The sequence below is a fragment of the Endozoicomonas sp. ALB115 genome, assembly GCF_049310245.1.
Taxonomy (GTDB): Bacteria; Pseudomonadota; Gammaproteobacteria; order Pseudomonadales; family Endozoicomonadaceae; genus Endozoicomonas.
On the sequence record NZ_JBLYZG010000020.1, the window covers coordinates 1 to 57,671 of the forward strand.

Sequence of the window (57,671 nt, forward strand, 5' to 3'; positions counted from 1 at the left end):
CAGGTTTCACCATCATCGTTGAACCGCCCGGTGCGGACCCGCATGCCGGGTGCTGTGGGGAGGGCCGGAGAAAGACCAGCCCTTACCCGATTGTTCCAGCGCTTTGTGTTCCAGTTTGTAGCCTGCACCCCGAACGGTTTGAATCAGCCTGTCACCAAAGGGTTTTTCCAGCTTGTTTCGCAAACGGCTGATGTGAGTTTCTACAACTTGCTCTGTCATGCAGAGTGTCAGGGCGTGCTTGCCATTATCCACCAGCTCAACCTGATGGCCGGCCTCACGAAGCCCTTTTTCAATAAAACTGCTGAGGCTTACATCATCCTCTACCAGTAATCCCCGCATGATCGTGCTCTCATTAATATCGCTGGGGCTCAGGCCGCAGCGATTGGGTTGTTGTTGTGCTCTTCATTGGCTGGGCCGGAGACATCATTGTCCCGGTTTTTATGGTCTTGTATCAAGATTTGCTGACAGGCCTGATGGCATCAATTCTGGTTTCAATGTTCTGACCGCGAGAGTTCAACAATTCAATTTCATAAGACACTTTATTGTGGTCGTCTTCCATCTCAACGTGCCATGCCTTGCCCCCAAATTCAGACTCTGACTGTTTGACTGCCTCTTTCAGGGAAAGGTATCTGCCATTGCTGATGCCTGATGCACACAGGGCATTTTCCACCTGGTCATTATCGTGGCCGGTACGCTGTTTGCTCAGAATAACTTCACCGGTTTGCGCATGAATAATGGTTTCAATCTCTTCACCATTTTTGTTTGCCAGTTTAATCTCATACACTGCCTGCCCCATCTCTACTTCACGCTCTGCTTCAAGTGGCTCTGCGCCAGTGTGTTTTCTGGCAATCTCTACAGCCTTAAGCAGAGACAGCGCATCGTCGCTGAGGGATGTTGGTGCATCACCTGCTTTAGCTGACCCTGTAGCCAGCATGGTGCTCATACCGATGATGGCAGACAGTGCAGCAGATGTAACAAGATTTGACTTTTTCACAGTGGATTCCTCATAACAGGGGTTAACGAGACAGGGAAATATATCTGTCGATGTGGTCACTTTACCCGGGAAGATTTTCAGAAAGGTTTCCGGAACTATACATTTTTGTAAGGTTCAGGATTTGACGAAGGCCTGACGTGGTGCGGACGGATATTCAAAACGCAGTGGTGAACGATATAATACCAATCAATAGTTTCTTTTATAAGCAGGCTTCAACATGGCGTACACTGCAGCTGGATTGCACATTCTGGTCAAGCATAAAGAACTTGCCGAAGATATTATCAAACAGCTTAAAAAAGGTGCCAAATTCGATGTTCTGGCCAAGAGGCATTCCACCTGCCCATCGGGTAAAAAAGGCGGGCACCTGGGAGAGTTCAGGAAAGGGCAGATGGTGCCAGCCTTTGATAAGGTGTGTTTTACCGGGGAGTTACTGACACCCCATCTGGTGAAAACCAAATTCGGCTGGCATGTGGTCAAGGTACTTTACCGAACCTGAGTAAAGTTCAAACGCCAAAGACAGCTTTAGGTATGGTAATTCGTTTTGTTTTCTGTCATTCCTTTAGCGCCGGAAGCAATTTGCCGACAGGATGGTTCCACAAAAAATGATTGTGAAAAAGCAGCAATAAGACGTTTTCTGGCGCAGAAAAAACATGACCATCCACGCCTCCTGGTGCAGCTAAGCGTTGATATCCATACCGTTCGTGTTGAGCTTGTCGAAGTACGGTGGCACCATCCTTCGACAAGCCTCAGGATGAACGGGGTGTAAGGGTATTAACGCTTTTCTGCACCAGGAGGCTGACCGAGAATAGCGCCCGTAGCGAAGATGGCAGAAAATTGAGGATAAAAATTTCGTTTTGTGAGGTGAATAGTGGTGCTATTTGCCGAACAAAACGGAATTTTTAGACCAATTTGCTGCCACCGCAGTAGGGCAGTCTATTCTCGGTCAGCCTCCTGGGGGCCAGTACAATATTGGTGATAAAACCCTGAAAAATGCTCGTTTAACTGCTCCAGGTTTTTAAATGGATAATCTTTTCGTCCGGACAATGAAGATAAACGATCTGATTTTATAGACTGGATAAACTCTATAATCCGGATTGCAGCATCAACATGGCTGGTTAAACCCTCTGACCACTCAGCTCTCATTATACGGAAGAAATAGGCCAGACAAGACAAGGTCAATATGTGCAGGCAGTCTTTCTCTTCCTGAGGCTTTCCTTCAAGTTGAGCTTTATGGCATTTGTAAGCCGGATAGAGTATGGCCCGCTTGAAATTATATATTTCATTACTTCGCAATATAGCTGAACTGGTAAAATCAACGCCGGATGTTTCCACAGGTTCCGCGAGTTTAATACCGTCGAGCAAGATTGGTTGTAATTTGCCAGAAGCGATGCTTGTTTCCAGAGTCATAATTTCTTTTACTCGTTCTGCCCTGGCCGGGTTATTAATATCTCCATCCTCCTGACGCATAAAACGGGTGAAAAATCGGCTGATTCCACAATCCTTTCCTTCTTTTATGGAGGAAGCGTTCATCGAATGAAAAATCAGATATTTGATATTCTCCAGTTCTGAAAATCTAACTGCTAATAATTCAGTATCAAGACCCAAAGTATGAAGAAGGATATTCCATGATATGTTTAAACGAGCAATCTGCCTGTGCTTATCGGGTATACATGACTTTTTAATTCTTTGACTTATAAAGTTGTCAATAGTATTGAATTCAGGGTTCTTTACTAATATTCCATTGAAGATTATTGCTTCTTTGACTGCCAGCTGATAAAGGAAACGCTGTTTATTTGTTTCACTGGTCTTTATGCAGGTCAAAGCCAGTTCGTTGATTGCCGTAGTAATATCATCTGCCAATTTGCCTGTACTGGCTTTAGCCTGAGTATCTTCACTTGAACCGGGAATAAGAGACTTCCTGCTTTCGATTATTGTGATAAGCTCCTCAAATCTAATGAGTATGGACGTATTATCATCCAGCTCTGTTTCTAATTCCTGGTCTGACATTTTAATTTCCTGTTGCGGCGCGTTGCCGGTAGTTGATATTGGACAGGTCGAATCATGGCCAGTAACCGCAAGTTGCCAGTAAATAGCTGGCTTCATTGCGTTGAGCTCTGCTTGTATTTTATGGCCAATATCCCCACGATGGTCACCGGTTGTCAGATAAAGGACGTTGGTGGCTGCTAACTTGATTTCATGGTAGTCCTTCAACTTTTTTATCAGATTGGTACTGGCTTTTTGATAGCCACTATACCGATTACTTCCTACTCGATAAGGGAACCAGTCTATTGCATTGATAAACTGGCTCATCCTGTTGAACACCGATGCTTGCCTTCCCCTGCTGATACGGGAGGGATCTCCCGGGAAAACTGGTTGCTGAGTCGTGTTGGCAGTATTCGATTTCATGCAGTTGTCCATGCTAATAACCTCTGACTAATAGCGAGAACCAAAATGGTTACCGGCCTGGGGCATAAAATAAGTTCTGATAGCTCTCAGCCAGACCAAAAAAGGAAGGCTGTAAGGTGATGCAAGAAAAAAGTATGGAAACCAGTTGATAAAAGGATTTTTATCTGAAAAATTAACTCATCTTACCTGCACCATTTGTACCGATACGATAATTCTGCCTTTTTGCCCTGGCTGCTAATTCCCCTTTTTCCCTCGCCAATTTTTCACTCAGGCCTTTTCTTAAAGCTGCTCGGTAGGCTGCTGATTTTGCATTTATTATGGCCTTCGCCACCTTGCCTTTATCCGATCTCAGGTATTTGGCTCTGGTTGCCTTTCCTTTATCTGATTTAGTGTATCTGGTTCTGGCCGCTTTGCCTTTATCAGATGCAGAGTATTTTGCCTGGCTCCTGGCACGACGTGCCTTGTCCAGTTCGGAGGCGGTCATCTTTTTAAGCACAAGAGGCAATGGATTACCGTAACCGGAAGGCTCAGTTTTTTTAAACTGAAAAGTTTTAGTTGGAACTTGTTGTTGGGTTCCCTTCGTCAACGAGCTGACGTATGATTCTTTTTCAGTGGCTGGTACGTGAGAAACTGAAAAGCTACACAGTTGACGTAAATAGCCGTGTGTATCCTGATGGTTGACTTGCCGATTCAGATATCCAGAATGGGACGGGTAAGTAGATATCTGTACAGAATGTACAAGTCCACTCAGTTGCAAACATGAAACTTCAGCGAGTAAAAGTAAAGGGTTTTCTTGCAACTCCTGTATATAGGAATATCCGGAAACAAATTTTGTACCTGAGTTTACTCTGTCCATTGAGCTATTGGATCACAAATCATGGCTATCCTGTTTTGTGCCTTGTCTCTATTGTTGGGAATGATGCCCTTGGCTCTTGGTTGCTTGCCTTTCTCGGATGCTTCGTATTTGGCCCTGGTTTGCTTGCCTTTCTTGGATGCTTCGTATCTGGCCCTGGTTTGCTTGCCTTTCTCTGATGTTTCGTATTTGGCCCTGGCTTTCTTACCTTTACCGGATGCTTCGTATTTGGCCTTGGCTTTCTTGCCTTTACCGGATGCTTCGTAATTGGCCCTGGCCCTTGCTCTGGCTGCTTTGCCCTTATCGGATGCTTCGTATTTGGCCCTGGCTCTTGCCCTGGCTTTTTTACCCTTATCGGATAAATAGTATTTGGCCCGGGTCTTCGTGCATTTATCAGATTGTTCGTATTTTGCTCTGCTGTAGGATAGATCATATTTGGCTTTGGCCTGTTTATTTGGCAACAGAAAAATATCTTCAGTGGTAGCCTGACTTGAATGTGTAGTTGGTTGAGGTTTAATTATCTCAGCCTTTTCAACCGACCTGAAAATAGTACCGGTACGAACCTGTGTATTGGAAACATGAGTGGAAATTTCTTCAGGTTGATGAAGACTGCTATTAACAATTGGTATGCTTTGATTGGTTGATTGCTTTAAACCTAAAAGAGACTGGATTGAAAAACGTTCATTACCAGGAATGTATGCAGGGGGGGGAACCGTATTTTGAAGTTTACTTCCGGGTATTAAGTCAACTGATTGATTTTTATCACGACAGCTGGCAACGATTACTGCTGGTTTTTTTTCAAACCAGGGATTATAAAAAGGCACAGCTGGATGCTTAAGATAGTCTTCAGCAGTTTCACCACCACGCATAAAAGATAGAATATTCGACACTTTTGTAACGTCACGGCAGAAGGGCCTGCCTATTGCTACTGATTCAGAAAAAGTAGAATCATGAAAGTAAGGTAAATGGCCATAGGCTGCATTTAATCGAGCTGAAGCAAAAGAAGAAGGACTGTACATCGAAATATTGAATTATTGAACACCACCCTGAGACCAATCTTTCTCATAAAAGTTCAAGTTAAAAAATGGTAATTTTGACTGTCCCGGGTATATAGTGCGAGGGGACAGGGTGAAGAGGTGTTATGCCAGTCGCGTTTTCTTTGGCACTTTCTCTGGCGCTCTGCGAAATCGGGCTCATTGTAGTAGTGCTTCTTTTGGCACTCCCTTTCATGCTCTTGCGTAAGCGGTATTTTCTCTGAAGCTCCCTTTTGCGCTCTCTTTCGCGCTGTGCGTAAGCAGGATCATTATGGTAGCGAGCTCTTTTGCGCTCCCTGTCACGCTCTCTCATGCGCTCTGCGTAGGCAGGATCATTCTGTAAGCGAGTCTTTCTGCGCAGCATGTTGCGCTCGTTTTTGCGCTTGGCAAAGACAGGATCATTCTTATAGCGCGCCCTTTCGCGTGCATTCTTGCGCACTCTTTTGCTCTCTGCGTAAGCGGTATCACTTTGAAATGGCACACTATCTGTAATCATTGTAACTGGCGTTGCTGGCTTAAAATGATTATTAACAAACGCCTGATCAGTATTGTAGGCGGGTTGATGAAGGTTATTATTAACACACAATAAGCATTGTGAGGCTGTTTGAGGTAAACCCACGTCATAAATATATGTGGGATCACTACTCTGAAGTTTCCGTCTAACCGTAAAGTCAAGAACCTGATCTTGCCTGGTAAGGTTATCAATGATGACTATCGATCTTTTCTCAAACCGGGGATCATCAAATGGGTTATGAAAAGGGACTGCAGGCTGCTGAAGGTGGTTTTCAGTGGTTTCATCTTTAGTAATATCAGTGCTGAAAAAGTCTGAAGGACTGACATGTGGTAGAGGTGCAATGTTATATCCATCCCAAAAGTTAGCGGAGCCAGTGTTATTGTCTTGTTTATCTGGTTGATTATGATATAGAGGCAACGGTGCAATAGATGCTTTAACAGACATACCTTGGTACGTCGACTGTTGTTCATTTGTGCCTGTCTGAAGCGGTTGATCTGATGGTCTTGCAAAAAGTCCATCAGGATCAATATCGACATCGGGTAATTGATGATAGTAATACATTGAATTATAGAATAATTGAATTATGTATTAAGACATCCTCTTTTTAGAAAGGTTCCTATGATAAATAATCTGTCAATAATTCAGTTGTTTACAAAAAATCAGATACTAGTAAGTTGACGGTTGGGTCGCATAAACCAGTGCATTCCATTGTTCATCAATCTTTGACTCAAAAAATTGATTTAGTGCCACTGAATCAACAAGATCCTTGGTTTCCCTGAGCCTGTTTAATGAAGTAACATAGGCATATTCATTGGAACTGGAACTCCCTGCATGGTTTTGATCATAATGATCCACTAACCCATCAAAGTTGCTATTTTCCTTTGCTAACCATTGTGATAATTCTTCATCATGGGATTTGATAAACGCAAAAAATATTTCATCCTTACATAAGCTTATCAAGTAATTTTTTAACAGGCTTTTATTGTTTATTGCCTGAATAAAATCATATTGTAATCTTCCATATTGCCCCCTGATAGCATTGACAACACTACGGCCCTGTTCTGGGAAATATTGTTGAATATGATTTTCAGAAAATTCACAAATTTCTCTCGCAAACCGGTTTTTTACATACGCTCTGATTTCAGTGGATTCATTACCTCCAAGGAGGTTGTGCCTGCCCAGGACGCTGATCAGTTGTTCCTCATGAATAAGTAGTTTGGCTTTACCAAGCAATGAAAACCAGTTAATGCTGTTATCTTGATCACATATACCCTCCGTCAGTGTTGCTGCCTTGAATCTTACTTTTATCAGGTCACAAACTTCCGCGGTATGGTCCTCGCAATCTCTGGATGACATACTTTCAATTATTCCGATAATCTCGCCAATGAGCTCTGGTTTTTTCAGCAGATTATTGAGTATTTCTTTGTATACATCACCCAGGTGTAAACGCTCTGAATCGTTTGCACTTTTGACCTTATCTTCAAGGATGTGAAGTTTCTGTATTTGAACTGGGCTGAAAATATTTACCAGCCTTGCTTTGGCTTCGTTAAGCGACAGATTTATATCTGCAGGTTGATTATATGTTCTGTAATGTGCAGGATGCTCTTGATCAAGCCAGGATACTGGTGATGAAGTACCAGAACTAGAGTCAGACCTGTATCCCGATATAGAGCTGGAACTTGAGCTTGAGCTGGCATCGGGTCTGTGCCTGGACCTGGATCTTTCTGCTCTAGATGTTTCTGCCCAAGATCGGGCCCAAGATCGGGCCCTGGACCGGGCTCTGGATCGGGCTGTTCTGGAGGATGAAGAGGCAGGAAAACGTGTTAAGTCATCGCTGGAGCCCGCCACTTGGCGATTACTCTGCCCACCGATAGGTTGACTGTATAAATGTCGAGATCCGGGAATAGTCCTGGCTACGGCATTTTTTTGTTCAGTGGTAAGGGCCTCTTGAATGGTATTAACCAATTCAGCACCTAACTTCTTTCGGATAAACTGGCACTTTGGAAACTTCTGGGCATGTAAATCATCTGGTGTTTCATCTACTTTCCAGTTTTGCAGACAACCACCACATGAAAAACATCGCACCAGCTCCCCATCTTTGAGTGAATAAAAACCGCTGGCAGAAATATCCTGATTAGAGACAGCAGAGGAAAAAACAGACGAACGTCTTACATTTCTCCAGTTACTATTATTGAATGTCTGCGCCCTGTTTGTGCGATTACTCATCGCTTCGTTAAATGGTCTCTCAGGGGCATTGTCCGTATCAGATCCACTGCTATCTTCCACATCAAAACCACTAGTAGATATATCCCTGTCGGCAATAAGTGAAGCTTCCCGGGCAACAGGAATTTCCTCAATATTGTTAACTGATAATAGTAACCACTTCAGATAATCATTTGAGCGAATATCTTTAGCGATTTGCTCTACGGGCTGACCATGGTTGGCATAAATTTCACCACCAGAGTCCCTTAGCTTTAAAAGAAGTTGATCGTAACTTAACAGCTCTGAAAAATCTTTTGCTATGTGGGTGTCGCCAGTTACTACATCTGTAAATTTAAAAATCGTCTCAGCTTCGGGTGAAGGTGCATGGGGTAAATGGGTCTGAGGGGGATTGTTATAACCAACACTATGGTGTCCCAGCATTGCTCTTGCGGATTGATCAACTGCTCCGGTATCCCGCTGATTTGTTGCAGAACCGGGGTTGCAGGTATAACTATCGTTGCCAATATTATTCATAACTCGACTGGATCCTTACTCATCAATCATTTTCTGAGATGAACATCTTTAATTGCTGAAATTAATTGTTAGATGATATTGAATAATTTTAAAAAAATTAAATAAAAACCTGATGGTTTAATCAGGATTGGTTTTGTGGTTAATTGCTTTTTATCTGATTAATTGTTTCAGGTTTATGAGTTTTTTCAATATTCATTATTGCCAGTAGTGTTTTGATAAAGTCCTTCCTCTTGAACTCATAATCATTAGCATGATGTGTTGTCGCCAGCCAGTCGTTAATTCTATGTTCAAAATCCTTACGGCAAGCATGGCTGGTCAATTTTATTTGCAGCGTTTCAGTCAGCACAGGCAGGCGATGTTCCTGAAGGTGATTGGTTTGGCCGTCAGGTTGTTTGGATTGGGCTTCTTGCAGAGCGATAAACTGCCGGGCTTTATTCAGGCTCAGCAGGCAGCGCATAAACAAACCATAAATACGCTCTTCAGGGTTTTGAGGAAGATTAAACAGAATGGTTCGTGGCAGGTATTCCGATCCTTTTTGCAATTGTTCTGTCAGCAAGTCAAGGTTATCAGCGAGATATTCCAGCGTATCGTTCAGTAATCGGGTTTCTTCAGCAAACGACAGGCACCATACCGGTCTTTTAACGCCAGGAACGTGCACGGGCAATTGTACGGCCTGTTCATGGGCTGCTCTGGCGTCAATGCTGACCTGAAGTACCATTGCTTTCATCCCCAAATCACCGTCATTAAATTGAATATTGTAGGCGTGTGGCAGTTTAATCGCCCGACACCCCCGGATTGGCCAGATAATGATGTTTTTGGGGATTTCAGAATCACTGTCGGTGTTCAGTGCCAGCAGCCTGTCAAAGAGTGTTCTGGCAGAGGCTTCCTGCGTGCAGATAATATCAATATCATTAAATGATGAGCAGAGGTTCTGTAAAAAGCGTGCGTAAGAACCGGTAATCAGCATGGGTGGATGGGTATAAGAGTCATTGATTTCCTGAATAATCTCCAGTGTTTTCAGGGTAAGCGCAGTAAACCGCGAAACCTGCTTGTGCAAAAAGCCGGTGTCACCTGTTGTTAACCGCTGTTTCACGGTTTGACCCACAATGGCACGGTTAGCTGAGTGCTTGTGGCCATCGAACAGTAACTCATCCATTGTACTGGCGTCACTGCAATATTGTGCGAACCAGCAGCCTAAAGCGTGGCGCAGCCTGCTTGCGGCTGGAAAGCTCTGAAGACACTCCAGGGCCTGATGCTTAGTGATCTTCCGTCCATCAATAGACTGTCCCGTGATATAACAGTATGTCAGGAAGAAGAAATGCAGTCGTGAATTCTGAAATGAGCGCCGCAGCATGTTGATGGATTGCAATACCTGTTCTGCTGATACACTCTGATGATCAATGGGCAGTCCATGCTGCATAGCCATGAACTTCACTATACATTGGAGTCGATGTTGCTCATCGTCTTTGACCATTACCTTGTTTAAGATGTGCCATGCCTCTTGAAGTGTACTGCGGGTTTCGCTGGTTTCATCGAACTGCTGAGTTGTCGTCAGCCTTTGAATCAGATACCTGGCTTGCCTTGCAGAATAATCTCCGGGAGCTTCATTAAACGCTGCCAATACTTCCCGGTTATCCAGATAGTGACCATTCAATTCCCTGGCGCTCAATGTCAGCTGAGTATAAAAAATAGCTCTTTCGAGCAACCAGCCACCACGCTCATAATCCTTAACCACGCCCTCCGGTCTGACCGGCTGGTCATTCAGCAACATACCCCTGAGACAACATTGTTCTCTGAAGCGCGTCAGCTCCAGTGTGGCGTTGGCGGCCTGATAATCGTTAACCACCGCCTCCGGTGTGACCTGCTGGCCATTCAACGGCAGGCCCCTCAGGCAGCATTCCGCTTTGAAACGTCCCAGCGCCAGTGTTGCCCTGGCGGCCTGATAATCGTTAACCACGGCCTCCGGTGTGACCTGCTGACCATTTAACGGCAAACCTCTCAGACAACATTCCGCTTTGAAGCGGGCTATCCCCATTTTGCGATCCGGACTATCGAGGAAATGCTTAACCACCGCATCCGGTGTTACGTTCTGACCATCTAATGCCAGGCCCCTCAGGCAACATTGTTCCTTGAAGCGTGCTATCCCCAGCTTGCCTGCCGGACTCCCCGGGAAACACTTGACCACCATATCCGCTGTGACCTGTCGGCCATTCAACATCAGACCCCTCAGGCAACATTCCGCTTTGAAACGTGCGGCCCCCAGTTTGCCTTCCAGACTGCCCGGAAAACACTTGACCACCCTATCCGCTGTAACCTGTCGGCCATTCAACATCAGACCCCTCAGGCAACATTCCGCTTTGAAACGTGCGACCCCCACTTTGTCCTCCTGACTCTCCTGAAAGTCCTTAATCACCGCCTCCAGAGAGATCTGCTGGCCATTCAACGGCAGTCCTTTCAGGCAACATTCCGCTTTGAAGCGCGTTATTCCCAGCTTGCCTTCTGGACTGTCCGGGAAATCCTTTACCACCGAATCCGGTATGACCTTCTGGCCTTTTAACAGCAGTCCCCTCAGGCAACATTGTTGTTTAAAGCGAGCCAGCTCCAGTCTTGCCCTGGTGGCCTGAAAATCCTTAACGACTGAATCCGGTGAGACCTGTTGACCATGCAAAATCAGGCCCCTGAGGCAACATTCCGCTTTGAAGCGTGCCAGCTCCAGTGTCGCTTTGGCTGTCTGATAATCTTTCACCACTTCATCCGGTGTGACCTGCTGGTCATTCAACACCAACCCCCTCAGACAACATTCTTCCTTGAAACGCGCCAGCTCCAGTCGTGTCCTGGCTGTCTGATACCCCTTAATCACCGAATCCGGTGTGACCTGCTGGCCATTCAACGGCAGGTACTTCAGGCAACAGTCTTCCTTAAAGCGCATTAGCCCGAGTTGCCCCTCCGGACTATCCGGGAAATCCTTCACCACCTCACCCGGTGTCAGCAGCTGGCCATTCAACGCCAGGTTTCTCAGGCAACACTCTGCTTTGAAAAGCGCCAGCTCAAGTGTTGCTCCGACTGCCTGAAAATCCCTGATTACCGCTTCCGGTGTGACTTGTCGTTCATTCAAAGTAAGCCCTCTCAGGCAACATTCTTCCTTAAAGCGCGCCAGCTCCAGTGTTGCCCTGACTGCCTGATAACCCCTGATCACTTGCTCCGGTGTGACCGGCTGGCCATGCAATGGCAAAACTCTCAGGCAACATTCCGCTCGGAAGCGGGCTATTGCTACCTGGTACTTATTCTGCCGATCTGGCTTCTGGCTAAACTCTTGAATGACCTGATCCGGGGTAACTTTGCGATCGTTGTGTAAAATGTTCTTCAAGCAGAGCTTTTGCAGGAAGAAGCCGCTTCTTATCGTCGAACTTTCATTTCTATAGGCTTTAAGCACGTCAGCCGTGGTGATTTTATGACTTTGTAACTGTTTATTCTGCCAAAAGCTGTCTTCAATCTGTTTGCTTATATCCGGGATGGAGGCTTTACTTTGAGACGGCTGGTTTGAGACTTTTTTGCCGTTAAAGGTGCTTCTGGAACGGTTGGGCGGCCGACGTGAACCGGCTGTCTGGTCAATCCGGCCAGCAGGCTTTGAGTGGGAGGAGGTCGATGTGGTTGCTTTCAGAATGAAACCCTGAACAGCTGGACTTTAAACATCGTCTTTGACCTCAAAATGATTATTAGGTTCTTGAATTGGTGAAATATCATCCTGACTGGTTCACTGATAATTCTGACTATACTTTCATGCTCAAATATAACCTTGAGATGAGGTGTTTATGTCCACTGAGCATCAGGCCGTAGTGGTCAAGTTGAACCAGATTCTGGAGCATGAGCTGGCAGGGGTTGTACGATACAGTCACTACAGCTTTATGGTGTTTGGCTATAGCAGGATTCCCATTGTTGGATGGTTTCGTTCAGCAGCAACAGAAACGCTGAATCATGCCTATGAAGCGGGAGAAATGATCACTTATCTCGGTGAGCACCCATCCCTTGGCATCGGTGGGCTTTTGGAAACCTCAAAACATGATATTCACGACATCCTGATGGAGTCTCTGGATTTTGAGAAGCAGGGCGTAAAGTACTATTACGATCTATTGGAACTTGCCGAGAAAGATAAACTGGTGGTGGTTGAAGAGTATGCCCGCCGTTTGATTGCAGATGAAGAAACTCATATAGGCGACATAGATAAAATGCTGAGGAAACCAGGCGATATCGCCAGCGTAGTTTAGGTTGTTTTGGAACCGGCTTCTCTTTCATTAATCGCAGCCAGGGCTTGAGCAGACTGGCTGCGGGTTCTTCAATGCACAAGATGACTCCTGGCAAACCCTGCGATGGCTATGTACCAGCATGATAGCGTTTTGCCTTGCACAGTAACTGCCCACATAGCCAGAAATATACGATGCCACGACTTAGCTGATATCAATGGCAAATTGTTTTAAAACAGTCAGTTCAATCACCTTCAGTGTATTGATATGGGTCGCCCGGATATAAACAGGAGGTGCTACATTGTTTTCCAATGCTTCTTGCCATCGTGCTGCACACAGGCACCATCGGTCACCGGCCCTGAGCCCGGGAAAGTCCCATTCCTCCCGGGGGGTGATCAGGTCATTGCCCTTAGACAGCGAGTATTGCAGAAATTCATCAGTCATGTGAGCACACACCGTATGCCCCCCTTTGTCATCGGGGTGGGTATGGCAGAAACCGTCACGAAAAAAGCCGGTGACAGGGTCCTTACAGCAGGTTTCCAGTATAAGTCCAAGCACATTTTGTTGTTCGAAGAATGACTCGGCCATTTATTTAACTCCCATATTTTGTTTATCCGACATTATAGGATAAGAGATCAGTTCTACTTTCTTTGCATTGATACCTGAAAAGTGAAGTTATTGAGTCAACATCAATGATCTCTGTCAGGATATTCTCAGAATTTTGAACCTTTCGGTACGAAGCACTGTCGAATTACCTGCATATTTTATATATGAAAAATGGTTGTTTTTCAGTCATGAGTATTGTTCTGGCAGATTCAGGTGTAAGGCTATCCTATAGCGATGCATTCTGGTTTCGGTATGAAGGGTACCGGGAAGACACCTGTGTCGTATATTCTGCCATAAGAGCCTTTACTGACACTGTTGCCAGAAATGTAGAAGTAGCCAGAGATAACTTTGTTCAACATCTGGATGTCCATCTCGGAGAGCGTATTGCAAAGCGCATAAGTGAATGGCAGGTCTCCATTCCATTAGCGATTCCGGTAAGTCAGGAAATGTTTGATTTTACTGCAGGACCTCACCTGGAAAACTCTCCCAAGGCAGAAGAGCTGTCACAATATTTGAATTCACTTTTAAATGAAATGACATTTAAAGGTATTACACCAGAGCAATCATTTACTAAAATAAGTAAATTGTATGATCTGGCTCAGGCATTTGCTAATGAAGCTGGTTGTCTGCCTGAAAGTTGGTATCGTTATGGCCCGCAACCCGCTGCAGGATTACCCAGGTTATCCTCTCCCGGCTACCCTCGCAGTGATCCTCGCCATAATCCGGAAGAAGACTTCTGTCTGAGAGAGCAGCGACTTGATTATGCTGAAATACTGCATCAACAAATTGTTAATTCAGTGAAAATTATTTTTAAGCGCATGAGCGATTTGTCATCACCATTTAATCAAACAAATACTGATCGCACAGGAGAAGATGAAATCAGGTGTGTGATGAATTTTAGAGAATATTGGTTAGGTAATAAAAAACTGTGTGAACAATTAATGAAAAGTCGGCGTCAGGATATTAGAGCGGGAATAGAGTCTCTGGATTTTAACAAGCGAATGTTTTCCATGGTCTAGGAGGCTATCCGAGAATAGCGCCCGTAGCGAGGATTGCGAGAAATTGAGGATAAAAATTTCTGATTCTGAGGAGAATAGCGGGGCTATTTGACGAAGAAGCAGGAATTTTTAGACCAGTTTATCGCAACCGCAGTAGGGCAGTCTATTCTCGGACAGCCTCCTAGGGTCAGGAAAAGCAACAGCAATTTTCCAAAGGCTGCGTTTTTACAAAAACAGAGGGACTTTTTTTATAAAAAAGTTGGGTCAGGTATTGCCGGTTATAAACTCACCTTCGTCATCACTCTGACATTCTGTATTATCACTATGAATTCATTACCCAATGCAGCACACTCATTATCAACAGTATCGTTTAAGAACCCTGAGAGTTGCCCGGTGCAACCAGGCAAACATTCAAACACTGAAACTCGCCACTCCCCGGGTAGCAGAGAGCAGATAAGGCAGGAATTGCTGGGTGCTTTCAAGACAGGCACGTTGGGTGCTCGACAGGTCTGGATGTGTCACGGGGAATCAGCTCATGCAAGATTCAAAAAAGAGTCGGCTTATCTTGATCATAACAATGAGTTACCAAAAGCACCAAGACCCGTCATCCTGATTATGGAAGATGTGCCATTGATGTTAAGATCGAACCATGCCACCGTTGGCATTATAAACCCCGGTACTCTCGCTGTTTATAAGAAAAATGCCGGAACATCCAGATTACAGAACAATGCCTTAAAGCCAGACGAACTGCCTGTTAAATGTCTGCCTGACCACAATTCACTGCGGGAGAAAATGAAGGAGAGAGCGACACGGCTCTGTACTGTTTATAAGCAATCTTCATCAGGTCAGCTGCGCAGGAAAGGCACATTCAAACCGCCAGAATTCAAGGAAAAAGATAATGAAAATTTAACATGCTATCCAGAATGGCTAACCACCGGGTACATAAAATCACAAATCAAGTGCTATCTCACGGTAAAAGAGGGCACTGACAACAGCATTACCGAACATTTGCAGGATAAACACCAGTTAGAAGAGGTTTTTGGCATTGATTCGTTGCCCTGGATGGTTTATTCCCAGCAAAGCGGTTCAGCAGAGGTTTATTTTGAGGATGAACTCAGTACTGATCATTTAGCACTTAATGAGGCCAGGCTTGGTAATTTTGCGTTATCCCATAACATTTCTGAAGATGCCTTCAGGGGGATGTTGAATCTTCTGCCTATGCCGTTAAAAGCTAAAACCATCAATCAACACCATCTGCCAACGCTACAGCATCCATTTCAGGATATTATAACACTGGCAGAGAGCCCGGACTTCAGTCGTGAAAACTTACGGGAATTAATAGGCCGTATTTGGAAATTATTAGAGCGGGATGCTCCTGTTCAAAGAAAGTTTTTTTACCGGGGGGAATATCAGACAATACTTGATTTGCTGATCCAGTCAGCTGAAATATTATGGTACAGAAATGATTACAAGTTGTCGGATGATCATGATGAACGCCAGGATTTGAGAGAGACAGCTTACGAGGAAGATAGAGTTTTCCAATTAGCCAGTGATCTGGTCAGACGCGGAGTGTTGTCTACTGGTTGGAAAACCGGCCTGAACGTTCTGGGGCAACTTTATTCAATAAGGCTTTGCTGTCATTTTGAGGCATTGGGAATACCCTACAAGGGCCACTTATGGTCTACTATGTCTTTTCTGATTGGTCACCGCTCTTTCAATCATCCGGTTGTTATGCTGCAGTTTCATAAACGTTGTCAGAGTTTCAATGCAGCACAACTGCAGGAAGTGTTTATCGTCACACTTCGGGAACCTTTTCAGAGATATTATTGCTATAAGCACTTTAAGGATAATTTATTAGCCCTGTTTTATTATGGTGTACCTGATGATCAAACACTTGGCGCTGTGAGAAAATCAATAGCAAACACCAGTGCCCAAAGCATTAAAAAATCCCTGGGAACGCTTTGCGCAGATGATTATATTCACTGGGTTAAAGAACTCTGGGAACGTCGAGATCAAGAGCCCTTTTATCAGCACTGGCCAGAAAATATCAAAAAAGGGCAACAACAAATCGTCGAACTGCAAAAGTCCCTCGGCCTTACCGGCTGTCAGTCTCCCCAAACTGCATCCCTGACGCAACCAACGGAGTTGCAGTTTATCGTTGACGCCTTCAGCCAACCACCGGTTCTGCCCAATGCCAGGGATAACGAAGAGACCATTCTGAGAATATTACAGCACTATTACCGACGGCCCGGTCCAGAGCGAGTCATCAAATGCCTTGGCAGTGACACACTGCCCGGGGTATGGAAGCCGGATCACAACTGCTGCCATGTATTGCGGGCCCGGAACAATCTGTTGTGGTATATCGAGCTGCTGGAGAAATTCCATCAGATGCATTTCTCTGAAATTGAAAAGAATCTGCTGTCGCTGGCGATCATCTATCATGACGCCGCAGCGGAAGATGTCCCCAAGCAAGATGAGGAAGCCAGGGCGGCTGACTATTTCAAACGGGATCTTCAGGGGCAGTATCCACAACAGTATCTGAAGGAGATTGGCGAGGCACTGTCCCGCAAGGAAGATGACGTACATGGCAAGAGCGACCAGGGTCTGTCGTCATCGGTTCGGCGTTATCTGCATGTACTGCGCTTTGCTGACCGCATGGATTTTATCCGATGCACCGGGATTGATGCCTCGTTCCCGGGATCCTTCAAAGACCGTCAGCAGCCTGGCCACTTTGACGCCTCGCTTTTGGATCTGCCGTCGCAGGTAACCAGAGATTTCACCAATGACCCTGCCCTGAAACCGGACTTTCAACGGCAACTGGAAGCCGCCATGCACGGTGCCGCTGATCTGCTACAGGTTACTGGCAACAAGCGTGAAGACTGTCGGCCGGATTCCTATGTCCAGACTTACCAGCTTGAACCTGATGAAGCAACGATCACCGAGAAATTTGAACTGACGCCCTTGCCACTAAAGAACATGGAAAAATATCTGGACGATAATGTCCGGCGCTATATTGCCAGCCGTGCAGGCATTCACACCTGTACAAGCTCTGACCATAAAGATTGCAAAACTAATCGCCGAAGGGGGGTTACCCGTGGCATCCATAATAGCTTCCATGATCTCAGGCAAGTCAGAGTGCCAACAGGGATGACCCGTCTGGAAAAGATGCAGTGTCGTCAGGGTTTCAGTTTATTAAGTGTGGAAACACAAGGTGCCATCGCTCAAGAGGTGCAACGACTGCAATTGAAGGGGATACTTATGAGCCTCGGCACATTAACCCAGGAAACCCTGAAATCACGTCGGGCAAAAAGAGTACTTGCGAAAAGAGGATTTGCAGTGGTCAGTCGGAAGCGCTTCAGGGGATACAATGACAAAGGGGGGATAAAAATGCAGAAAATGCTGGTACCTCTGCGGATTCGTCCAAACCATGAGACTGCTGTTTAGGAGGCCGTCCGAGAATAGACTGCCCTACTGCGGTTGCGATAAATTGGTCTAAAAATTCCTGCTTCTTCGTCAAATAGCCCCGCTATTCTCCTCAGAATCAGAAATTTTTATCCTCAATTTCTCGCAATCCTCGCTACGGGCGCTATTCTCGGACAGCCTCCTGGCAAGTAAGGCATTGGGTCTGAATAATGCCGTGTCGTGTTTAAGTAGCTAACCATATGAAATCACATATTTCTGACTCCTTGTTCAGGCACTCCCGGCAACCGCTCCTGCGTTGCTCTAGCTCCTGCATCCATGCAGTCGTGCTTCGTTACAACTCCGTTCACATAGCTACGGCTATGCTCCCTCCGTTGTGCCTCGCATAGCACCTGCCCAAGTAGCCAGAAATATGTGATTCCATATGGCCAGCTACTTATGGGAAAAATTTTTCCTTCATTAGTTCTTTTTTCAAAAAATAAGGCAAATCAAAAGAAGATATTGTTCGTTTATCAAACACATCATCCAGACGCCGCTTGCACAAACTTTCCAGACTGAGAGGGGTTTCCCGGGGGTTGTAGCCAAATTTCTGGGTGACTGTGTGGATAACATCCGGTGCCTGGCTTCTTTCTGGACAGGCACCGTAGTAGAGCAGTTCAAAAGCAATTTCCCAGAAGCCTCTTTGGTTGGCCCAGAACAGAGGAGTACCATCTCCAACTCCATGACTATGAACATCCGCCTTATGCTGCAACAACAACAGCACCACCCGGTAATTTCCTGCAAGAGCCGCCCTCGTCAAAGGCGTAGGATAACCAGAGGAATGACTATGAACATTTGCCTTATACTGCAACAATAACTGCACCACCTTGTCATGTCCTGCATAAGCCGCCCGGGTTAAAGGAGTACCATGGGCAGAGGAATGACTATTAGCATCCGCCTTATGCTGCAACAATAATTCCACCACCTGGTCATGTCCTGCATCCGCCGCCTGAGTCAAAGGAGTCCAATCACCAGAGGTATGACTATGGACATCCGCCTTATGTTGCAACAATAACTGCACTACCTTGTAATGTCCTGCCGCTGCCGCCCGCGTCAAAGGGGCACCATTACCCCTGGCACGACTATGAACGTCCGCTGATGCAGCAACAATAACTGCACGACCTGGTCATGCCCTGCCGACGCCGCCATCGTTAAGGGCGTAACTTCCCCACAGGTATGGCTGTGAACATCGGCACCGGATTGCAGCAACAGTTTAACAAGTTCAATTCGTCCAAATTTAGCAGCTCCGGCCAGCGGGCTGTAGGGAAAGCAGCTACTTGAGGCATTGCAATCAGGATCAGCACCGGCTTGCAACAGAAGTTTCGCTAACTCAATATACCCCCGATCGATTGCCCCTCTCAGTGGTGCATGGATACTTAACCCACTGCCGTTTACATTATCCGCATTATATTTCAACAGCAATTTTACGGTTTCGATATCACCATTCTCAACAGCTATTCTAAGCAGACCATACTCGTTAGCCGCACCTTGCCACTGTGCACCATGTTCCAGCAACAGCTCCACCACCTCGACATGGCTATGATAGACAGCTTCGATCAGGGCACCCGACCTGTAATAGCCGCCGTAAAAGCAGTTAACGTTGGCTCCATGACTCACCAGTAGTCGGGCAATCTCAATATCTCCCTTGCTCGCTGCCCTGCGCAGTGGCGGCCACCATACAGAATCATTACTATCAGCGTCGGCTCCCATAGTCAGCAACAGTCGTACGCTCTCGATATGACCATTCTTGGTAGCCTGGCTCAGAGGCGTCACGCCTTTGCGGGCAAAGCTGTTAATATCCGCCCCATGGGCCAGCAACAGGCTTATCGCCTTGACCTGCCCCATTCTGGCAGCCTGGGTCAGGGGAGTCCGCCAGCCAGTGGTATTGCCGTTAATATCCGCCTGGTAATCAAGCAACAGCTGCATTAGCTCAATGTTACCCCGGGCCGCCGCCGTGGCCAGTGGCGTCATGCCTTTGGCATCCCAGTGGTCAGCATCTGCCCCGGACTTCAGCAGTAACCTCGCAATGTCCACTGACCCATGCATGACGGCCCGGGTTAATGGGGTAAACCCCTCTCTGCCGGGGAATCTGCGTGCTTTACGCTGCTTTTGCAAGCCTTCGTTGCGGCCATCAACCTCGGTGCCATTTTGTAGCAGCCATGCCACCATCTTGATATCCCCGCACTCAACTGCACAATTCAGCGGAACCCTGCTGGTAGCGCCGGTGCAGTGTACGACTGCACCACTGCTGTCGCCGGTTCCTGCAGCCAGGCCGTCCGTCTTGACTGCGGTTTGTACGTTCACAGAGCGATTGTGACCATAGGGGGGTTGTAACCCGGTGCTGCCGAAGGAGCCCGAATTGTCGGGGCCAGGACTACGGGGAATCTGGTTGACATATATGGGTGAAGCAGTGTCGTCTATATTATCCGAAGTTCCTGAGGTTCCAGCAGCACCGGCTTGTAGCAAGGCTGGGTAACCACCGGCATTAAGTGGTTGCATGGTAACTTGTCATCTGTCCTGATTGGTGTCAGGTTGCTTAGAACAATCACCATGGAAATAAGTTCCGGCTTGTTACCCGAAGTCGGGGTGGGGGTTAGCCCTGACGTGTCAGAAAACAGGATTTCATTTAGTCACCTACTTATTTATTATTGGACATCGACCTGCTGATGAAGGACAGACTCATTTGGATTCGGCAACGATTAGCTGAGAAATTTCTGAATCATTTTGCTTTTTAGCCAGATTGATAACTTCACTATCAATTTTGATGTCAGGGTGTAAAAGTAAGCACCTGATACAATCTGGTACGCCTGCAATTACTGCCAGCATCAAAGCCGTATAGCCATCGTTTTTTTGTGCATTGATCGACTTCTCACCCTGTTCAATCAACACCTGAACGCAGTTGACATCCCCGTTTCTTGCTGACGACATTAATGGTGTCCAGCCATGCTCTTCAGGCAGGTCTGATTTAATTCCCGGGTGTTTCAGAAGCACCTTCAGACAGTCCAATCGCCCATTACTTGCTGCGTAGAATATTGCCGTCCGACCTGCATTCGATTGCGCATTCGGGTCGATTTCCTTCTGTGTCAGAAGCTCTTCCAGACACTTCGTTTGCCCTTTTTCTGCAGCATGCATGAGTGCAGTTTTGCCATTATTATCCCTCTCGTCCACCTTAAGTACATTCATTGCCAGAATTGCTTTGAGGCAATCAATCTGGCCATTTTTTACGGCCACCATTGCCAGTGTTAACCCTTTTGTATTACGAACATGGATCAATGCTTTGGCAAAATTCAGCAGTTCAGTCAGTAATGTCAAATTACCACTGCTTGTTGCATTCAGGATCTGTTGAAATTTTTGCCATGGTTGACGCTCTGCTAAATTATTGGCCTCCGCAATCTGCAATGCGGTTTTAAAGTACAAACTTCTTGCATTGATGTCTATATTGGGTTGTTTGAGTAATAACGTGGCACAACGTTCATCCTTTCCTTCTGCCGCCAGCATCAAAGCCGTATGGAATCCCTTCTGTCGTGCATTGATCGACGAAGGATCATGCAGAAGCAACGCCTCCACACAGTCTCCATGACCGTTTTTTGCTGCCAGCATTAATGCCGTCCAGCCACGACTGTCAGTCAGGTTTGCGTCAATTCCCGGTATTTTCAGAAGCGCCAGCAAACAGTCCGTATTACCGTTTGTTGCTGCGTACATTAATGCGGTATAACCGGTCATGCTCCACTCATTCGGTTTGATGTTTTTATGTGTCAAAAGTAATCTCAGGCTGTCCGTATGCCCGTTTTTTGCAGCCAGCATGAGTGCAGTAACACCCCAATTGGCATAACCATTCACATCAATACTTTCGTGCGCCAGCAGTAGTTTCAGTGACTCCTCGTCCCCATTTTTTGCAGCCATGATGAGAGCCGACTCGTATTTATTGCTCCGCTTGTTAACGTCAATTCCTTCCTGTTCCAGAAGTAGTTCCAGGCACTCCGTTTGCCCATTTTCTACAGCAAGCATGAGTGCAGTTTCGCCGTCATTATCTGTCTCGTTCACGTCAATGATTTTTTTCTCCAGAATTGCTTTCAGGCAATAAATATTGCCATGTTTTGCGGCCAGCATTACCAGCGTTGTCCCAAATCCATTACGCAGATGAATCCATGCAGTGTTATCTTTTTTATTGGTTGTATTGCTGCCGCTATCGAATTTCTGGAATAAAAACGAGACGCAGCGTTCATTCCCTCCAATGACCGCCAGCATCAACGCTGTATAGCCTGCCTTGTTTTTTTCATCGATCGACGACGCACCATGGTCAAACAATTTCTCTACGCAGTCCCCATGGCCGTATCTCGCTGCCACCAATAATGGCGTCCAGTGCTTCTTGTTACGCAGGCCTACATTAATTTTTTGCTCTGTCAAAAGTGCTGTCAGGCACTCCAATCGCCCATTTGATGCAGCCAGAATAAGTGCGGTATCGCCATTCTTGTCCTGCAAGTTCACTTTAATTCCTTTCTTTGTCAGAAGTAGTCTCAGGTGCTCTGTTTTTCCATATTTTGCAGCTATCATTAACAGCGTTTGACCATTTGTATTTTTTGAGTTGAAGTCAATAACAGGGTGTTTACAGAGTATTTTAAATTTTTCTGAGTCAGACCGTACCGCTGAAAACAAGAATTTCTTGAATTCAGTTTTAATAAACCTGGTTGAACTCTTGTGTAAACCATGTTTTAGTAAAAAGTCAATGATGCCAGCCTGTTTCAGTTTAAATGCCCGGTGTAATAAGTCGGTGAAGAAAATATTGGCATGCTTTTTAAGAGATCCCACAGGCAGATGCGGTAAAAAGCCGGTTGACCCTGCTGCATCATCGTTCAGGGCATTAATGATTTTTTCTAACATAATCTCCTTTATTTGAGGGTCAGATTTAACCGTTTCGTTCCATTTTTCCGATGCAGTTTTATCAAGGAAAAACTCAAAAAAGTCACTTGGTTTGTTGGCGTTGTTCAAAGCATATTGAAAAAGATTGAAACGTGCTTCATTGGGTAATTTATCAAAATCAACTGTTTTTAAATGACTCAGAGTCAATGTTTGATGGTTATCCCAATCCAGGCTGCAGTTGGCATTCTGTATGAGAGGAGTCTCTGATTCAAAGACCCAAAAATAAAGATTATCCTTCGAGCCAATGTAGGAAGATGGTGCTTCATCTGTATCTGTAACTGTATCTTTACGTTTCTTCGAAAAAAACCGGGAAGAAACTTCGTCATTTTTCTTGCCGATCATAGTGAGTACGTTCGCACTAGGAGTATGATTCAAATAATTATCGATTAACCATACCTGAAATCGCTCCCGACTCTTTGAAAATTCATGGCTCCCATTATCGTAGGTTTTGATGATTGTACCCAGGCTAAGCCCGCTTTTATCACTGGTTTTGAACCTGAGATTTATTGGGGTTATAAAATCCTCTTTAATTCCATCAGTGATTTCATGCTTAAATTCTGAGCTGAGAACAGGACGGGTTAGCCAGTCTTCTTTATTTCGCTTTTTTAAAGAGGATAATAAGTCCTGGTAAAACACATCTGTCAGTTTATTGAGTATTTTGAACTCTGGCATCAGGGATGGCAGGATAAGTTCAAGTCGTCCAATCATATCTGTCAAATCATCGATCTTTACATTGTGACCATAATCTTTAAGGGGGGGCAAATCAAACTGATTACAGAATAAATTGTAAAGTACACTGTGCGTGTGTACTTCTTCCCCTATTAAAAATGCATTCTTATTACCGGCACGCTCTTTTATCAGAAATGATTTGATGCAATAATCCAGTAACCCGTGTCGAATCTGCAATAGCACCTTTTGTGGGTCGCGGGAGTTCTCGATGCTGGTAAATGCACTTTGAATGCGGGCACCATTGCCCCCAAGGCAATTGTCTATCCCTTCGAGAAACTCATAAAATAAAGTGCAAAAACTGTCTCTGTTGAAAGACAATTTATCAGCATCATCAGGATTTTTCGCTTCCAGCTCAAGAAATCGTTCAGTTCGATGAATGATATTATGGAGATAATAACGAGTATCCTTGAATGATATCAGGCTGTCAGGTTTTTTATCGTCATCATTCAGATCATTTGAAATCTTTGTGTGAAAGGTATCAATTTTCTCATCAAATTCATTGCTGATTATACGCTCTGTCAAAGACTTCAGTTTGATAATATCATCCATAAACTGAGTTTTCATTTTGAGGTATATGGTAGGTTCATTCGTTTTAACTTCTTTCAGCTCGCTGAAATCTCCATCAGGGAAGGCAATGTAATCATTTGTTTGCTTATTCAGTTTTTCAGTACTTTCTGAGATTATTAATGGTCTCTGAAATAAAATAGGGTGACGCGGTGATATCATTTGTTATTTCCTGTTGATTATTTAATGTAACAGTTCAGTCCTGACAAAGCGTAATTGCATCTTATATCAAATTGACTTTAGAGTTAATAAAGAATAAAAAAACAGCACGAAGTTGATAAAAGGGTGTTGATAAAAAGGGTAATGGTGATCTTCCACTGCGCGGAGCTTAATTATAAGCGATTTTTTCAATGAGTTGTCATTTAATAGAATTATTTCCACGCTCCCAAAGCTGAATGTTATCATCGGAAAATGATCTTATGCCAGCTTTTCAGCTATCTAATTTTCAGCTACCTAAGTAGTTGGCCAGAAAATATGATTTCATTTGGTTAACTGCTTATAACGGATGTCTCACTGTATGTACTCAGATAAAGTCGTTATTGTTACAGGTGCCAGTCAGGGTATTGGCAACGCCATTGCCAGAGCTTACAGGGAGCAGGGGGCAACTGTGGTTGGCTTCGACCTGCACCAACCGGCAACGGGTGATATGGATTTCTACAGCGTTGACCTGGGAAAACCGGAGATGATTGAAGCAGCCTTTGACACCATTGCTCGCCAATATGGCACTGCACATATCCTGATTAATAATGGTGCCATAAGCCAGTTTAATAAGCCGGTGGCTGAGCTTACTGCTGCCGAGTTCTCCAGGGTGATTGATGTTAATCTGAATGGCAGCTTTAACTGTGCCAGAGAGTTTATCAGGCACCATAGTAATAAAAAGTATGGTCGTATTATCAATATTGCGTCTACCCGCTGGCACCAGAATGAACCGGGCTGGGAGGCCTATGGCGCGTCTAAAGGCGGCCTGGTGTCGCTGACCAATACGCTGGCCGTATCACTGGCACAAACGCCAATTACCGTGAATGCCATCAGCCCAGGCTGGATTCAAACTGAAGATTATGATCAGCTGACCGGGCAGGATCACCGCCAGCATCCATCGGGGAGAGTGGGTAAGCCACGGGATATTGTTAACACCTGTCTGTTTCTGACCCATGAAGAGAATGACTTTATCAACGGTGCCAATATCGTGGTTGATGGTGGTATGACAAAGAAAATGATCTATCTGTAATGGCTCCTGGACTCCGGCAAAAGCAGGGGTTCAGTTTGTGCCAAAAGAGCCTGCCAGACAGGCTCCCCTAAACATCAAGACTGACTGTTGATGATTCTGGCAATATCGGCAGCAGGGCGATAGCCCGGAATAACCTGACCGTTTTCCAGCACCATGGCCGGAGTGCCGTTAATGCCCATCTGGACACCGAGGTTGTAGTGGTTATCAATGACAGTACTGCACGCTGCCTTATCACCTTGAATTTCTGCACTGATGGACTTGCCGGTTTTCAGGTCGGTTAATGCCTGTTTACGGTCTGCTGAACACCAGGCATTGGTCATCTTGCCATGCACTGGCGATTGCTGGCCACCCCGGGGGAAGGCAAGATAGCGCAGTTCAATACCCAGCGCATTCAGCTGGTCGACTTCCCGGTGCAGTTTGCGGCAGTAGCCACAGTCGACATCCGTGAAGGCATACACAACACCTTTGGTTTCACCTGTCGGTGCAAAAATCACCATATCTTCTTTGTTCAGGGATTTCAGCAGCCTGGCGTTTTGCTGGCTTTTCACCTCTTCCGTCAGGTTAACCAGCTGGTTACCGCGAACTTCCAACAGATCGCCTTTAATAAAATACTGCCCGTTTTCGCTGCTGTAGATCACAAAGCCACCTTTGAGTATCACTTTGTAGATGCCGGGCATCGGGCTTTTGGTGATCGACTCAATGGGAACGGCGGCATCAAGTTTTTTCAGCTGACGTTCAATCAGGGTCTCGGGGCCCTGAACGGCACTGTCCTTGCCGGAAGCCTCTGCATGGACGGCCACAGACCAGCCAGCGCTTGTGGTCATCATGGCCGTTAACAGAAGCGCAGAGAATTTAGACATACTGATTCCTTTATAGATTCACAAGATAAGCCCGTACATCTCAGGGGCTATCGGCAAGCCGTTCCAGCATTGGAGAGAAGCGCTGGTTAAAACAAGATAGTCTAGCGTTATTTCTTCCTGTTGTATCGCCTGGACACGGTTATCGGGTGGAGAGTTCTAAAAAATAGTGAACAAACGGTCAGATTACCCCCTGGGATGATGCTCTCGGTGCAGTTCTGACAGCCTGTGGTTGGCAATATGGGTATAGATCTGGGTGGTGGACAGATCGCTATGGCCAAGCAGCAGCTGGACCACTCGAAGATCTGCACCATGGTTCAGAAGGTGAGTGGCAAAAGCATGTCGCAGGACATGGGGGGAAACGTCGGTGGTGATACCAGCAATCGTATTGTAACGCTTGATCCGATGCCAGAAGGTCTGCCGGGTCATTGGAAGTCCCTGACGACCCGGAAACAGGGTTCGGCTGTCATACTGGTTCAGCAGATCACCTCTTGCCTGTCGTATATATTGCTGCAGCCATTCAATAGCATTCTGGCCCATGGGGACCAGCCGTTCCTTCCGGCCTTTACCGATAATACGGAGCACTCCCTGTCTGAGATTAATATTGTCCATCTTCAGGTTGACCAGTTCTGAGATTCTCAGGCCGCAGGCATAGAGGATCTCAAGCATGGCACGATCACGAAGACCAATGGCGGTATCGGTATCCGGGCTGCTGAGCAGTGACTCTACCTCTTCTTCTGACAATGTTTTTGGCAATGCCTTGCCCTGGCGGGGCATGTCAATATTGGCCGTAATGTCAGTGGTGATCTGTTCAGATTGCAGCAGGTAACGGTAGAAGGCTCTCAGGCTGGAGATTTGCCGGGCAGTTGATCGTGGGTGATAACCCTGCTCATAACGCCAGCCCAGAAACCGGCGAAGGTCCTCCTCGCTGGCTGAGAGTAATAGCTTGCCGACGTTTTGTGTGTGCTTTTGCAGCCACTCAGAGAAGAGCAGCAGGTCCCGTTGGTAAGCTTCACGGGTATTTTTGCTGAGCCCTCGTTCAAGCCAGAGGTGTTGTAAAAATGCCTGTATTTCCATAGAAGCGGGGGTTGGCATGGCAATCAATAGATCCAATATTGCACGATAGTGTAGATAATATCAGTTCTCTTTGCACAGCACCTTAACCAGGAGGCTGCCCGAGCGCAGCTAAGGAGTTGTCTGGAAATAACTTCCCTATTTTCATTGCCTGACTCCGTTCGGACTGAGTGCTGAGCTTGACGAAGTATCGAAGTTCGGTGGCACGACCCTCCGATACTTCGTCAAGCTCAGCACTCAGGGTGAACGGAAATCGGGAACTTATTCAAAGACATAATACCAATACCGTTCGTGCTGAAGCCTGTCGGAGGACCCATAGGGCCTAAGGGCGTACACTCCGGACTCTGATAGATCGTGCCAAGCACCCTTCGACTTCGCTCAGGGTGAACGGAGATTGTACACATAAACTTATTGAAACCATGTACTATCTCCTGCATCGATGCAGTCGTGCGATGTTTTAACGCTTGTCTTATTTTTCCTGTTTTATATTATGATTTTTCTTCCATACTTTTTTGATCCTTCTTCCTTTATATTTATATTCAGCGATGCCTCAAAATCTTCTAACTGCTGGTGATAGACAGACTCAACTGGATTCAGGCTTATGATTAACCATTAGCTGATAACTTTCCGAATCAATTTTATCTTTAGCCAGATCCAGAACTTTACTATCAATTTTGATGTCGGGGTGTGAAAGTAAACACCTGATACAACCTGATTCGCCTGCAAATACTGCCAGCATCAAAGCCGTGTAGCCGTCATTCTTTTGTGCATTGATTGACGACTCACCCTGTTCAATCAACAGCTTAACGCAGTCGACATAACCGTTTCTTGCTGCCGACATTAATGGTATCCAGCCATCCTTGTCAGTCAGGTTTGCTTTAATTCCCGGGTGTTTCAGAAGCGCCTTCAGACAGTTCGTTCGCCCATATCTTGCTGCGTGTGTTAATGCGGTCCAACCGGCATTGCACTGCGCATTCGGATCAATTTTTTCCTGTTTCAGAAGCTCTTCAAGACACTTCGTTTGCCCATTTTCTGCAGCATGCATGAGAGCAGTTTTGCCGATATTATCCCTCTCGTTTACGTTAATGACGTTCGTCGCCAGAATTGCTTTGAGGCAATCAATCTGGCCATTTTTTGCGGCCATCATTGCCAGTGTTAACCCTTGTTTATTACGAACATGGATCAATACTCCGGCAACATTCAGCAGTTCAGTCAGAGATGTCAAATTACCACTGATTACTGCATCCAGGATCTGTTGAAATTGTTGCCATGGTTGACACTGTGCTACATTACAGGACTGCGCATACTGCCATGCGGTTTTACCGTAATTATCTGTTATGTTGATGTCTATATTCGGTTGTTTGAGTAATAACGAGGCACAACGTTCATCCCCTCCATTTGCTGCCAGAATCAAAGCCGTAGCGCCATCTTTTTTTTGTGCATTGAGCGACGAAGGGTCATGTGCAAGCAACGCCTCAACACAGTCCCCATGACCGTTTCTTGCTGCCGACATTAATGGCGTCCAGCCATCAATGTCAGGCAGGTTTGCGTCAATTCCCTGTTTTTCCAAAAGTGCCAACAAACAGTCCGTTTTCCCGTTTCTTGCTGCGTACATTAATGCGGTCCAACCTGTACTGCCCCGCGCGTTCACTTTGATGTCTTTATGTTTCAAAAGTTCTATCAGGCTATCCGTATGCCCGAGTTGTGCAGCCAGCATGAGTGCAGTAGCTCTATGTTTGCCCCGAAAATTCACATCAATTTTTTGGTGTGCCAGAAGCAGTTCCAGGCACTTCGTTCGCCCATGATCTGCAGCCAGAATGAGAGCAGTCTTGAGTTTGTTTTCCTGCTTGTTAACGTCAATTCCTTCCTGTGCCAGAAGTAGTTCCAGGCACTCCGTTTGCCCAAATGCCGCAGCCAGCATGAGTGCAGTTTGGCCGTTATTTTCTACCTCGTCCACGTCAATGATTTTTTTCTCCAGAATTGCTTTCAGGCAATAAATATTGCCATATTTTGCGGCCAGCATTGCCAGCGTTAACCCAAAAATATTACGCAGATGAATCCATGCAGTGTTATCGTTTTTATTGGTTGTATTGATGCCACTATCGGATTTTTGAAATAATAACGAGACACAACGTTCATCCCCTGCAATTACCGCCATCATCAACGCCGTATAGCCTTCCTTGTTTTGTTCGTTGATCGACGACGCATCATGGTCAAGCAATGCCTTTACACAGTCCCCATGACCGCCTCTTGCTGCCGCCATTAGTGGCGTCCAGCTATTCTTGATACGCAGGTCTACATTAATTTTTTGCTGTTTCAGAAGCACCTTCAGACAATCAGTTCGCCCGTATCTTGCAGCGAGCTTTAATGCGGTCCAACCGTCATTGGTCTCCATATTCAGTTTGATACCGTCATGTGTCAGAAGTGCCATCAGACACTGGATTTGCCCATTTTCTGCAGCCAGAGAGAGTGCGGTATTGCCACTCTTGTCTTGCAAATTCACTTTAATACCTTTCTTTGTCAGAAATAGTTTCAGGTGCTCTGTTTTGCCATATTTTGCTGCTATCATTAACAGCGTTTGACCTTGTTCATTTTTTGAGGTGAAGTCAATAACAGGGTGTTTGCAGAGCATTTCAAATTTTTCTGAGTCAAACTGTAATGTTGAAAACACGACTTTCTGGAATTCAGCTTTAATAAACTTGGTTGAACACTTGTGCAAACCATGTTTTAGTAAAAAGTCAACGATACCAGCCTGTTTCAGTTTAAATGCCCGGTGTAATAAGTCGGTGAAGAAATTACTGGTATGCCCTTTAAGAGATCCCGCAGGCAGATGCGGTAAAAATCCGGTTGACCCTGCTGCATCATCGTTCAGGGTATTAATAATTTTTTCTAACATGATCTCCTTTATTTGAGGGTCAGATTTAACCATTTCGTCCCATTTTTCAGATGCGGTTTTATCAAGGAAAAACTCCAAAAAGTCACCTGGTTTATTGGTGTTGTTCAAAGCATATTGAAAAAGATTGAAACGTACTTCATTAGGGAAGTTATTAAAATCAACTGTTTTTAAGTAACTCAGAGTCAGTGTTTGATGGTTATCCCAGTCCAAGCTGCAGTTGCCACCCTGCATAAGAGGAGTCTCTGTTTTAAAGACCCAGAAATAAAGATTATCCTTCGAGCCAATGTAGGAAGGTGGTGCTTTATCTTTATCTTTATCTTTCTTCGAAAAAAACCGGGAAGAAGCTTCGTCATTTTTCTTGCCAACCATAGTGAGTACGTTCGCGGTAGGAGTGTGATTCAAATAATTATCGATTAACCATACCTGAAATCGCTCCCGACTCTCTGAAAATTCATAGCTCCCATCATCGCAGGGTTTGATGATTGTCCATAGATCAAGCCTGTTTTTATTATTGGTTTTGAACCGAAGATTGATTGGGGTTATGAAATCCTCTTTAATCCCATCGGTGACTTCATTCTTAAATTCTGAGAAAGAAACAGGACGGGTTAGCCAGTGTTCTTTATTTCGCTTTTTTAAAGAGGATACTAAGTCCTGGTAAAATACATCTGTCAGTTTATTAAGTATTTCGAACTCCGGCATCAGGGATGGCAGGATAATTTCAAGTCGATCAATCATTCCTGGATTATTATTGAGATTTACATGGTGACCGAAATCTTTAAGGGGTTCCAAACCAAACTGTTCACAGATTAAATTGTAAAGTTCACTGTGCGTGTGTACTTCATTCCCTAATCCAAATTCATCCTTATCACTGGCACGCTCTTTTATCAGAAATAATTTAACGCCATAATCCAGTAACCCGTGACGAATCTGCAACAGCACCTTTTGTGGGTCGCGGGAGTTCTCGATGCTGGTAAATCCACTTTGAAGGCGGGTACCATTGCCCCCAAGACAATTGTCTATCCCTGAAAGAATCTCATGAAACAAAGTGCAAAAACTGTCTCTATTTAAAGACCATTTATCAGCATCATCAGGATTTTTCGCTTCCAGCTCAAGAAACCGCTCAGTTCGATGAATGATTTTATGGAGATAATAACGAGTATCCTTGAATGTTATCAGGCTGTGAGGTTTTTTATCATCATATTTCAGATCATCTGAAATCTTTGTGTAAAAGGTATCAATTTGATTATTATATTCATTGCTGATTAAACGCTGTGTCAAAGTCTTCAGCTTGCCAATGTCAGTCAGAAACTGGGTTTTCATTTTGATGTAGCTGACAGGTTGATCCCTTTTAATTTCTGCCAGTGTTCTAACATCTCCATTAGGGAAAGCAACGTAATCATTTATTTTCTCATCCAGGTTTTGAGTGCTTTCGGACAATAATGGCTTCTGGAATAAAACAGGGTGATATTTTGGTATCATTTATTCTTTACTCTTGATTATTTAATGTGACTATTCAGTCCCAATAAAGAGTGATTGTATCTTATCAAAAAGTTATATGGTTAGCTACTTGCTGGTTATGATGCAAAATCATAACATGTTGGCGTAATCCAGGCGCGCTGATTATGCACCATATCCGAGATTTACGGGTTTTTGAGAATGTACAAATTAAACCCATTTTATATCGATTGATTCAGGGTATTGGTTATGGAAACGTACATTGGAAAAATTAGCAGGCACCATAAAAGGGGGCTGAATGCTATTATCGAAAAATGATTTTATGCCAGCTTTTCACTGTTGTGCCAGGAGAGCCTGCCAGGCGGGCTCCCCCATACATCAAGACTGGCTGTCGATGATTCTGGGAATATCGGCAGCAGGGGTTGGCATGGCAATCAATAGATCCAATATTGTACGATAGTGTAGATAGTATCAGTTCTCTTTGCACAGCACCTTAACCAAGAGGCTGCCCGAGCGCTGCTAAGCGTTGATACCAATACCGTTCGTGCTGAATCCTGTCGAAGGACCCTTAGGGCCTAAAGACGGAAACTCCGGACTCTGATAGATCGTGCAAAGCACCCTTCGACTTCGCTCAGGGTGAACGGAGATTGTACACGTCAAACTTTTTGAAACCATGTACTATCTCCTGCATCCATGCAGCCGTGCGGCGTTTTAACTCTAGTCTTATTTTTTCTGTTTTATCTTATGCTTTTTTTCTTCCATAGTTTTTCGATCCATCTTCTTTTCTTCCTTTATGTTTATATTCAGCGAAGCCTCAAAATCTTTTAAATCATTTATACCTTTCCCGTAAAATTCTGAAGGTGTACCACCATTGCTGTGTAAATCCTCCCCATTTGATTTTTTGTATTGGTTATAATTTATTATTGGAGGTATGTATTCCCCCCCAGCGCACATTGCTCCCTGGCTCTTTGGCCAGAACTCATCTTCTATTTTCCCCCGACTTTCCTTCAAGGTGCATCCATGTTTGATTAATTCAATCAGTGTTTCTTTATTGTTTTTGTGCGCTGCAAAATGGACAGGCCTGGCACGTAGATTAGTCTCTATGAATTTTGATGCGCCAAGATCATTTATCAGGTACGAGATAAGTGTATGTTTGCCCAGGTAACATATCAAATGAAGCGCGCAGGTACCATTAACAGATAATGTTTTATTTATGTTGGACATATTTTTCAATAACAATTTACTGATATCATCGTTGGCATGTGTGAAAGAGAAATAAAGCAAAGAATCTGTTGCGTATTTACCACACCTGTCCGAGACGGCTCCAGTATTCAATAATTTTTCAGTAGTGTTAAGATTATTGTTTTTAATACTGGAATAAAGTGCAGTTTGTGCGTATCTAATTGGGCCCAGCTTCAGATTCGCTAATAATGCATCTATAACCTGATCGTTCAAATTTAACTTACATGCAGTAGTAATAGGGGTATTACGTTTGGAATCCGACACATTGACATCAATGCCAGGTTGTTGGCAGAGAAAAAGTATGGCGTCCTGGTTGTTCATGCGAACAGCCAGGCTAAGAGCGGTATCACCATTTCTCATGCGAGCGTTAATATGAATACCGTCCAGCTTACAAAGATATTCTAACACTGCCCACTGATTATTTAAGGCAGCCAGAGGCAAGGGATGAAGTAATACTTCTGGATCATTTGGATCTCTCAGAGAGTCAATCATTAACTTGGGGTGAGTTTGCTTCAGGCGCATGATAGTGTCTAAATCACCTGCCACGCACGCATCATAGTACGTTATATTGAAATCGTCACGGCTAAGTGGTGCCTGCATTATAGTTGGCAGTGCTGATGCCCCGCAGACGTCGTCCGGATCGATATTTTCGGGATTCCTGTTTGTTTCATCACCACTTGTATGTGTGTTGGCAAAGCCAGAATGATCCGAGCCCGGTATAGGCTGTTCAGGTGCTGGTAGCGCACTTGGTGTAGTGTCTGTGGAAGCAACAGCTTCGGTTGTTTTTTCAGGCTTTTCTGTAGGCAGTAATTGTAATTTTTGTATTAATTTCTGGAATATTGTTGTTGGTTTTGTATCTTTTTCATTGTTTTTAATTCCATGTTTCTCCTCATAGTTCATCATCTGTACTTTATCACCTTCATAAATTTCCAAAGGTGTGCCACCCTCATTAAATAATTTTTCTCCGTTTGATTTATTTGCCTTGGTAAAGTCTATTTTTTGTGTATGACGACCATTAATTATTTTCTTTTTCCAGAAGTCTTTTTCTATTTTTCCTTTTCCTACAAACAGGGTGCATCCATGATCGATTAATCTGCGCAATGTTGTTGCGTTATTGTCATGCGCTGCATAATGAACTGCCATGGAATTATATTTATTGGTCAAGGATTTCGAGGCTTTGCGCCTGTCTATCAGGTAAGTAATGATGTCATCTTTACCTGTTAAAGCAGCAAGATGCAGCACACGAGCCCCGGCTTCGGATATTTTTTTATTTATGTCTGTCAAACAACTCAATAACAAAATACTAATCTGATCGGAGGCATTTGTGAAAGAAATGTAAAATATGCTGTCTTTTCCATCACTATGCATGGTGTCAACAGGTGCCGCCCCGTTATATATTAATATTTCAGTAGTTTTCAGATTGTTGTTTTTAACGCTATGGGAAAGTGCAGTTTCACCGTTTTTGTTCGGGCCCAGGTACGGCTTTTTTTCCAATAATGTTTGTAAAATACGATGGTCTGAGTTTTTTTCACAGGCTAAAATAATAGGTGTGCAACCGAGGCTGTTTTCCACATTTACATCAATGTTTTGTTGTTGACAGAGAAAGTGTACGGCTGCCCCCTGGTGATTTCTGATGGCAAAGTGGAGAGCGGTATTTTTATCAGGCCCACAAGCATTTATATCAATATATGGATTTTGGCAAAGAAATCTTAACACTCTCCGCTGATTACGTTCGGCAGCCAGATGCAGGGGATGAACTGATATTGTTGGGTTGTCCGGATGCGTCAGAAAATTATTCATTGACTGGGGATCAGCAGCCTGGAACAGCTGTACAATTCTCTCTACATCATCACTCAGACAGGCATGAAAGTATATATTATTGAATTCATCCGGATTTAATGGCTTGGCAGTTAAGGGTGGCAATGCACATGCCCCTTCAAGGGTGGCCGGGAAGGGATTTTCGTTAATCTCGTTTTCTTCTGGCCGGGGCATGCCAATCATTGTCTCATACAAGGGGAACAGCTCAGCATACGTTGGCAGATTGTAATATGAATCGTCAGACCTGTGGGGGTAGTCTGGTGGTGGATCTGACGGTAGTTGATATTCATCAGCAGTATCATGCCCGGTTTCTTGACCGCAGGGCGGGACAGTCATCGTGCTATCAACAGGATGCGGCAACATGGTTCTTTGCCCGATGCTCATCGCCTGAGGATGGGACGATGGTGAATCTGACAGATCGGTAAAGAGTGAGGTAGAAGATAAACTCTCGTGAATGTGGCGGTTATCGAAGTCACCTGAATTCCCGGGAGCACCATTATTATTAGTGGTTGTGTCTGGAATTTGATTCTGTGGGTTAGTTGAAGTAGCAAAGGAAACTGTATCTGTAACAGTAACCGGATTGCCAACGGAGTAGTACATGGTACATGCCTTATGTCTAATTGGGTATTTCCAAAGCCAGTTTCGGTTTCGTTGTTGGCCTTTGAATTTCCTGATAGCGCATCACTATAGTACTACTGTTGGGATAAGCCATAAGAGAATCTGAAATGCCGTGCAAAAACTGAACGTTAACGAACTTTGTTAATTAATGCCTTTGTTCAGACCGTAAAGCTAATCAATAGTTCAAATGCTGCCTTCTTTGACTGCATTAGTCACTTTATTATGGTTTTCAAATTTGCCAGATCAATTATGGTACAAGATTTCAATGTGATTGATGAGTTCCTTTTATCTTCTATCAATGGCTCCCAAGCTCCGTTCGTCCTGAGCAGAGCCGAAGGGTGCTCAGGGTGAACGGAGATTGTACATATCAAACTCATGATGCACTATGCACACCATTGCTACCTGCATAGCACCTGAGCAATGAGTTTTAGATCACTCAAATATATAAGTTCTAATAGGTACTCATATTTTTCTCAAAATTCTGATAAATGGGTTTATCTTTTTCCCCCCCTCTGGGCTATGCAATTCTGTCTCTAGTTTTACTCCTTTTTCCTTCAGTTTTTCTCCTTCTAAATTCAGTTTATTCAGTTCTTTTTTTAATTTTTTCAGTTGTTTTTTTTCTTTGCTTGCTTCTTTTTCTTCCTGTTTTATTTGTTTTTGTTCATTTCTTTTCTGTTTCTGTTTTTCTTCTATGTATTGCTTATGCTGTTTTTGTCTTTCCTCCATTCTTGCTTTGTCCTTATTTTTTTCTTTATTTATGTCTATATTTAGTGATTTTTCAAAGTTTTCTAACTGAGTTATATCAAACATTCCATAAATCTCTGAAGGTGTACCACCATGGTAGTATAAATGACACGCATTTGGTTTATTGTAACTTTTAAAATCTACAGTTGGAGGCACGTGTCCAGCCAAAAAAGAATAAAATCCATTGTTTTTCTTTCGCCAGAAATCGTCTTCTATTTTTCCAGGACGTTCGTTCAAGGAACATCCTAGTTCGATTAATACATACAGTGCTTGTGAATGATCATGATGTGCCGCATAATGAACTGGCATGGCATGATCTTTATTTTCTAAAAATCTGGATGCTTCACAATCCTCTATCAAGTGCCTAATAAGTGTTCTTTTGCCTAAAAGAGAGGCTAAATGAAGCACGCGAGCATCTTTTTTAGTTACTGCTTGATCTATGTCGGGTAAATAACTCACTAATAATTTACTCATCTCTTCGTTGTCATCCTGGAAAGCGATATAGAACACTGAGTCTTTCCCATCTTCTTCAACCTTGCCAACGTCAGCTCCAGCCTCTAATAACATTTTAGTAACGGTAATGTTACGGTTTCTAACACTGAATCCAAGTGCAGTTTTTTGATAATTATTCGGCTTCAGACTCGGTTTATGCGCTAATAATGCTTCTATAACCTGATCACTCAAATTTAACTCACAGGCAGAAATAATAGGGGTATTTCTGGTGGCGTAATCTGATAAATTGACGTTAATGAGTGGTTGCTGACAGAGAAAAAGTATAGTCTCCTCCATTTTCTCGCAGACTGCCAGATTAAGAACTGTCTCGCCATTACTCATGCGAGTATTGATATTAATTCCATCCAATACACAAAGAAATTTTAACGCCACCCACTGCTTATTTGAGGCAGCCAGATGTAAGGGATGAATAAATGCATTTCGATCCTTTGGATCTACCAGAGAGTCTATCATTAAATCGGGACGAACTTGTTTCAGGTATTTTAAAGTGTCTATATCACCTGCCTGGATTGCATTAAGGTACATGTTTTGGAATTCTTTGTCGTCTAATTGCTTCTCCATCATGGCTGGCATTGCTGATGTCCCGGGCACGTCGTCCATGTTGGTGAACCCTGGTGGAAACCTCCTGTCATTTACATCATAACAGGTCAACTCACTGTGCATTGCTAAATTTCCGCTTTGGTGCGTGTAAGCAAGAGCAGAGAGATCTGAGTCTGGAGCAGGCTGTTCAGGTGTCGATGGTGTACTTAATGTAATGCCTGTGGCAGCATCATTGTCAGTTGTTTTTTTATTATTTTCTTCAAGTATTCTAATTTTTTGTTTCAGAATTTCTGATTTCCTTTTTTTGTCTATTTTTTTCTTCTCCAGTTCTTTTTTTTGTTTAATATTTTGCTCTATAATTAGCGCTTTTTTTCTATCTGATTCTTTTGCTGCTTTAATTGATTCTTTTGTATGGCCACATTTTTTCTGGTGATTTATCATCTGATAGATATCACCTCTAAAAAATTCCGAAGGTGTGCCACCCTCTCTAAATAACGTATATCCTTTATCACCATATTTATTTCGGTCTATTTGATATCCAGCCAGACGGGTTTTTACCATCTCCCAAAAGTCTCTTTCTATTTTTCCTTTTTCTTCATACATGTTGCATCCAAGATAAATTAATGTGCGAAATGTTGTTGCATTATTTCCAAACGCTGCATAATGGACTGGCATTGATTTACCTTTATTAGTTACAAATCTTGAAGCATTAAGAGTTTCAATCAGATAAACAGCAATTTTAGTTTTTCCTGTGAAAGCAGCCAGATGCAATACCCGGGCATTATTGATGGATATTGGTTGATTTACGTCCTCCAGAGAATCCAGTAGCAATATACTGATTTCGTCAGCGGCTTCAGTGAAGGAAATATAAAATATGCTGTTTTTTCCATCGTTATGTTTCTGGTCAACCTTTGCACCAGATTCTAGTAATTTTTTAGTGGTTTCCAGATTGTTGTTTTTAACGCTGAAGGAAAGTGCAGTTTCGATTTGTTTTTCCTCGTCCAGAACCGGTTGAGTATTCAATAAGGCATCTATTATCTGAGCGTCTGCGTTTTTTGAACAGGCTAACATAATAGGGGTGAAGCCGCTTTTATTCTTCCGATTTACATTAATATCATGGCGTTGACAGAGAAATTTTACGACTGCCACGTTATTGTGATCGATAGCTAAGTGGAGAGCAGTATTCTTTTCAGGTGACGGGGCGTTTATATCAATACACGGAAGCTGGCAAAGAAATTCTAACGATGCCATCTGATTTTTTGCGGCAGCTATATGCAGGGGATGATATAAATATTTCCGTGATTCCGGATATTGCAAAGGGTCGATCATGCGCTGGGGATAATCTCGTCTCAGGTGCTCTATAGCATTTAAGTTACCAGTCGCTAAGGCTTCATAGTAGGCGTCATTGAATTCTTCCGGACTTATTGGCTTCTCAGTAACTGGTGGCCATTCACATGCCCCTTCAGGGTAGTCCGGGATGGGATTTTTGTTCATCCCGTTTGCCTCTGATGGGGCAAAATTGTTCGCTGCCTCAAATAATGCATCCAGAGGATATAGAGTCTCATAATCGGGTGGTGGTGCTGAAGGAATTAGTGACAATGTTGTTGTGTCTGGGTCTGTATCTGTGCCTGTGTCATAACGGACCCACCTGTCATTACTCGGCATTGCACCAGTATCTTCATGGTTTGTGCCAAAGAGGGAAGTAATATCTGAATTTGATACAGGTGGTTCATTAGTATCATCTATAACAGCAGTTTCTCCGGGTAGCCCAGAAGTATTATTTATGGCAACGTCTTCAGGAGTGATTGTGCGTAATTCAAATGATTCTTCGGCAGCAGCTTCTTCGGGCAATTCAGTAGAGTCCTGGCCAACAGCTTCAGGAGTTTCTTCTTGCAATTCAGTAGAACCCTGGCCAACAGCTTCAGGAGTTTCTTCGTGCAATTCAGTAGAATCCTGGTCAACAGCTCCAGGAGTTTCTTCGTGCACTTCAGCAAAATCCTGGTCAGCAGCTTCAGGAGTTTCTTCGTGCAATTCAGTAGAATCCTGGTCAGCAGCTTCAGGAGTTTCTTCGTGCAATTCAGTAGAACCCTGGTCAACAGCTTCAGGAGTTTCTTCGTGCAATTCAGTAGAATCCTGGTCAACAGTTTCAGGCGTTTCTTCGTGCAATTCAGTAGAACCCTGGTCAACGGCTCCAGGAGTTTCTTCGGGTAATCGAGCAGTATCAATGGCAGCATTCACTTCATCTATGGCTACAACAAGTTCAGCTGGACCACTTGCAGCCGCATCATGCCCGTTTTCTTCACTGGAGGGTGTGTCAGTGATAGTGATATCAACATGGAGCGGCCACATGGTTCTTTGCCCGAGACTCTGTCCAGAGAGCGATGGTGAGTCTGACGGAGGATTGCAAATGGATTTGGTGGCCGAAGACTTCCGGTACACCTCGCGATGATCCAGGTCACCGCGAAGCTCGGGGGTGTCCCCATTGGCTGCGCTGGGAGTTGGATTCTGTGGATTAGTTGCAAGAGCTGAAGAAATTGTATCTGCAACAGTCGTAATCAGTACGCCAAGATAGAACATTTATCAGGTCCTTTTTTTAATTAAGTATTTTCAAAGCCTGTTGAGGTTTCCCTGTTGACCTTTGAACTTCCTGATAATGCATTACTATAGTTCTACTTTTGGTATAAGCCGTAAGAGAACCTGAAATGCCGGGCAGTAACTGAAACTTTAACGAACTTTGATAATTTCACTTTTATTCAGATCGTAAAATTGATCAATAGTTCCAATACTATCGTTCTTTTTTTTTCAGCAGGACCGGGGATTTGGTACCTGTACTTTTGTTCTAGTACATGGTTTTAATGATTTTGACGTGTACGATCTCCGTTCACCCTGAGCGGAGTCGAAGGGTGCTTGGCACGATCTATCAGAGTCCTGAGTTTCCGCCCTTCGACAGGCTCAGGACGAACGGAGTGCGGAGGCAAGACAACCCGTCAAACTCATTGAAACCATGTACCAGTTGTTTCCCGGGCAAAGCTGGTCATTGTGATTGGTCCGGCTGAGTTGATTGATTCAGTGGTGCAATAAGCTTTTTGCAGTGGGCTTAATGATGTTTTTGTAAATCATGATTTTTTTCGGCTGCGTAAAGGTGTCTTCAGTGGTCTTGTACTGGTTTGCGTGGTGGTTCTGTATGGAGCCAGTACCTCCATGAACTCTCTAGTAAGATGCTTCATTTGGGTCTTGTGCTGATCGTTAAAATTCAATTCATCCGGGATCAGGTATTTTTCGTATTTTTGCGATGAGCGGATAAGACAAAACGAATTTTTCAGGTATCGTTTTGTGTATTGATGGATAATTGCTTCTGTTTCTGATACCTGATCTTTTTTATTCATGAGTTCAAGTGAATTTTTTAAGCCAATGCCTATGATTCGTTTACAAAGCGATGTATGAACCAGGTCAATTGAGTTTGGATCCATTAATACCGGCGGAGGGAAACCAAATTTCATAAAAATATATTGCACTAACATGTAATTTGTTCTGCAGGTGCCATCCATCGGTGTATGTAGCTGCTCAAGTCTGGGCCAGTATGTGGCAACTGTTCCAATCAGTTTTGCCAGCAGTTCAGGCTTCTTGATTTTCTTGTGCTGTAGTGATTCCAGTTGTGTATTCAGCGGCGTGATGATTTCTTTCTCAAGAAGGGCGATGAGTTGGTATTTGAACAAAATTTTATCAATCCCGTTTGTTTCTGATATTGGACCATTAGGTCCTAATGCCCTGAAAGAAATGGTGATACCTTTAAGGTCGGTATAATTTGCAATCAGTCTGGTATCAGAAATTATGCTCCCTTTTGGAGAAGTGGCAATGGTTGCACCATGGGTGCCACGGCAAAGCTCATAGCTTTCTTCCAGTCGTTGCTTGTACAGCAGTGCCTGGATGAAGCCTTTTTGGGTATGTTCACTGGAGGGGTAACCCACGTGCCTTTTTCGCACGGTTCCGGGAATATGGCTGTCAAGCATGTTTTGCACGCCTTCGGTCAGTAAGGCGTTGATCTGCATATAGCGTTGTCGGGAAATCAGGGGAGCCTCCGCAGGGTCATGCTGAATCCACTCTAACACCTGGCTCATACAGCGGCACCAGGCTGCTGTGCATCCTGGCTCGTTATCTTCATATTCCTGTGGGGAACGACTGGAAATAATGTCATCAGGATCAGCAAAGAGCAGGAAAAGGTGTTCTTCGGGAAAGCGCAGAAGAAAGTCAGGCCCTTCAGGCAGTGTTGCCATATCCTGAGTTGCCGTTGAGGTGAGTGGTGAGTGGGTTGTGGCGGTATTAGTCGAGACGTGCCTGTGACTGATTCTGGTGGAGTTCGAATCGCCAATGCCGCTGGTAACTGTTGTTCTGGTGGAGGGTAGGTCTGACTCCCTGAAGTGGGTGGCACTGCTGCTATTTGCAGTGTTATTGTCACTGAGAGGTGCTGTTCTTACGGCAAAGCTGGAATGGCAGGGTTGGATAATATCCGGCATAAATATGACTGTCTTTATAACTGCTTCTTGGCCTATTAAGACAGCGAAAGACAGGATTTGTTCAGATAAAAAAAAGCGGCTTTCGCCGCTTTTCCCGGATCAGGTGTTTCACCAATCCGCTCTTCTGAGAAACTCGTGTAAAAATCAGTTGCCGGAAAATTAAACTGAATCTTAGTTGAGCTTTTCCTTGATACGAGCAGCTTTACCGCTCAGCTCACGGAGGTAGTACAGCTTAGCCTGACGAACGTCACCACGACGCTTCACACTCACAGAAGCGATCAGCGGAGAGTAAGTCTGGAAGGTACGCTCAACGCCAACACCGCTGGAGATTTTACGAACGGTGAAAGCAGAGTTCAGGCCACGGTTACGCTTACCGATGACAACACCTTCGAACGCCTGCAGACGCTCACGGTTGCCTTCTTTTACCTTAACCTGTACGACTACAGTGTCACCCTGGCTAAAAGCCGGGATCTCTTTGTTCATTTGTTCAGCTTCAAGCTGCGCAATGATTTTGTTTTTGCTCATTGATAATTGCTCCTGGTTAGTCAATTCTGTCCCGCTCAAGCTGTGTTTCACTCAGATGGCCCATCCGAAACAAGCCGATAGCACAATCTGGTTGGCTTGAGAGTCAAACTCTCAGGCACAGTCGTCGCTCCTGGCTGAGTGTTCAGCAATAAACTCCGACAACAACCTTTCTTCCTCGCTGGTCAGTGACCTGGTTTGCTGAAGGTTCTCCAACAGGTCAGGCCGTCTCAGCCAGGTTCTGCCCAGAGACTGTTTCAGTCGCCAGCGCTCAATCAGTGCATGGTTGCCTGATAACAGTACTTGCGGCACTTCCTGTCCTTCAAAAAGCTCAGGACGGGTATAGTGCGGGCAGTCAAGAAGACCATCAGCAAATGAATCTTCCTGAGCGGAATCCTTATGACCCAGGGTGCCCGGTACAAAGCGTGATACTGCATCAATCAGAGTCATGGCAGCGAGTTCGCCACCACTTAACACGTAATCACCAATAGACCATTCTTCATCGATTTCGGTCTGGATTACCCGCTCGTCAATACCTTCATATCGCCCCGCGACCAGGATCAGTTTCTTGCTCTGGGCAAGCTCCTCTACTCCTTTCTGGTCGAGCATGCGACCCTGGGGAGAGAGGTAAATCACTTTGGCCTCGGTTCCTGCAGCTTTGCGGGCTGCATGGATGGCGTCACGCAGAGGTTGAATTTTCATCAACATGCCGGGACCACCGCCATAAGGTCGGTCATCCACAGTTCGGTGCCGGTCATGGGTAAAGTCCCTGGGATTCCAGATCTGTACCTCAATCAGCCGTTCCTTAACCGCGCGGCCGGTAATACCGTGCCCGGTTATGGCCCGGAACATCTCCGGGAAGAGGCTGACGACACCGAACCACATTCCGATGTCCATGGCGCTCTTGTCTGTGTCCTGATGAGTTTCTGCCAGTGTTTCTCCGGCTGGCTCATCAAGGGGTGAGTGTTGAGTCGTCATGGCCAGTTAAAACTCCGGGTCCCAATCTACCCGGATAAATCCTTTCTCAGGATTGACGTCTAGCACCACTGATCCGGTAAGCCAGGGTACCAGACGCTCTCGACGGTCAATGCTGCCTTTTGTGGGGCGAATGACCAGTACGTCGTTGGCACCTGTCTCCATCAGGTGGCTGACTTTGCCCAGCAGAACATTGTCTCCCTCAGCGTTGCGGGAGAAAACATCCAGCGATTCCAGTTGATGCCAGTAAATTTCGTCATCTTCCGGTTCGGGCAGATCATCGGCGCTGATGGTAATCTGGTAACCGCAGTAACTGCGGGCCAGCTCACGATCGTCACAACCGACGATATGGGCAATCAGACCTTTCCCGTGTGGCCGGGCCTGATCGATTTCAACGGTTTTAACATCACCGCTCTTTTGGCCAGCAGGGTCAAGAATCCAGCGTGGGTAGTTGAGGATGTTTTCCATCGGGCTGGTGTTGGAGTGAATCTTCAGCCAGCCTTTGACCCCGAATACGGAGGAAATATGGCCTAACGCAATGCGCTTCACAGCGCCCTCTACTGCCGTTGTCACTGGGTTGTTAACCTCACGCAGCCTTTTTGGCTTCTTTCAGAAGCTGGGCAACGCGGTCAGATGCAGTAGCACCCTGGCCCAGCCAGAATTCTACACGCTCGTTATCAACACGCAGGCGCTCTTCCTGGCCACGAGCACCAGGGTTGAAGAAACCTACGCGCTCAATGAAACGACCGCCGTTAGCGTTACGGCTGTCAGCCACGGTCAGGTGGTAAAATGGACGCTTTTTAGAGCCGCCACGTGCAAGACGAATGGTTACCATGGAATAGGGTTTCCTATAGTTGTTTCCGGCAACTGGTTTTCTGGGTTTACTGGCCAGACGCACAGGACGTATGACTGTAACCCAGAAGAGTTGAGACAGATTTGAGCGAGGAAAGTTCCTTTTTCATCATCCATCAGCCAATCCATGATCGGATTCAAGCCAATCATAAAGGGCGCATATTGTAGGGAAAACCAGAGGAGGAGGCAATATGCTGTGATAAGTATGTTCCCTATGCGGGCGCTGTGCTTACCTGTCTTGGGAGCGGTCTGAAATAACCTCCGTATTTCTGCAGACGCTACCCGCTGCCCGGCAAGCTGGAACCACTTGTGCTTTTGCGGGCATCGGGTGGCGTAAGCGTTCAAGCAGGGGGCAGACCCACCCCTGCTTGTCGAGATCGGCTTTTAATGGATTGGCCCCGAATTTCTCTTTCCAGAGTCGCAGTATCAGTTCCCTGATATCACGGGCCGGGCGGAGGCTGATACGCGGAAGAACATCAACAACCAGGTAATTGTACACATCAAACTCATCGAAATAATGTATGTTAAAACAGGCTGATATTAGGTTTCGGTTGATCGCATTGTTCTAGCTTATATAGAGAGCGCTCCCCCCAATAGCCTGTATCAAAATCATCCAGTTTTTTATTTTCTATTCCACTATCGTCTGAATCGTAAAGTATGTAGCTTCCATCACGAAGCATAAAATAGTAGTCGTCGGCATAGTAAAATGCTCCGGTAATTTGAAACTTATACTGCTCCATATCAGTCCATCTGGAATTGTTAACAGGTGCTGGATAGCCATCCAGGACATAGTCATTAGCGATTGAGTACTTAATGTAAGTCCCATCAGCGAGGAAGAAGTACCAATAGTCACCATCTGCTGATGATAAACCTGCACGAATAAGGAATCTATAATCCTCAAGTCCAGGCCAATTATGATTGTTTACTTTAAAGCGATTGTTGATGTATTCAAGCCCCCAACCGTCGGTTTGAAGTCGATAGTAATCACCTAAAGAAGTAAAGACATAGCGTACGTCATCGTTCTTATTAATGGATGCTGATACCCAGTGGTCATCAAAATGGGGCATTCCGTAGGTGTTAGATGAATAATTATAACTTTCGTACCCATAATAAATCGTATCAGCTTTCTCTAAGTTCAACTCTTTCTTTATATTTGGTCCTGTTGCTTGTCGGCTACGATATTGTGCCTGACCAAGGGCGTTTGATAGCAACCCACCGTTTGTATACCAGGCTGAAAATCTTCTACCATGTGATTCTCTTTTGTTTGTTACCTTCTTGTTACTCATGAAATTGATTTTATGTCCTCCTATAAAGAAGTAATCCATATAATGAACAGCTGTTATATAGCCATTCTCTGGTGAATTTTTGTCATTCCATACAGTCAAATTAGTCGTGTGTTCTGCATGCCCAGGTTCATTTAAATAGGCATCTAAAACCTTAAGGTATTGCTTTTCAGCATCTTCGTAGTCTTTAAGGGATTGTTGCTTGATTATTTCAGGTGGCTTGAAGCCGTACATATCTACAAGATTGCTGTTTTTTTCATCAGCCCAAGACCAGCCTAAATCAATAGATATTGTGTTAGCATCTGATTTTCTTTTGGTCCACACAGCATTGCGATGATTGGATTGGCTATTATCGTCAGAAAGATAACCGACCTTTGACTTTATCTTAAACTGAAGACTTCCATTATAGATATGGACATCATCAAGATAAACAACATCAGCAGAGCTAGGGTCTCGATCACCGTCACAATCCCACTTGGCTTGATGTTGGTCGTAATTAATGGGGGCATTCCCGAACTGATCATCTCCAGGATGCGCATCCCACTGCAAGCCGCATCTCCTTCCATCGGAGTCTTTTGTCCATATCTTAACTAACCCTGTCTTGTTACCATCCCCGAATGATTCTATATGCATTCCATATCCATTGCCATCACAGTTCCACGTTGTGTTTCGTTCACCGCTGACAAGTGAAGCCTCCACATTCAGTTTGCATGAGCCATTATCGGTGGTTATGTATTTATTGAAGAATAATGTTTCGTTGTGCAGTTCATTGATTAGCTCAAAGTTTGTACCAATCCATTGCTTGACAATGTCTGTCTGTTCGTCGGCAATGACTGTGTTTGTCATAAGCAAAAAACCAGCCGTATAAATTATATTCTTCATAAAAATCTCTAAATTTAATACCAGTTTATGTTATTTAAGACTCACGTCAGCAAAGGAAAGAAGACCATCTTAGGATAGATCATAAACTTGCGGATATTCTGCTCTTCATCATCATCACACGAGTAGTTGCTACGGTTCTTAAGGTAGACATTAAGCCTCGCCCACAGCACTGCCTCCTGGGAGGCTGACCGAGAATAGACTGCCCTACGCGGCAACTGCTCCTGCGTTGCTCTAGCTCCTGCATCCATGCAGTCGTGCGGTGGCAGCAAATTGGTCTAAAAAGTCGGAAATTTTTAGCAAATAGAACCACTATTCACTAAAAATTTCCGACTTTTTATCCTCAATTTTCTGCCATCCTCGCTACGGGCGCTATTCTCGGACAGCCTCCTGGTCTTGTGCGCCCTGAACAACCATCTCGTGTAAGCGTTCAAGCAAGGGGCTGGCACTCCCTGCTTGTCGAGGTCGGCTTTTAATTAATGGATTGGCCCCGAATTTTCCAGTCCAGAGTCGTGGAGTCAGTTCCCTGATACCACGATCCGGGTGGAGGCTGATACGCTGTAGAACATCAACCGGCTCGGGCTCAGAGTAACAACCGCCTGTGAGAATCGTTTATGAATCAGGCTTTTGTGTCAGAATAACCAGAGCTGCTGATTTCCCCAGATTGGCGACCCTTCGGCTTGCCGAGCAATAGGCATCGAATTGACTTTCACTGTCATTATTAGCGGCTTGTAACATTTCTTGAGTTTCTTCAGCCCCGGTCAGCGGCATTTTGACGACTAAGGGAACTGTCTCAGTGCCTTCCATGTTTCCCATGGAGTCAGCATAATGAAGGACGTTGCCTTCTTTACGCCAGCCCACAAAATGGCCTGTTTCAATAGTGACCGCGCCAGCGAATTCGTAATCCTTCTTTTTTCCGTTGGCAGTGGGAATAGAGACATCTTTCCACCACTCCAGCTCGGGTCTGATCTCGGTTCCAAAGTTGGGGATGGTTACCAACAACACTTCCGGGGAGTGATGGTTATCAGGTAACAACTCTTTGAATGCACAATCATCAAGTTCCATTCCTTGCTTAGTGTTCCTGAGCCAATTATCGATCAGCTCTTGCAGGGTTGTTGCCAATCGAGAAGAGGTTGCGGTTATTCTGCCACTTACAGGTTCGTCTTTGTTAAAGCCGGTTAGCTTATGATTAACGAATATCTGCACTCCCTGGCTATTGATAAATGATGAACTAACGGTACGGGGAAAGTCGCCATAGAGATAGTGTTCTTCAACCTCGGCTGCCATCTCCCTCGATTTATTCACCGGGTCACCAAAATATACAAATTTTCTACCGACCAGATTGCCTGTGCTGCTTTCATATTTATCCGTACATTTTATGGCAAGTTCCTCACCCCGTTTGTATTCGTCGACAGTCCAAAAAAATTTTGGCGGGTTGGAGTGGGGTGGTCCTTTTGGTTGTTCTTTATTGTTCACTACTTTGGTCAGGCCTGCTGGTATTGTAATTGAGGGAATTCTATCATCCCTGAGACTGCTGACTGGTTCCTGTGTGTCACTGATAGTGACGAAGCCATCCCCGGCTTCAATCGATACTATTTTGTGCTTCAAAGAGGACTCTGTATATTTAAGGATATCGAAATTTTCGGATGGGACTTTTCCAGCATCCGGATAATCATAGATGCGTTTGAGGATTGTGGTGATAATATCCGATATTGAAAGGGGCATGCTGAGTGTTCCATTGCGGAGTTGGAACAGTGTTCTTATGCGGTCCAGGCCCTCATCGGCAATGTAGCCTTTATTATTTTCATCAAAGTGAAAATGTTCGCATATCGGTAAAAATTCATCCAGAGTATTGGCATCTTGCATTTTGCCTTTCGATTTTAGTTTACTGGCTCCGGCACCAATCTCGCCAATCAATGTATTCAATGCGCCTTTGTTTGATAGAGCCATAAAAAAGGCAGCCAGTGCACAGTTGTTGTTTTTTGCCTGGATGCCTGAATACATGGTTAATGAAACATTGCCGAATGAGTGTATTAGCTGTGGCGTCGGAGAAGGGCAGGCCGCGCTGGTTGGGCTCTCCGGTTGCTTCTTAACTACTTGCCCCTCGGATATATCTCTCTGGGGAAGTTCTTGCGCTTGCGGGATGCGTTTTCGCTGTTTCGGATCAGGTTTTTGCGTCTGCGGGAGAGATTTTGAGCCAATGGATTTTCGAGGTTTTGGAACAGGCGTTTGTTTTCGTGGATCAGACTTTTGCTCTTGCGGATCAGACTTTCGCTCTTGCGGATCAGCTTTTGGCTTCTTCGGATCAACCTTTGGCTTCTTGGGATCAGGCTTTTGTTTTTGAGGGATAGTTCCTGTGTAGTACATCATTAAGCCATAGAAGGCAAGATGCGAGCCATTAATGGATGTTGGGGGGGGGCTATCCGGAGGAGATGATGAGGGCGAGTCTTGATTGGGGCTAGCTGATGCCTCTTCCGATCCGGTATCAGTCTTTGGAGCAGGGGGGGGGGTTGGTGTGTGCTGGTTAACGGGAATTTCGATCATTCGATTTCGAATCGGAATGTCACCGACATTACTCTCGCTGGTGCAGTTGGCACCATCTCTTGTCAAGCCGAATGAACCCAGGCAAACACTGTTGCTGCGAGGACGGCCAGCTGTAAAGTCTTGATGTTGCGGGTCAGGTTGGCTTGCTGGCAAGCTTGAATAATCATGGTTGGGCCGGGTAATCTTATCCACTTCGAATACTCCATTATGCTGATGGTCAAAATTTAATTTTTTATAAGGTCATTGCTCGTTTTGGTTTATTAAAATAAATGCCTTATTCATTTGCCCGGATTTGGGTCTCTGAACAGGAGCAGTGATTAAAAACAGAGGTCCTTTACCTGACCTGATTTCTAATTGCACAGAAACTTTGACAGCAAAAATTCGTAAATGTTCGGAATGTGGATTTTATTTATTATTCGGGATTGAAATAAATTATCGATTTCAATGAAAATTGTTATTAAATTCAAATGGCCAGCCCTGTTTTTGGAGCTGGCCATTAATGGGTTGTTAAAACGGAAACTTTTTGCCGCCACCGGGAGGCATCATGCCACCCATTCCGCCGGGTAGCTGGCCTTTCACGGACGACATGCCTCGCATAAGTTTGCTCATGCCGCCTTTTTTGGTGACTTTTTTCATCATTTTACTCATCTGCTTATGCTGCTTGATGAGTCGGTTGATGTCCTGGATCTGGGTGCCGGAACCAGCGGCTATGCGCTTTTTACGGGATCCGTTCATGATGTCCGGGTTGGCGCGTTCAGCGGGGGTCATGGAGTTGATGATGGCTTCCATCTGGACAAAAATCCTGTTGTCCATCTGACCCTGAAGCTGTGGTGCCATGCCGCCCATGCCGGGCAGTTTGTCCATCATGCCGCTGAGTCCACCCATTTTCTTCATTTGCTGCAGCTGGTCACGGAAATCTTCCAGATCAAAGCCTTTGCCTTTCTTCAGCTTGCTGGCCAGCTTGTCCGCCTTGCTGCGGTCCAGCTTGCGCTCGGCTTCCTCGATCAGGGAGAGAATATCCCCCATGCCCAGGATGCGCGAGGCAATACGGTCCGGATAGAAAGGCTCCAGGGCATCGGTCTTCTCGCCCATACCGATAAACTTGATGGGCTTGCCGGTGATCTGGCGCACCGACAGCGCTGCACCACCACGGGCATCACCATCCGCCTTGGTCAGGATAACCCCGGTCAATGGCAGGGCATCACCAAACGCCTTGGCGGTATTGGCTGCATCCTGACCGGTCATGGCATCCACCACGAACAGGGTTTCTATGGGGTTGATGGCGCTGTGCAGCTGCTGGATTTCAGCCATCATATCGTTATCGATATGCAGACGACCGGCGGTGTCGACAATCAGGACATCCGCGTGCTTGATGCGGGCTTCATGAATCGCGCCATTAACAATATCCACCGGTTTCTGGTCAGCAGACGACGGGAAAAAGTTCAGGCCGGTTTCCTGGGCCAGGGTTTCCAGCTGTTTGATCGCCGCAGGACGGTAAACGTCGGCACTGACCACCATAACGGATTTCTTCTGGCGCTCTTTCAGCCATTTACCCAGTTTGGCCGCAGAGGTGGTTTTACCGGCACCCTGAAGACCGGCCATCAGGATCACGGCCGGTGGCTGGGTGGCCAGGTTCAGTTCGTCGTTGGACGAACCCATCACCTCAATCAGTTCATTCTGGACAATTTTGACAAACGCCTGGCCCGGGCTGAGGCTGGACTGAACCTCCTGCCCGATGGCCCGGTCCCTGATCCGGTTGATAAACTCTCGAACCACCGGCAGGGCAACGTCTGCTTCGAGCAGGGCCATGCGCACTTCGCGCAGGGTGTCCTTGATATTGTCTTCGGTGAGTTTGGCCTTCCCGGTTACGGTTTTCAGCGTACGGGACAGGCGTTCGGTTAAATTTTCGAACATTCTGGGAATTACCCTGATCTAAGGTGTTTATGCGGTTGAACGCACAGAATGTCGGCCATTATATAGGAATCAAAACTAAAGCGGCATCCATTTCAGTGGATCCGGTGAAAGGTTGTTTGTCTAGCGCCGGGTAATATGACAAACTGCCGATGCTGCTTTACGTTGAAGCCCTGGTGTAGAAAAGCGTTGACATCCGTACACTTCGTTCATCCTGTGCTTGTCGAAGGATGGTGCCACCGTACTTCGACAAGCTCCGCACGAACGGTATGGGTAACAACGCTTAGCTGCGCTAGTACATGGTTTCAATGAGTTTGACGGGTTGTCGTGCCACCGCACTCCGTTCGTCCTGAGCGGAGTCGAAGGGCGGAAACTCCGGACTCTGACCGTGCCAAGCACCCTTCGACTCAGCTAAGGATGCACGGACGAAGGGTGATTGGCACAGTACTCAGGGTATGGCGTTTACGTCTTTCGACTCCGCTCAAGACGAACGGAGTTTGGAGGTCAATAAAGGATCCCATCAATTACATTGAAACCGTGTACTACTAGAGGGCTTCCTGCTTTTTTTGCTGCTTTGGGGATAAATAGGCTTTCGCTAATGAGTGTCATGTTCGTCAGTATGGGTGCGCTTGGTTGCTATCTGGCAGGCACGGTTGGGCAGGGGTTGCGAAACAGTGGGCGTGAAATGCCCAAATCGCTGGTTCTGTTGATTACCGCCCTTGGCCTGATTTTCCACATTATTGCGTTATACATTTCCATCCATACTGATCGGGGCATCAACCTTGGCGTGTTCACCATGGGGTCGCTGACCTCTATGATGGTGACCATGATGGTGCTCCTGAGCAGTTTGAAAAAACCCTCGGAAAGCCTGCTGGTGATGATTCTGCCGGTCACCATGCTGGCCATTGTGCTGGCACTGCTGGCCCCGGTTGAACATATTGTCTGGAACACCGCATCATCCATGGTTTCCCATGTGCTTCTTTCGGTTATGGCCTATGGCATTCTGATGGTGGCGGCATTTCAGGCCATTCTGCTCTCCTTCCAGGAACACCAGCTGCGCACTCACCGGCATACCATCAGAACACTGCCGCCGTTGCAAACCATGGAGCGGCTGCTATTTGAGTTTCTGGTCCTTGGGGTTATTTTGCTGACACTCTCGCTGGGCAGTGGGTTTCTCTTCCTGGAAGATATGTTTGCCCAGCGGCTGGTGCATAAAACGGTATTATCCATCACCGCCTGGTGTCTTTTTGCCGCACTGTTGATTGGCCACTGGCGATTTGGCTGGCGTGGGCAGACGGCTGTTCGCTGGACTCTGGCCGGTGTCCTGTTTCTGGTACTTGCTTACTTTGGCTCAAGACTGGTGCTTGACTGCGTGGTTTCCGGGCAGTCCTGCTTTTGAAGGGGCTTGTTCCGGAGAGTTATCAAAAACGGGGAGGCGTTGGGATGGTGGGCGTGCTGGAGTGTCGCCAGGAGGTTGTCCGGGAATAGACCTGGTGCATGGTTTCAATGTCATTGATGGGTTCTCTTTATCAATGGCACCCAAACTCCGTTCGTCCTGAAGCCTGTCTAAGGGCGGAAACTCCGGGCTATGATAGATCGTGCCAAGCACCCTTCGACTCCGCTCAGGGTGAACGGAGATTGTACACGTCAAACTCGTTGAAACCATGTCCTGGTGCATGGTTTCAATGTATTTGATGGATTCTTTCTATTAATGACTCCCAAGCTCCATTCGTCCTGAGCGGAGTCGAAGGGCGTAAACACCACACCCTGAATAAAGACTGTGCCAATCACCCTTCGTCGCGATTTCAGCTCTTGAATCCCGATGCCGTCTTAATTCGTGGTTGGCAGGGATGTGTCAATCACCGTCCTGTCACGCAACCATGAATCAAAACGATCCGTAATCAACTGATTGCACGCCTGCTGGTTGTTTATATGCTTTGCCATGTTGGCGTTATAGTTATCCAGCCAATGTTTTTCTTCGGGATTATTTGCCAGCAATAATTTCATAAACTCCCTTGTGGTCTGGGGGCTAACGGCAACATTGTGCTGACTCAAACAGTGTTTGGCGATTGCTAATTTACGCTCTTCAGAGCACTCTTCCCAGAGTTGATCAATATATTTCCGATAATCTTTGAGGTGATACCGACAAAGATGGGCTCTGTAACTATCCAGATTATAAAGAGGCAGGACATTGGATACCGGGTGCGATGTCGTGCTATTTTCTGTGCTTTGGCTGCCGGACTCAGACATGCTATTCCGGTCATTGTTGTGATCATCCGGGTTGTTGATATTGACTCCAAATTCCCGGTATTCATTTTCGGATTGAGGGAACATCACAAGGTTAATCATATTTAAAATCAACGCCAACACTGCTTCCTGGGGCAGATCATTGCATTCGTCCGGTTTGAAGGTAATTAATTCATTCAGTGGGCCACTTTTCCCCCCGGGATAATTTCCTTCTTTCAGGAGGACGGTTCTGAAATCAAAGAACAGATCTCTGAGATCGTTGATTTCGCCAGTATGGAATTCTCGATTATTCCTGATAAACCGTATTGCATGGTCAATATTTTTGAATTTAATGTTGAGCAATTCATTGATCATGCCAATAAGTTGATGTGGATAATCCCGGATAATCTCTTCCATGTGTTGTGACAGGATATCCCGGCTTAAACGATCCAAAGGTACTGAGGAACGGCGCAGAAAATGATTGTTCATCATCAACTCCAGCCATTGTGCCAGATTGAACTCACCCTGCTGATTAACACACGACTTATAAATGAGTTGGGAAAGCTGATTGATTCTTTTAGATTGGTAGCCATCGCACTCAGTTTCAGGGCCAAAACTGGCATTGTCCAATATCGACGATGAAAACGGCTCACCTTGAAAATAACAACTGCTAAATGAAATGTTGTCAACGGTCAGGCGGTTTAACACCTCTGTGTTGAAGGTGCAGCTCTTGAAGTTAACGGATTGCAACACGGTAGCGTTCATGGAACAGTTGCTAAAATCAATGCCATATATTTCATAATCACCCCTCAGCTGCAAGCCATCCAGCGAATCCAGCTTTCCCTCCAGCAGATGGGGGTTTTGCTCAACCAGCAACTGAATGCTCTCTTCGCCACACGCCTTGATGAGATTTCTGATGTTTTCGTCAACCTTGCTGTATTGATAGGTTAACTCATGGTAACAGTTGGACCAGGATTGCTGAAAAAGCTGTTCCAGCGGTCGCCCGTCGGGCCAGTGGGTATAGCGTTTCTTCAGGGTATGCAACAACTGTTGCTGATCTTCAGGAGAACTGATCTCAAGTTTGTTCAACTCATCATGCAAGGACAGAGGATTGGAAAACCAGGTTTCCTGATCCTCATCTCCCTGGATCAATTTCTGGTAATCATCCACTGACTGCGGAATGACTTTCTGATTCTCGATGTAGGCTATCAGTTCGGGGTATTGGTCTTTATTAAAATGCTGGTGATCTCTAAAAAATTTTGTATCCAGGCGGCGAAGTGCTTCAGGTTGCAGGACCACAGACATGGCGCCTGTGTATTCTTTTTTGGACTGATCCGCCAGATTATTTGCCTGCTCCAGGTCCATGATTCGGGTAAATACTTGTTTGGTGTTGAAATTTATTCTGAAGAACATACCCCCGGCATTCCCGGACGGTTTTATCCCTATCTGAGAACGTCGCCCAAAGGAGATCAGAGCCGCTTCATTTTGCAGGCTCTCGTTGACAAACTTGCTACTGCTCCGGTACTGGTCTGGACAAAAGTTTATACTGTGGCCGGGGCAGAACTTCCTTGCCGGGTCTGCCCCAATGCCATGGGGAAACCCCGGGCGGTTATGCACCCGACGTCCTGCGCGAATAAGGGAATGGCTGTCGCAATCGAGCAGTTGTTCATCATTGACGTTCAGCGACTGTTTAAGAAACGCTTTTTTGCTGGTGTTTACCGGAATATTGGTATCCGCTGCCACGGCGAGGTTCATATCACCAAGGCAGCCGTGGAAGTCGGCCAGGGCGTCCAGCCATTGCTCTTCCAGGTCAACAGTATTTGGCCGCTCGCCATCAATGCCCAGCCCTGCCAGTTCCCTGAACAACGCCTCAACCACGGATTTATCGTGTCCTGGAAAGGTGATGATCAGTTGATTTTCAAAGGTAAGGGCATCAGGCAGGTTCGGAGGAAAAAACAGTAGACTGCCGCCCTCACAGACGTCCGCTTCGAGTTCAACCCCATGTACCGGTGAGGCAGTCAGACCGCCTTGATCCAGCTGTTCCTGATTCAAGTAACTGACGCTCTGGCCTGTCAGTTTGGCAAAACCGTGGCTGAATTCAGCCAGTTGTATTTTTGCATCAACTTCTTCGCCGGTTCTTGAGCTGACTCGTGCAGGAAACTCAGGAGCAGGCAGGGGAAGTTTAATTGATGGCAGTTTTTCAATGGACGGCACGTCGGCCGTTAGCGCTGCCCGGCACTTGTCAACAATGTCCTGCAGAGTCACCACGGTCTCGTCAATGGTATCGTGATGCTCATTACACCATCGTGTTTTATCGTTGGTCAGCTGCCTGGCCAGGCCGTGACAGTCATTGGCCAGGCTGGTCAGCTCACTGCGCCAGTCGCGGTAATTGCCGTTCAGGGCATGGTTGGCATATTTAACCCGGCTGGCCAGAAGGTGTAATCCCCGTTCCAGGGCCAGGTTATCCGCCAGTTTGTTGCCGGCTTCGGGGGATAACTGGAGGGTCATCCGGGTAATGGGTTGGCCATTGGCATCCAGTAATTGGCTAATGCCGATCTGTCCGCCCTGGATATCCCGGCCTTTGACCGGCAGCCAACCGCCCCGGATACCCGCTGCCGCAATCGCCTGGTATTCCGCCATGGAAAACCGCTCACCTGCCGCCACGGTATGGGGCAGGCGGGTGGTCAGCCAGGCAATACGATCGTGAATGGTTTGCCGTAACCAGCTGCGGTCGCCGGGCAGAAAACCGCTGTGTTCGATCAGTCGGTCCAGGGTCTGCCAGTCAAGCTGGTGCAAGATATCTTTCAGGGTATGGCCCAGCAGGTCATCATCCAATTGTGCCAGAATATCGACGCAGGGGTTGTGGATGGGCAGCGAGTTCATGGAGGGTGCCTGAGGGTTCCGCAGTTTATTCAGCAGCACCGGCATGGAGGAAAAATCATCCGCTTTGGGAGTGGGCTCTGGTTTCTCAGGACACGGGTAGCGAGTTGCCATCCCGGCAAAGTCCCAGTGGAACATCACCGGCTCCCCTTCCGGGGTCAGTTCAATGCCCTCCCAGTCACTGTTCACCATATTTTCGTTACCGACAATCACATTGATCAGCAGCAATCTGGCCCACTGCTCGGAAGATAACGAGCGCAGGGTTTCCTCCCCGCCTTTGAGCTTACCCTGCCATTGTTCGGGGACAGGACTGACCAGATAAAAATGACCCTGTTCCTGATGGACAAAGCTCTCGGGTACGGTGATGCCCAGCAGTCGGGCCAGGTTGCCCATCAGTCGCTGGTTTTGTGCACTCAGCTCACCGCTGGTCGGTTTGATGTAATAGACCTGTTGGCTAACGGGATCGCTATACAGCCCCTTTGGCCAACTGCCCTGGCACTCTTTTATATCCGCACCGGTCAGTTGTGCCAGGGAGAAAGAGGGTGCCTGTGGTTCTGCCGGGTGTTCGGTATAAGGGGAGATTAACTCCCGGATAACAGCGGACTGTTCACCTATGCTATAAAGCTGATAACTGAATGGCGAAGGATGGTGTTCCCACCGTTTTTTCCTGTTTTCACACTTGCTGGCGGCACCGATGCTGAAGAAGTGTTCGCGATCTGTGGCGCTGTCCTGCAACTTGATCGGAAACCAGAGATCACCCTGCCTGGCAATCACCCGGCAGACTTCTTCGGCCAGCTTGCGCCACTCTTTCCTCTGTTGATCATCCTGACAGGCAGCAAAACATTCCAGCCGGTCCATGTAAAAACATTCCCTTACCCGCATAACCTCCAGTGTATCCGCATCATGGAGCAGACTGCGCAGGGTCTGTATCGCCTCTGGCAGAAGCTCGCAGCCCTCAGGGTTATCCTTGTGGCATATGGCTTCACCACACTGCCAGGCCAGAGACTGCGCCATGCCGCAGTTGCGCAGGTGTTCCATCAGGTTGTCAGCACTGGCTCGCTCCCACTCCTCCGTATCGAGCCCATCGCCTTCACGGCCGGTGTCGTGAAACAGACAGGCTTTGATCAGCAGCGGTACCATGTGGTCGGGAAATGCCAGCGCCAGGGGATCGCGGTGCTGTTTGCGCTGTTGCAAGAGGGCTACGGCCCAGATTGCCGTCCGGCAACTGTGCTGGACACCATGAACGGGGCGGGCAATGGTCTGGGCATCAGGTGAGACACTGGATGGAAAATAATGCTGTAGCAAGGTCGTTTTCGGGATATCACTGGAGTCAATCAACGATTGATCAATGATCGGAAGATTGGACGACTCAGTTTCGGCTTTGGCTGTTTTCGGAGGGGTTTTTGTTGGCTCTATAGTTGGGGTTGCCAGTGCTGTCTCAGTGATTTTCACAGCCGGGTTATTAATGACTGCTACTTTAGGCTCTGGCTTATTGGTGAAATCAACATTGGTCTTCAAAGCCTGACTGGAAGAACCAGTAATCGGCAGGATTACCTCTTTGCTTTTTCCAACTTCTCTGGCAAAGGCGGTGCTTGTCTTAACCATTTGGTTAGATAAACTAACACAACGTTGATCAGGCAACTCTTGTTCTTTTGTTGCATCTATTGTTTTAAAGTCGAGTGTTCTAATACCGAGCGGATCCATGCTTGTTACCTCCTCTGGCAATCCTTGCCGTTTCGATGTGATTAAGTTAAACCGAAATAATAATAATTTGGACAGTTCACCCATTAATTAGTTCAACCAAAGCGTCCAATGCACCTGCTGGCTTTTCATGGTTCGGTAACCATACGAAGTCAGAAAAGTACAGGCTCACTTCATATTGGCAAACACCAGGGCTTGGGACTTCGCCCTGAAGCAGGTAAAATAGGTAATTTTACCGCATCGGTTCTGACAAAAGGCGACAACTCGTTGAGTGAAGCACCCTTAAGCGCATTGATTGGCGCACTGATTTTTCTTCTGCTGTTTTCTGCATTTTTCTCCAGTTCG

Annotated in this window: 36 protein-coding genes (1 of these 36 running past the window's edge); 9 read left to right on the forward strand and 27 right to left on the reverse strand. The window is 45.8% G+C overall.

Annotated features, from left to right (window positions below; genetic code table 11):
- Window positions 1–12 precede the first annotated feature (12 nt).
- Both ACO6VE_RS11120 and ACO6VE_RS11125 read right to left on the reverse strand, forming a co-directional pair.
- Window positions 13–339 carry a response regulator transcription factor gene (locus ACO6VE_RS11120; RefSeq protein ID WP_422461308.1) on the reverse strand — a complete coding sequence of 109 codons (327 nt, stop codon included), beginning with the start codon at window positions 337–339 and terminating at the stop codon, window positions 13–15.
- A 112-nt stretch (window positions 340–451) separates the two neighbouring features.
- On the reverse strand, window positions 452–994 hold the full coding sequence (locus tag ACO6VE_RS11125; RefSeq protein ID WP_422448754.1) for a PepSY domain-containing protein: 543 nt from the start codon (window positions 992–994) through the stop codon (window positions 452–454).
- Window positions 995–1,211: 217 nt separating this feature from the next.
- Between ACO6VE_RS11125 and ppiC the strand changes: the two genes are divergently transcribed.
- Window positions 1,212–1,490: a peptidylprolyl isomerase PpiC gene (gene ppiC / locus ACO6VE_RS11130; protein WP_422448752.1), complete on the forward strand. Its 279-nt coding sequence runs from the start codon at window positions 1,212–1,214 to the stop codon at window positions 1,488–1,490.
- A gap of 45 nt (window positions 1,491–1,535) precedes the next feature.
- Entirely contained in the window at window positions 1,536–1,760 is a 225-nt protein-coding gene (locus tag ACO6VE_RS11135) for a hypothetical protein (RefSeq protein WP_422448750.1), read from the forward strand.
- A 167-nt stretch (window positions 1,761–1,927) separates the two neighbouring features.
- Here the strand turns inward: ACO6VE_RS11135 and ACO6VE_RS11140 are convergent, their stop codons facing one another.
- The 3 genes from ACO6VE_RS11140 to ACO6VE_RS11150 form a co-directional block, all read right to left on the reverse strand.
- Window positions 1,928–3,400 carry a hypothetical protein gene (locus tag ACO6VE_RS11140; protein WP_422448748.1) on the reverse strand — a complete coding sequence of 491 codons (1,473 nt, stop codon included), beginning with the start codon at window positions 3,398–3,400 and terminating at the stop codon, window positions 1,928–1,930.
- A gap of 172 nt (window positions 3,401–3,572) precedes the next feature.
- Window positions 3,573–4,256: a hypothetical protein gene (locus tag ACO6VE_RS11145; protein WP_422448746.1), complete on the reverse strand. Its 684-nt coding sequence runs from the start codon at window positions 4,254–4,256 to the stop codon at window positions 3,573–3,575.
- Window positions 4,244–4,714, reverse strand: coding sequence for a hypothetical protein (locus ACO6VE_RS11150; protein WP_422448744.1), 471 nt, complete (start codon window positions 4,712–4,714; stop codon window positions 4,244–4,246). Before ACO6VE_RS11150 ends, ACO6VE_RS11145 begins: the two co-directional genes overlap by 13 nt.
- Before the next feature lie 209 nt (window positions 4,715–4,923).
- On the opposite strand from ACO6VE_RS11150, the gene ACO6VE_RS11155 reads away from it, so the two are divergent.
- On the forward strand, window positions 4,924–5,091 hold the full coding sequence (locus ACO6VE_RS11155) for a hypothetical protein (protein ID WP_422461310.1): 168 nt from the start codon (window positions 4,924–4,926) through the stop codon (window positions 5,089–5,091).
- A gap of 239 nt (window positions 5,092–5,330) precedes the next feature.
- On the opposite strand, the gene ACO6VE_RS11160 is transcribed toward ACO6VE_RS11155, so the two are convergent.
- The 3 genes from ACO6VE_RS11160 to ACO6VE_RS11170 all read right to left on the reverse strand — a co-directional run bounded on the left by ACO6VE_RS11160 (window position 5,331) and on the right by ACO6VE_RS11170 (window position 11,904).
- The gene (locus ACO6VE_RS11160) at window positions 5,331–6,362 is read right to left on the reverse strand and encodes a hypothetical protein (protein ID WP_422461312.1); all 1,032 of its coding nucleotides are present in this window, start codon (window positions 6,360–6,362) and stop codon (window positions 5,331–5,333) included.
- A gap of 105 nt (window positions 6,363–6,467) precedes the next feature.
- Window positions 6,468–8,537, reverse strand: a complete 2,070-nt coding sequence (locus tag ACO6VE_RS11165) for a baculoviral IAP repeat-containing protein (RefSeq protein WP_422461314.1) — start codon at window positions 8,535–8,537, stop codon at window positions 6,468–6,470.
- Window positions 8,538–8,676: 139 nt separating this feature from the next.
- Window positions 8,677–11,904 carry a hypothetical protein gene (locus ACO6VE_RS11170; RefSeq protein WP_422461316.1) on the reverse strand — a complete coding sequence of 1,076 codons (3,228 nt, stop codon included), beginning with the start codon at window positions 11,902–11,904 and terminating at the stop codon, window positions 8,677–8,679.
- Window positions 11,905–12,349: 445 nt separating this feature from the next.
- Between ACO6VE_RS11170 and ACO6VE_RS11175 the strand changes: the two genes are divergently transcribed.
- Complete coding sequence (locus tag ACO6VE_RS11175; RefSeq protein ID WP_422448734.1) at window positions 12,350–12,802, forward strand: ferritin-like domain-containing protein; 453 nt, start codon at window positions 12,350–12,352, stop codon at window positions 12,800–12,802.
- Window positions 12,803–12,982: 180 nt separating this feature from the next.
- Here ACO6VE_RS11175 and ACO6VE_RS11180 read toward each other — a convergent pair whose 3' ends face one another.
- The gene (locus tag ACO6VE_RS11180; RefSeq protein ID WP_101748766.1) at window positions 12,983–13,366 is read right to left on the reverse strand and encodes a DUF2237 family protein; all 384 of its coding nucleotides are present in this window, start codon (window positions 13,364–13,366) and stop codon (window positions 12,983–12,985) included.
- A 206-nt stretch (window positions 13,367–13,572) separates the two neighbouring features.
- Between ACO6VE_RS11180 and ACO6VE_RS11185 the strand changes: the two genes are divergently transcribed.
- The gene (locus ACO6VE_RS11185) at window positions 13,573–14,403 is read left to right on the forward strand and encodes a hypothetical protein (RefSeq protein WP_422461318.1); all 831 of its coding nucleotides are present in this window, start codon (window positions 13,573–13,575) and stop codon (window positions 14,401–14,403) included.
- Window positions 14,404–14,706: 303 nt separating this feature from the next.
- Window positions 14,707–17,826, forward strand: a complete 3,120-nt coding sequence (locus ACO6VE_RS11190) for a hypothetical protein (RefSeq protein WP_422461320.1) — start codon at window positions 14,707–14,709, stop codon at window positions 17,824–17,826.
- A gap of 412 nt (window positions 17,827–18,238) precedes the next feature.
- Here ACO6VE_RS11190 and ACO6VE_RS11195 read toward each other — a convergent pair whose 3' ends face one another.
- The 3 genes from ACO6VE_RS11195 to ACO6VE_RS11205 form a co-directional block, all read right to left on the reverse strand.
- The gene (locus ACO6VE_RS11195; RefSeq protein ID WP_422461322.1) at window positions 18,239–18,898 is read right to left on the reverse strand and encodes an ankyrin repeat domain-containing protein; all 660 of its coding nucleotides are present in this window, start codon (window positions 18,896–18,898) and stop codon (window positions 18,239–18,241) included.
- Window positions 18,895–20,340 (reverse strand): ankyrin repeat domain-containing protein, encoded by a 1,446-nt coding sequence (locus tag ACO6VE_RS11200; protein WP_422461324.1) that lies wholly within the window; start codon window positions 20,338–20,340, stop codon window positions 18,895–18,897. Before ACO6VE_RS11200 ends, ACO6VE_RS11195 begins: the two co-directional genes overlap by 4 nt.
- A gap of 180 nt (window positions 20,341–20,520) precedes the next feature.
- On the reverse strand, window positions 20,521–24,216 hold the full coding sequence (locus tag ACO6VE_RS11205; protein WP_422461326.1) for an ankyrin repeat domain-containing protein: 3,696 nt from the start codon (window positions 24,214–24,216) through the stop codon (window positions 20,521–20,523).
- Window positions 24,217–24,571: 355 nt separating this feature from the next.
- Here ACO6VE_RS11205 and ACO6VE_RS11210 point away from each other — a divergent pair, with 355 nt between their 5' ends.
- Window positions 24,572–25,282, forward strand: a complete 711-nt coding sequence (locus tag ACO6VE_RS11210; protein ID WP_422448724.1) for an SDR family NAD(P)-dependent oxidoreductase — start codon at window positions 24,572–24,574, stop codon at window positions 25,280–25,282.
- Between the two features lie 74 nt (window positions 25,283–25,356).
- On the opposite strand, the gene ACO6VE_RS11215 is transcribed toward ACO6VE_RS11210, so the two are convergent.
- The 14 genes from ACO6VE_RS11215 to ffh all read right to left on the reverse strand — a co-directional run bounded on the left by ACO6VE_RS11215 (window position 25,357) and on the right by ffh (window position 50,522).
- Window positions 25,357–26,142 (reverse strand): thioredoxin fold domain-containing protein, encoded by a 786-nt coding sequence (locus ACO6VE_RS11215; RefSeq protein WP_422448722.1) that lies wholly within the window; start codon window positions 26,140–26,142, stop codon window positions 25,357–25,359.
- Window positions 26,143–26,325: 183 nt separating this feature from the next.
- Complete coding sequence (xerD, locus tag ACO6VE_RS11220; RefSeq protein ID WP_422461328.1) at window positions 26,326–27,234, reverse strand: site-specific tyrosine recombinase XerD; 909 nt, start codon at window positions 27,232–27,234, stop codon at window positions 26,326–26,328.
- Window positions 27,235–27,796: 562 nt separating this feature from the next.
- Window positions 27,797–31,546 (reverse strand): ankyrin repeat domain-containing protein, encoded by a 3,750-nt coding sequence (locus tag ACO6VE_RS11225; RefSeq protein ID WP_422461330.1) that lies wholly within the window; start codon window positions 31,544–31,546, stop codon window positions 27,797–27,799.
- A gap of 741 nt (window positions 31,547–32,287) precedes the next feature.
- Window positions 32,288–35,224 carry an ankyrin repeat domain-containing protein gene (locus ACO6VE_RS11230; RefSeq protein ID WP_422461332.1) on the reverse strand — a complete coding sequence of 979 codons (2,937 nt, stop codon included), beginning with the start codon at window positions 35,222–35,224 and terminating at the stop codon, window positions 32,288–32,290.
- Window positions 35,225–35,704: 480 nt separating this feature from the next.
- Window positions 35,705–39,616 carry an ankyrin repeat domain-containing protein gene (locus tag ACO6VE_RS11235; RefSeq protein ID WP_422461334.1) on the reverse strand — a complete coding sequence of 1,304 codons (3,912 nt, stop codon included), beginning with the start codon at window positions 39,614–39,616 and terminating at the stop codon, window positions 35,705–35,707.
- Window positions 39,617–40,155: 539 nt separating this feature from the next.
- The gene (locus ACO6VE_RS11240; RefSeq protein ID WP_422461336.1) at window positions 40,156–41,157 is read right to left on the reverse strand and encodes a hypothetical protein; all 1,002 of its coding nucleotides are present in this window, start codon (window positions 41,155–41,157) and stop codon (window positions 40,156–40,158) included.
- A 567-nt stretch (window positions 41,158–41,724) separates the two neighbouring features.
- On the reverse strand, window positions 41,725–42,078 hold the full coding sequence (rplS, locus tag ACO6VE_RS11245; protein ID WP_422461338.1) for a 50S ribosomal protein L19: 354 nt from the start codon (window positions 42,076–42,078) through the stop codon (window positions 41,725–41,727).
- A gap of 111 nt (window positions 42,079–42,189) precedes the next feature.
- On the reverse strand, window positions 42,190–42,960 hold the full coding sequence (gene trmD / locus ACO6VE_RS11250) for a tRNA (guanosine(37)-N1)-methyltransferase TrmD (RefSeq protein WP_422449562.1): 771 nt from the start codon (window positions 42,958–42,960) through the stop codon (window positions 42,190–42,192).
- Between the two features lie 99 nt (window positions 42,961–43,059).
- Window positions 43,060–43,623: a ribosome maturation factor RimM gene (gene rimM / locus ACO6VE_RS11255; protein WP_422448709.1), complete on the reverse strand. Its 564-nt coding sequence runs from the start codon at window positions 43,621–43,623 to the stop codon at window positions 43,060–43,062.
- Window positions 43,624–43,636: 13 nt separating this feature from the next.
- Window positions 43,637–43,885 (reverse strand): 30S ribosomal protein S16, encoded by a 249-nt coding sequence (gene rpsP / locus ACO6VE_RS11260; RefSeq protein WP_269673688.1) that lies wholly within the window; start codon window positions 43,883–43,885, stop codon window positions 43,637–43,639.
- A 246-nt stretch (window positions 43,886–44,131) separates the two neighbouring features.
- Window positions 44,132–44,401, reverse strand: a complete 270-nt coding sequence (locus ACO6VE_RS11265) for a hypothetical protein (protein WP_422448705.1) — start codon at window positions 44,399–44,401, stop codon at window positions 44,132–44,134.
- A gap of 25 nt (window positions 44,402–44,426) precedes the next feature.
- A complete protein-coding gene (locus ACO6VE_RS11270; RefSeq protein WP_422461340.1) occupies window positions 44,427–46,067 on the reverse strand; it encodes a hypothetical protein in 1,641 nt (546 codons plus the stop codon).
- A gap of 609 nt (window positions 46,068–46,676) precedes the next feature.
- Window positions 46,677–48,800 (reverse strand): hypothetical protein, encoded by a 2,124-nt coding sequence (locus tag ACO6VE_RS11275; protein ID WP_422448702.1) that lies wholly within the window; start codon window positions 48,798–48,800, stop codon window positions 46,677–46,679.
- A gap of 315 nt (window positions 48,801–49,115) precedes the next feature.
- Entirely contained in the window at window positions 49,116–50,522 is a 1,407-nt protein-coding gene (gene ffh / locus ACO6VE_RS11280) for a signal recognition particle protein (RefSeq protein ID WP_422461342.1), read from the reverse strand.
- Between the two features lie 595 nt (window positions 50,523–51,117).
- On the opposite strand from ffh, the gene ACO6VE_RS11285 reads away from it, so the two are divergent.
- A complete protein-coding gene (locus ACO6VE_RS11285) occupies window positions 51,118–51,918 on the forward strand; it encodes a cytochrome C assembly family protein (RefSeq protein ID WP_422448698.1) in 801 nt (266 codons plus the stop codon).
- Between the two features lie 431 nt (window positions 51,919–52,349).
- On the opposite strand, the gene ACO6VE_RS11290 is transcribed toward ACO6VE_RS11285, so the two are convergent.
- A complete protein-coding gene (locus ACO6VE_RS11290) occupies window positions 52,350–57,329 on the reverse strand; it encodes a hypothetical protein (RefSeq protein ID WP_422461344.1) in 4,980 nt (1,659 codons plus the stop codon).
- Window positions 57,330–57,593: 264 nt separating this feature from the next.
- On the opposite strand from ACO6VE_RS11290, the gene ACO6VE_RS11295 reads away from it, so the two are divergent.
- Window positions 57,594–57,671 carry the start of an HlyC/CorC family transporter gene (locus tag ACO6VE_RS11295; protein WP_422449561.1) on the forward strand. 1,179 nt of this gene lie beyond the right edge of the window, so 78 of the gene's 1,257 nt are visible here — the first part of the coding sequence; the start codon lies at window positions 57,594–57,596; the stop codon falls past the right edge of the window.

What these genes read in the sequence shown, in the direction of transcription:
- ACO6VE_RS11120 (WP_422461308.1), bottom strand. Translation starts at nt 339, where the DNA reads ATGCGGGGATTACTGGTAGAGGATGATGTAAGCCTCAGCAGTTTTATT.
- ppiC (WP_422448752.1), top strand. Translation starts at nt 1,212, where the DNA reads ATGGCGTACACTGCAGCTGGATTGCACATTCTGGTCAAGCATAAAGAA.
- ACO6VE_RS11140 (WP_422448748.1), bottom strand. Translation starts at nt 3,400, where the DNA reads ATGAAATCGAATACTGCCAACACGACTCAGCAACCAGTTTTCCCGGGA.
- ACO6VE_RS11145 (WP_422448746.1), bottom strand. Translation starts at nt 4,256, where the DNA reads ATGGACAGAGTAAACTCAGGTACAAAATTTGTTTCCGGATATTCCTAT.
- ACO6VE_RS11160 (WP_422461312.1), bottom strand. Translation starts at nt 6,362, where the DNA reads ATGTATTACTATCATCAATTACCCGATGTCGATATTGATCCTGATGGA.
- ACO6VE_RS11165 (WP_422461314.1), bottom strand. Translation starts at nt 8,537, where the DNA reads ATGAATAATATTGGCAACGATAGTTATACCTGCAACCCCGGTTCTGCA.
- ACO6VE_RS11175 (WP_422448734.1), top strand. Translation starts at nt 12,350, where the DNA reads ATGTCCACTGAGCATCAGGCCGTAGTGGTCAAGTTGAACCAGATTCTG.
- ACO6VE_RS11180 (WP_101748766.1), bottom strand. Translation starts at nt 13,366, where the DNA reads ATGGCCGAGTCATTCTTCGAACAACAAAATGTGCTTGGACTTATACTG.
- ACO6VE_RS11185 (WP_422461318.1), top strand. Translation starts at nt 13,573, where the DNA reads ATGAGTATTGTTCTGGCAGATTCAGGTGTAAGGCTATCCTATAGCGAT.
- ACO6VE_RS11190 (WP_422461320.1), top strand. Translation starts at nt 14,707, where the DNA reads ATGAATTCATTACCCAATGCAGCACACTCATTATCAACAGTATCGTTT.
- ACO6VE_RS11200 (WP_422461324.1), bottom strand. Translation starts at nt 20,340, where the DNA reads ATGCAACCACTTAATGCCGGTGGTTACCCAGCCTTGCTACAAGCCGGT.
- ACO6VE_RS11205 (WP_422461326.1), bottom strand. Translation starts at nt 24,216, where the DNA reads ATGATATCACCGCGTCACCCTATTTTATTTCAGAGACCATTAATAATC.
- ACO6VE_RS11210 (WP_422448724.1), top strand. Translation starts at nt 24,572, where the DNA reads ATGTACTCAGATAAAGTCGTTATTGTTACAGGTGCCAGTCAGGGTATT.
- ACO6VE_RS11215 (WP_422448722.1), bottom strand. Translation starts at nt 26,142, where the DNA reads ATGTCTAAATTCTCTGCGCTTCTGTTAACGGCCATGATGACCACAAGC.
- xerD (WP_422461328.1), bottom strand. Translation starts at nt 27,234, where the DNA reads ATGCCAACCCCCGCTTCTATGGAAATACAGGCATTTTTACAACACCTC.
- ACO6VE_RS11230 (WP_422461332.1), bottom strand. Translation starts at nt 35,224, where the DNA reads ATGTACTACTCCGTTGGCAATCCGGTTACTGTTACAGATACAGTTTCC.
- ACO6VE_RS11235 (WP_422461334.1), bottom strand. Translation starts at nt 39,616, where the DNA reads ATGTTCTATCTTGGCGTACTGATTACGACTGTTGCAGATACAATTTCT.
- ACO6VE_RS11240 (WP_422461336.1), bottom strand. Translation starts at nt 41,157, where the DNA reads ATGAGCCAGGTGTTAGAGTGGATTCAGCATGACCCTGCGGAGGCTCCC.
- rplS (WP_422461338.1), bottom strand. Translation starts at nt 42,078, where the DNA reads ATGAGCAAAAACAAAATCATTGCGCAGCTTGAAGCTGAACAAATGAAC.
- trmD (WP_422449562.1), bottom strand. Translation starts at nt 42,960, where the DNA reads ATGTGGTTCGGTGTCGTCAGCCTCTTCCCGGAGATGTTCCGGGCCATA.
- rpsP (WP_269673688.1), bottom strand. Translation starts at nt 43,885, where the DNA reads ATGGTAACCATTCGTCTTGCACGTGGCGGCTCTAAAAAGCGTCCATTT.
- ACO6VE_RS11270 (WP_422461340.1), bottom strand. Translation starts at nt 46,067, where the DNA reads ATGAAGAATATAATTTATACGGCTGGTTTTTTGCTTATGACAAACACA.
- ffh (WP_422461342.1), bottom strand. Translation starts at nt 50,522, where the DNA reads ATGTTCGAAAATTTAACCGAACGCCTGTCCCGTACGCTGAAAACCGTA.
- ACO6VE_RS11285 (WP_422448698.1), top strand. Translation starts at nt 51,118, where the DNA reads ATGAGTGTCATGTTCGTCAGTATGGGTGCGCTTGGTTGCTATCTGGCA.
- ACO6VE_RS11290 (WP_422461344.1), bottom strand. Translation starts at nt 57,329, where the DNA reads ATGGATCCGCTCGGTATTAGAACACTCGACTTTAAAACAATAGATGCA.